Here is a 57,671-nt window from a genome sequence, read left to right on the forward strand (position 1 = left end):
GACCTCGCGGCAAGCATGTCCAAGGGCATTCGCAACGGCATGCGCTTCCTTGGAGGAGCCGTTTAGCAGCGGGGCGACGTCAATCAAGGGAATGGAGTTCATGGATACTTCCTCACTTCGTAGTTTAGCCTCTGATTGATCTGCGCGTTCGCATGCCTCACCCTTGGAGGCCATAAACCATTGGGTAACAGTTGTACCCCATCCTCTCCCAGATAGAGACTCACCGCCACAAAGAGGCCGTCGGAACTCCCAACAGGATCCAGTATTGCCTCCGTGAATATTCCGATCAGGCGGCGGTTTCGGAGCGACTCCGTGCCGCGGACATCCCGGTGAGGTATTTTTATGCTGAGGACGCTAGAGCGCTTCTTTGAAGTTGTTGAAGCCAACACGACTTGTGCAGTTTTGGCGGTGACGACGTCTTTCGTGATGACCGGCTGCCTGCGACTCCTTTGGGAATAGCGCGCCGTTTGCGCAAATTTGTCGCGATGATCATCAGTTGTGCACAATAGGGTCGAAATTGTGCAATTTCGCGCCACACAAGCGTTCGGTATCTTCGGCGGGCACCGTTGAGGCGGGCCTAAGCGTTGGCCAGGAACGCCAAAGCCGCCCGACCGTGCTCGTCACGTAACTGCGCCAGATCGACCCCAACCGGTAAACCATCCGTAACCCGCCATTCGCCGCCGATCATCATTCGGTCCGCGCGGTGAGCGCCGCAGAGCATCAGCGCGGCAACCGGATCACCTGCGCCGGAAAACCGCAAGTCGTCCAGGGTGAAGCAAGCGAGGTCAGCCTCGCGTCCCACTGCGATCCTGCCGATATCGTTGCGTCCAAGGCATTTGGCGGATCCTTCGGTCGCCCACCGAAAAGCATCGAGGTGGGTGATTGAGGTTGCGTCGTAGGCCAGCCGTCCGAGGAGCAAGGCATGGCGGACCGACTCCATCTGGTTCGAGCTATCATTTAACGCGGAACCATCGACGCCGAGGCCGACCGCAACCCCGGTAGCCTCCAAATCCCTGGTTCGGCAGATACCCGACGACAGCATCATGTTCGATGGCAAATTCCCATTCCATGTTTTGCGAGCCGTGCGATCTCCGCATCGTCAAAGTGGATACCGTGCGCCAGCCAAACGCGCTCGCTGAGCCAGCCTACCTGTTCCAGGTAATCGAGGGGCCGGCAGCCGTAGTGATGAAGACAGTAATCGTCCTCGTCGCGCGTTTCTCCCAAATGGGTATGGAGACGACAATTGTGTTTCTCTGCGAGAGCGGCGGTATCGATCATGAGCTGCCGCGTTACGTTGAAAGGCGCGCACGGCGCCAGCGCGACGCGTAAGAAAGAACCATCGTTCGGATCGTGATATTTCGCAATAACCCGTTCGCAATCCGCGATAACCGCATCATAGCTTTGCATCAGCTGTTCGTCCGCAATACCTCCGTCCGCGGAGCCAAGATTGATGGCGCCGCGCGTCAGCGTCATGCGCATTCCCAGTTTGGACGCCTCTTCCGCTTCAATATCGGCAGCGTCGGCCATGTCATCGCGAAAGACAAACAAGTGATCCGATGCCGTGCTGCAGCCCGAGATCAGCAGTTCGGTCAGCGCGACACGCACGGCCAAGCGAAAGCAGTCGCGATCAAGATGTGCCCCCCAGATCGGATAGAGCTGGTGCAGCCACGAAAACAGGTTTTGTTGATGGCTTTTGGATGCGCGCGCGTTAGCGTTTGGAAAAAATGGTGATGAGCATTGACCAGGCCTGGAATGATCACATGGCGTCGGGCATCGAAAACCTCGTCGCAAGGCGTAGCAGGGCCATCGTGTCCGACCAGTTCGACGATCTTGCCACCCTCGACGACAAGCCCGCGCTTGCCTCCTTCGGCGAGCATTGCGATCGGATCGCGAATCCAGGTTTTCATCGGCTCTGCGTTCGCTTTTCTCACCCAGAAGAATGGCGCGCGGCCGTGCCATAATAGCGCTATCTCTCTATTTTGTTTCCTCCGGGCGACGAAGGAGTCCATTCCCCACCGCCGGCAACTCTCGTTGACACGCTTGAGAACCGGCCACCGTAAATCGATCATAGCGGTCGATTAGCTCACCGTAAAACTACCTGGCGCGGCAAGCGCCCATCCTCCGCCGGTTCCTGATTTTCGGGCTCCCCACCACAAGTTTAATCTTTGAATCGGGCGGACTTCGCTGACTTGGCGCGCGGATTGCTTGGGTTCTTAAAGACGGCGTAGTTGCTGCCCCACTTTGGCCGAGGCTCATTGAAAACATGGATAAATTTGCAAATTTGACGCCGCGGTTGGTGCTTACGGGCATTACCAAGAGGTATCCGAGCGTTGTGGCCAACGAGGATGTCTCCTTAAGTGTCCGACCAGGTGAAATTCATGCCGTGCTGGGCGAGAATGGTGCCGGCAAAAGCACGCTGATGAAGATCATTTATGGCGTCACCAAACCGGATGCCGGCACGATCATGTGGAATGGTAAGTACGAAACCATCGTCGCGCCGTCACAGGCGCGGCGCATGGGCATCGGCATGGTGTTTCAGCATTTTTCTTTGTTCGAGACGCTCACCGTATGGGAGAACATAGCGCTCGCGCTGGATGAGCCGGTCCCGACCGCTCGACTGGCGGCCCAGATTACCGAAGTTTCCGAGAAATACGGACTTCCAATTGATCCGTATCGTCTCGTTCACAGCATGTCCGTGGGTGAAAGGCAGCGAGTCGAGATCGTGCGATGCCTGCTTCAGGAGCCCAAGCTTCTGATCATGGACGAGCCTACCTCCGTGCTGACGCCGCAGGCCGTCCTGATCTTATTCAAGACGCTCCGTCGTCTGGCGTCGGAAGGCTGCAGCATCCTGTATATCAGCCATAAGCTCGATGAAATTCGGGCGCTCTGCGACACCGCCACGGTGCTTCGCGGCGGAAAAGTCAGCGGCGGTGCTATTCCGCGGAACGAGACCAATGAGAGTCTCGCACGGTTGATGATCGGTGGAGAGCTGGCTGAGTGCCATCTCACTCCCCGCGAGGCAAAGGAAGTGCGGCTCGATGTCCAGCATTTGTCGCTGCAGTCGCCGGATCCATTCGGCACGTCGCTCAAGGACATCAGCCTGGAGGTACGAAGTGGCGAGATACTTGGTATCGCCGGTGTTTCTGGGAACGGTCAAAAGGAGTTGATGACGGCGCTGTCGGGCGAGCGACTGAGTACCAGCGGCTCCATGATTAAGCTGTTCGGACAACCTGTCGGGTCGCTCAACCCCGCTAAGCGCCGCGCGCTTGGGCTGACCTTCGTTCCCGAAGAGCGGCTCGGGCGAGGAGCCGTGCCGCCAATGAGTCTGGCCTACAACGCGCTGCTGACCGGCGCGCGAAAGGGCATGGTGCTGAACGGCATGATTCACCCCAGCGTGATGCGGACCTTTTCGAAGCACGTCATTGAGCGCTTCAAGGTTAAGTGCGGTGGCGAGCAATCCGTCGCCTCCAGCCTGTCGGGCGGCAATCTGCAGAAATTCATCGTTGGGAGAGAGACGATGCTGCAGCCCAAAATGATGATCGTGGCACAGCCGACATGGGGGGTGGACGTTGGCGCCGCGCAGCTTATCCGGCAAGCACTGATTGATCTGCGTGATGCAGGCGTCGCACTTCTCGTCATATCCGAGGAACTCGACGAGCTATTCACGATAAGCGATCGGCTATCGGTGCTGGCGGCAGGGCGACTTTCGCCTTCGGTCAAGCCTGCCGAAACATCGATCGAACAAATCGGGGTATGGATGAGCGGAAAATTCGGCGACAAGGCGGGCGACGGCCCGACTTCCGCAACTTCGAAATTGGAGATTGCTGATGCTCAGGCTTGAGCGGCGTGCCACGCCTTCGTCCACCATGAGCGTCGTTTCGCCTTTGCTGGCGGCGACCGGCATGCTTGTGACCGGATTTCTGTTGTTCAGCGCGCTGGGCAAGGATCCGGTAGAGGCGTTCTACCTTTTCTTTGTCAAGCCGCTGTCGACCAGCTACGGCATTGGCGAACTGCTTCTGAAGACGACGCCGTTGCTACTTTGCGGATTGGGTCTGGCCTTGGGTTTTCGCGCCAATGTCTGGAATATCGGCGCCGAAGGGCAACTCACCATGGGCGCGATCGCCGGTGGCGGTGTCGCACTCTGGTTCGGCGACAGCGAGTCAATCTTCGCTATGCCGCTGATGCTGGTGGCCGGCGTGCTCGGCGGGATGGCCTGGGCCGCCATTCCGGCCTTCCTGCGAACCCGATTCAACACCAACGAAATTCTCGTGACGCTGATGCTTGTGTACATCGCCCAGTTGGTGCTGTCCTGGCTGGTGCACGGCCCATGGCGTGATCCTCAGGGCCAAAACTACCCGCAATCCCAGGGCTTTGGCGATGCCGAAACGATGTCTGTTCTGATTGAGGGGACGCGCGTGACCTGGGGCATCGTTTATGCCCTTATACTTGCGGTGATAGCGTGGGTGTTCTCGCAAAAGACATTCGCTGGATTTCGAATGCAGGTTGCGGGAATGGCGCCCGCTGCCGCCGCCTATGCTGGATTTTCGGAGAAGCGCAATATTTGGATCGCACTGATGCTTTGCGGCGCTACTGCCGGTTTGGCCGGAATTTGCGAAGTCGCCGGACCTATCGGGCGGCTGCAGCAGGAAATTTCGCCGGGTTATGGCTTTGCCGCGATCATTGTCGCGTGGATCGGCCGGCTTCATCCGATTGGAGTCGTGTTCGGCGCGTTGCTGATGTCGCTGCTCTATCTCGGGGGCGAGTCGGCGCAGATGGGCATGGGTTTACCGTCCGCTATCACCGGATTGTTTCAGGGGTTGTTGCTTTTCTACCTGCTGGCCGCCGACCTGTTCATCTCATTCCGGCTAAAGCGCGTGGTAACCGTGGTCGAACCCACGCTGCCGAAACCGGCAGCAAGCATTGAGAGCGCAGCATGAATCCCCTTGTACCGATGATTGCAAGTACCGTGGTGGCAGCGACGCCGTTGATCTATGCCGCGCTTGGCGAAACTGTCGTCGAAAGATCCGGCGTCCTCAATCTTGGTATCGAAGGCATGATGCTGATCGGTGCGGTAGCGGGTTTTGCTGCTACCCGCGGATCCGGCAGCGACACGGTCGGGTTTATGGCAGCGGCTGCAGCTGGCGTCGCATTGTCCCTGGTGTTCGGTTTTCTGACGCTTAATCTCCAGACAAACCAGGTGGCGACCGGCCTCGCGCTGACTTTGTTCGGAATCGGTTTATCGGCCTTCGTCGGTCATAATCTGGCGGGGTTGCCGGTAGATCGGCTGGCGCCGATCAAAATTCCAGTTCTGTCGGACATTCCCGTTCTGGGCGACCTTTTGTTCCACTACGACATCATGGTCTATCTTTCGATTGCCCTGTTCGTTGCGGTTCAATGGTTCCTGACAAAGTCCCGATCCGGCCTGACACTGCGAGCTATCGGGGAATCTCCCGGAGTTGCTCACGCCATCGGAAAATCGGTTTTGAAGACCCGTTATCTGGCTGTGGCGTTTGGCGGCGCGACCGCCGGAATCGCTGGCGCCTATCTGTCGCTGGTGCAAACCCCGATGTGGGTGGAAGGCATGTCGGCCGGCAAAGGTTGGATCGCGCTCGCGCTCGTCGTCTTCGGAACGTGGAAGCCGGCGCGTGTTGTCATCGGCGCCTATCTATTCGGTGGCGTGACGCAATTCCAGCTTTTCGCCCAGGGCTTCGGTCTGCCGATTCCCACCGAGTTTCTGTCGATGCTGCCTTACGCAGCGACGATCATCGTTCTGGTAATCATTTGTCGTGATCCCAAGACGATCCTGCTGAACCAACCCGCATCTCTCGGCCACAGCTTTCACTCGACCGCTTGACGGCTGGTGTCAGATATCTTTCCGCAAGTCTCGTTAACAAATTTTGCACGTCTCTTTTATTGCATTTTTCCACAATCGTTCTGCAGTTCTAACCAAAAAGGTAAGCGTCATGAAGCTAAGCAAAACTTTGAAATCTTTACCGCTGTGCGTTGCAGCGGGACTGACAGTGATGGCCCCGGTAGGCGCTTTCGCTGCCGACCCTCTCAAGGTCGCCTTCGTCTATCTAGGCCCGCGCGGTGATGGCGGCTGGACGCAACAGCATGATATGGGCCGTCTCGGCCTGGAAAAGGCGATGGGCGACAAGATCAAGACCACCTTTGTCGAAAATGTTCCCGAGACCGCCGACTCCGAACGCGTGTTTCGCCAACTTGCGTCCGATGGCTACACGCTGATTTTCGCAACCTCATTCGGCTACATGGAGCCGCTGCAGAAGGTTTCCAAGCTGTTTCCGAACGTCAAGTTCGAGCACGTCAACGGTTTCAAAACCGCAGCGAACATTTCTGTCTATGAACCGCGCTTCGAGGAAGGCTTCTATCTGATCGGCGTGCTCGCCGGACAGATGACGAAATCAAATACGCTCGGCTTCATCGGATCGTTCCCGATTCCCAGTGTGGTTCGCAACGTCAACGCCATGACCCTCGGTGCGCAAGCCGTCAATCCCAAGGTGAAGACCAAGGCGATCTGGGTGAACACATGGTACGACCCGGGCAAGGAACGCCAGGCGGCTGATACTCTTATCGCGCAGGGCGCTGACAACGTCGCGCAAAATACGGATTCGCCGGCGTCGATTCAGGCGGCCCAGGAGAAGGGCACCTACGCGTTCAGCATTGATGCCGATATGTCCAGCTTCGGCAAGAAGGCGCAACTCTCCGGCACGACCGAAGACTGGAGCGGCTACTATATTGCTGAAACCAAGAAAGTTATGGATGGCACTTGGACCGGCAACCGCCACACCCGTTGGGGTATCAAGGAAGGAATGGTGGTGATGGCGCCGCTCAATCCGGATATTCCGCCGGCCGCCGTCAAGGTCTTCGAAGAAAAGAAAGCCGCGATTGTCTCCGGCGCGCTAAACCCCTTCGGCGGACCGATCAAGGACAATAGCGGGAAGGAAATGGTTGCTGCTGGCGCTGCTATGCCTGATGCGACCTTCAACTCGCTCAATTGGTACGTCGAGGGCATCGACGGTAGCGTTCCCAAATGAGCTGTATCTAGTTCCAAATATTTGATCCGTGCCGGCATCTCCGCGATGGGATGCCGGCACGCGGAGCTACTTAACTTCCTGTAGCGAGAGATAATTCTGTCGCGATGAAGAGACGCCCATCGTGGCTTCACCGCTTGCAGACGAGGCGGCCATGACATCCACGCTCGAAGCGATCCATGTTTCGAATTCCGCGCTGCCGGTGATCGACATCAGTGGTCTTTCATCAAGTTCGTTGACTAATCGCCAGGCTGTGGCCGAACGTCTGCGAGCGGCATGTATCGATAACGGCTTTTTCTACATCGTGAGCCATGGTGTGCCGGCGGCCTTGATGGATGACGTTTTTGCGGAGACGAAGCGTTTTTTCGATTTTTCAGCCGAGGTGAAAAGCGCCGTGGATAAGAGTCGTTCATTCTGCCAGCGCGGATTTGAACCAATGCGGGCGCAGACGCTGGAGGAAGGGGCGCCCCCCGATCTCAAAGAAAGCTTTTACATCGGGCCAGAGCTGTCGCTTGATGATCCCAGGGTCGTGGCGCGGCGCTTCAATCACGGGCCCAACCTCTGGCCGCCTGACATGCCCACGTTCCGACCTGTGATGGATGCCTACTTCAGCACCTTGCTGGATCTGAGCCGGAAACTGATGAGGGGGTTGGCATTGGCTCTCCGCGTCGACGAAGAATATTTCGCGGACTATTGCACCAACGCGCACGCAACGTTGCGCCTGCTGCACTATCCCCCGCAGCCGGCAAATGCGGCTCCCGGTGAAAAGGGCGCTGGCGCCCATAGCGATTTCGGCGGCATTACGCTGCTCCTGCAGGACGAGGCTGGCGGTCTACAGGTGCAGGGTAAGTCCGCGAACGAATGGATTCATGCAACGCCCATCGTTGGTGCGTTCGTCGTCAACCTTGGAGATATGATCGCGCGCTGGACTAATGATCGCTTCCGGTCGACCGTGCACCGGGTTGTGAATAGTTCCGGCCGCGAGCGGTATTCTGTTCCGTTTTTCTTTTCCGGAAATCCCGAGCAAAAGGTTGAATGCCTACCGTCCTGTTTGGCCAGCGGAGAGAGACCGAAATATCCGCCGACGACGGTAGAGGGTCATCTGAAAGAAATGTACCGGCGCACTTACAAATAGGGTTTCCACTTCTATCGAGCGCTTTCCGGTGCAGGCATGTCCGAGTTTGATCCAGTCATCCTTATTCACGGCGCTTGGCAAGGATCCTGGGCCTGGGCGCGCTTCGCACCTTGTCTCGAGGCTGCGGGGTTTATGACCCATGCTGTCGATCTTCCGGGTAACGGCGCCGACGGTTCAGATCCTGCAACGGTCACATTCGAGGCTTGCTTGCAGCATGTTCATGAAACGGTCGACGTGCTCGATCGGCCGGTGAGCTTAATCGGTCATTCAGGTGGCGGATTGTTGATAACCGCTTTCGCAGAGCGCTGGCCCGCCTCTGTGTCGAGGCTGGTATATATCGCCGGCATGATGCTGCCGGGCGGCGAGAGCTTCGAGGAAATCGTCAAATTGGTCATCACGGAACATCCCCAAGCCGCTGGTATCTGGCCACACCTCGTATGGTCGAAGGATGGTCGGACATCGCGGGTACCGGCTGAAGCGGCCGTCAGCTTCTTCCTGCAGGATTGCCCGGAGGAAGACGCCGCAGCGGCCGCTGCACGATTGACGCCGCAAGGCGAGGGTGGGCGTGCGGTGACGACGCCTGCAACAGCTGGGCGTTACGGCCGGATACCGCGGCTCTACGTCGAAGCTCTGGAAGACCGTTCAGTCATCCTGCCTGTGCAGCGCGCCATGCAAGCCCGTGCGCCCGGCGCCCTGGTCGTATCTATGCCGACGGGCCACGCCCCTCAGTTTTCCGCCCCCGCAGGCTTGGCGAGAGCCATCATGCCTTTTCTCGCCGCGAGTTTGTTAGCGAAGACTAATCCGGACTGCCTGAATTGCGAATCGCCAATTTGAATGTCCTGTGAATGATGAACCTCGATCATGCATTTGCCGCCCTCGCAAACGCCAAACGGCGGGCCATCGTGGCACGCCTGGTCCGCGGGGATGCAACGGTCGTCGAACTCGGCAAGCCACTTGGAATTTCGCTACCCGCGCTCTTCAAACATCTCAAAGTACTGGAGAGCGCGCTGATTATCACCAGTGAGCGGCGGGGCAAATACGGCACGTGCCGCCTCAGGCGCGAAGCGCTTGCAAGCGCTGCCGAGTGGATCGATTTCCACCGGACATTCTGGAACATCAATTTGGTGATGGATCCGGGATCCCGGCAGACAGACTCGTTCTCTTTCAGGAAGCGGCGATTACGCAATTAAAGCTGATGTGAGCGAACATCGGCGTTTTCGGCCAAGGCGACGGTCCGATCGAACCCATGCGTGTCCGCGGCGGATCCGTTTGATATCCATGAAAACCCTGACGCCTTCCGCGACGCTATTCGTGTTCGACCGCCTGATCGAGCGATGAAAATTCCCTGTTCTGGATTAGAAATTCCCTGTTTCCGCGAATGATTTCCCTGATAGCTTTCTTAGTGAAATCGTTTGGAAACCGCTGCGGCACAAGGAGCTTTTTGCACTCTCGTGACGCCGAAAAACCAGGAAATCGCGAAATTCCCTGTTAATTTCCCTGTTCGCAGGGAAAAGAGGTCAGGAGATCGGTTTCGCAGGCTGCATCCGCCACCAAGTTTTTCAATAAATAGAGATCCAAGACCCTCACCAAGGTCGTGCGCTGAACACGACTGGCACATAGTGCCGATCTAACGGCGTAACATCTTGGGATCTCTTAGGTGAATGGGTCGCCGTACATTGGCAGTGTATTTTTGATTTCACCATACGGAGGTTCGAGTCCTCCCGCCCCAGCCAAGCAGTTTATCTACTTAAGATAGTAGACAACGATATCGCAAAAACCTCGTTAAATATAGGATTTTTTGCGTTTTACATGGTGTCTCTAGGTCCGAAAAAACGGCAACCTGAGCGAGAAATTGCCGAAAGTCTCCAGCCAATCTGCGTAATATTCCCGTTTTCGGGAGACTTTGAGCGGAGACCTTTTTCGATCTGCACTGGGCGATAGACGTTGCAGTGTTGTTCGGTCTCCGTCGCGAATGTGCCGGTCGCCACCTACGGCGTATACTCAGTTGAAAGTTTAGCAAGAGCCTGCTTGGCCTTCGCCGCAATATTCTCGGCCTTCACGCTTTCAGCGATCGCCAGCGCTTCCGTCAGGCAAGAGCGGGCCTCGTCAGTCCGCTTGCGTGCAAGGTTGAGAGATCCAAGCGCGACCAGCGCGCGGGCGAGATGTCCCGGCATGCCGATAGTCCGGCACCGGCGAATCGCTTCCTCCAGGTAGCGTCGCGATTTCGATGCAGCGAATGGAACATTGGTCAGCACGAAGCCCAGGTTGCGAAGGATGACGGCCGTCGGCGGCTTTTCCGGCGACGTCGCCATCTGCAGGTAGATTTCGCCGAGGATCAGATAGCCGAGCGCCGGGACATGCACGTTGCCCCACGCCTCCATCCGGGCAATCGATTCATGGATAAAGCGGATGCCTTTCCCCAACTGTCCGGCGAGGCTCATCGACGCCCCGTAGTAAATATCGCCCAGTAGCAAACCCACGATGAAGCCACCGGCCTCGCTTTTTTTGCGAACGTCGCCGAGAACTGCGACCGCTTCGTGGGGGCGACCCATCAGGGCGTGGGCACCCCCCTCGGCGAGGCGCGCACAGAGATGATCAAGCGGCGCCAGCGCGATCTGCATTGCCTTTTGGGCATTTTCCAAGGCCTCGGGATAGCGGTCGGCGTAAAGATCGGTAATCGCCATCTGCCAGTAGCCAAACCCCATCGGCCTTGGGTCGTCTGTCGCCTTGCTCAAATCGAAAAGGTCAAAACAAAGCTGCCGCGCGTTGGCAAACTGGCTGAAGAAGGTTTCTTCCCCCCACCTGCAGTTAAGGTATTTAACTCTGACCCACACGTCGGTCAGGTGCGGAAACAGCAATTTGAAGCGCTCGTTCAGCGCCGCATAGGATCGCACACTCTCTTCGCCGGCCGGCGCCCAGAAGTAATAGTAAAACATCAGCCCAAGGCTGGCATAGGCAATGCTCTCCGGGTCGTTTACCTCCTCGCCGATCGCCAAAGCTTTTTCCAGATAGGGCTTTCCAGCGGCGCCGCGCGCCGCGAAGATCGACGCGTAACCCACTTCAAACAGTAGTCGTGAATACTTTTTCTTGTCGCCGAACTTCTCGGCCCGCGGCAGATAGGGCTGAACCAGCGCGATGATGTTGAACATCTCCGCCTTGAAGTAATGCACGCGCGCGAGCTTGGTCAGGACCTCGATCAGCAGCGCCTCATCCGCGCAGCCGGGATTGGCCTCGTTAAGCTCGATGACGCGTCGGAACCGCTGTTCAGCCTCGTCGAGCGAATAGACTTGCAACGCCTTCGCGCCGGCAAGCGCCATATAATGGACAGTCTTTTCGTCCTGCGGCGTTTGGGCGTAATGATTGGCAAGCGAGTCCACGACCTCGTTGAGATTTGCACTGCTGCGCTGCTCGATACTCGTCGCAACTTTTCCGTGGAGTTCCTGCCGGGCCGGAGTCAGCAGGCGATTGTAAATGGCGTCCTGCACCAAGGCATGTTTGAACCGGAAACTTCCGCTTTGCGGTTCGCGGAAGACGAGTTCCTTGCTCTCCAATGTCAGAAGGTGACTTGCTACTGCGCCATTGAGCCCGGTCGCGTCGACAACAAGCTCGTGGGAAAATGTTGGACCGATAACGGAGGCGGTCTCAAGTACACGCCGGGGACCTTCTTCAAGTCGGTCGAAGCGTTCGAGCAACAGATTTTCGAGCGATGCCGGGAGCGAAAATCCGGCAGCCAGCGGCTTGTAGTCGACGCCGCCGTCATGGTGGCTGAGCTGTCCCTTTTCAACCAGATAATTGGTGATCTCTTCGAGAAACAGCGGGTTACCTTGCGTTTTGTCGACGGCGATCTTCGCCAGCGATGCCGGCACTTCAATAACGCCAATCCGCTTCTTCAGAAGCTCGACAGTGGTCTGGCTCGACAGCGGCTGCAAGGCGATTGCGTGAGCGTTTTGCAACTGTGACCAGGGCGGGGTGTAATACGGCCTGAAAGTCGTCACGACGAAGAGCGGCATCGTCTGCTCTTCGCGCGCGAACCGCAGCAGCCAGTCTTCCGATGCGGTGTCGATCCAGTGCAGGTCCTCGATGAACAGCGTGAGCGGCGACAGGCGGCAGCGTTCGCGGAAAATGGCCGTCAGCGCGTTACGGGTCCGCACACCTATGACTTCAGGTGCAACGTCGCGCAGCGCCGGTTGACCGCTGTGTCCAAGCAAATTCAGAAGATACGGCAGCCGTTCGGCGCCATCTTGATCCAGCTCCACGACGCCCTGGAGCAATTTGTCTTCGATCCGCTCTGCCGAATCGCCGTCTTCGATGAGGAACAGCGCGCGGATGACATTGATAAACGGCTTGAATGGTGTCGACTGACCGTCGGGACTACAGTGGCCGATGACGTAATCGGAAGCCTGGAGCGTCCGCCTGAACTCGAACATCAGGCGCGATTTGCCAATACCAGCGTCTCCCACGATGAGCGCGAACTGGCAGCTTCCTTTGGTGACCTGGCTCCAGAATGTGTCAAGCGCGGCGAGGTCGTCTTCCCGCGCGACCAGCGGCGTCAGTCCACGACGCGTCGCAGCGTCGAACCGTGAGCCCGCGCCGATCGGCGTTCCCATCTCGAACAGCCGCTGCGGATCGGATTTACCCTTGATAGCGCGTTCGCCGACAAATTCTGTCTCGAAAAAACCCTCGATCAAGCGGCTGGTGGTTTCGCTCAGGACCGCGGTCCCAGGCCGCGCCTCTGCCTGCAGCCGGGCGGCAAGGTTGACTGTATCTCCAATAACGTGGGAGTCGTCGCTTAAAACGATCGGTCCAGTATGAATTCCGATCCTGGCCTTCGGACGCACTCCGAATTCGCGATCGAGCCCATCTTCCAGAGCGAGCAGGCGGTCCGTGATTTCGGCGGCGGCTCTGCAGGCCTGAATAGGTGCGTTTTCCTGCGCTATTGGGGCGCCGAATACCGCGAGTATGCCGTCGCCGAGCAGTTCGCTAACGGTTCCGTTGTGCGCGCGGACCGCTTCTGTCATGGCGCCGAGAACCCGGCGCATCAGCAGAAAAGTCCTTTCCTCCCCAAGCCGTTCTGCAGTCGGCGTGAACGACGCCATATCGGCAAATAGCACAGTCGCCTGACGCCGCTGCCCCGTTGTCAGTCGTTCGCCACGCTCCGCCTGCGAAGATTTCACCGCAAACGCCGCATTGTCGTCGTTTGGTTGAATGTGCATTTCGCTCTCGGGTTCGTCTGCGAAAAGCGCTTGCAACCTACGTTAGCACTATTGGCCCTCAGCGGAAGCCCGGAAAGCCGCCGGGACGTCTACTCACGGCGCGAAGCCAGAAAGCGTATGGTGATCTCCTGTGCTCCCGTATGTAGGAAAGATAGTTCCGAAAGTCTCCAGGCCCTGGATTTGGCGAAATCGTGCGAAATTCTCCCGAAATTTCAAAGGGCATTTTCAAATTGGGAATATGCCAGTTCGAATCCTCCCAGGTCAGCGTGGGATTCTGTTCGAACCACCGTATTCCCGTTTATATTTCAAAAGCCACCTTAACGCTTGAAATGCACCTCTCATCGACAAGCAATTGAAATCTCAGTAAATGAAGCCGCCCTCCGAGCGCACCATACCCACGCTTAATCCATTGAGATTACTGCGTCTTTTTTTCAATGTTACTACGCAAAGTTACTACTTTGTTCGCGCCTCGCGTTACTCCATTGTTCTCGGCCGGCAGCGGTATAAAATCGCCGAGTGAGTGGCCCTGATCGAACGCGATGATCTTGTCCATGCCACTCACGCCAAGCTTTTCTCGATTTGCCTGGGCAATGTAATGGGCAGGCATCTTCGGATCGGTCCAGCCGAACATCGCCATCATCTGGCTCTCGGGACAATCAGCGTAGGCGGCGACTTCGGCCCGCGCCTTGCGCACGCCATGGCAGCTCTTTTTCGGCTCGTTGACGCCGGCGAGCACCGCGTACTTCTTAAACTTCATCACCCATGCTTTCTTGTTCATCGGTAGCACACGGCCCTTCAACATCTTGCCGGTGAAGACCTCAGCGCCGACGTGACGGTGGTGTTGCCGCGGCTCTTTTCGGTCGCAATCCGCACCGCCATCTTGCGAACGATCTGCCGCAGATGCGGCGGTCCGAACCGATGGGCATCTCCCAGTCGCAGGAACGTGTAGTGCAGGATATCGAACATCAGCCTCCGTGCCGAGCGCCCACTTCGCGCGATAGAGCGCCATGTCATCCTCGGTCCAGGGCAGAAACCCGCCGCTCTCGCGGCTCGCCTTGGCCTTGCCCGACTTAAGCCCGATCGTCGGTTCGTTGTCTTCGTCGAGATGGCCTTCGTCGATCATCCAGCCCGCGTAGCGCCGAAAGCAGGTTGCCCGCCTGCGACGGGGTTCGCGCTTTCATCTCCGCCTTGATCACTTTGCGCGTCAGCACCGCAAACGGCTTCTCGCCATTCTCGGGGAGCAAACTCTCGACTAGTCCACCGGGGCCGTTCTTTGTGGCACAGTTCCAAGAGACCGCTGTGCGACCACTTTGAACATTGCAAAATAAAAACGACTTGAAAATTGCCCCGCCTACTTCGGCGGTCGGAGTTCGCTTCTCAGCCAGCCGACAAATTCGCCGGCCCTAAGTGGGTCGGGACGGTCGCATTGCTCGCAGCGTAATGAGCGCGGTCCTTGGCCGCGGGGAGCCAATGCTAGGCGCATCAGTGAACCGCACTGCGGGCACCTCATCGCTTTGTCAGTACGTTCCATCGCGATAAATTCTGAAATCCTGATTGGCGTATGTCCATGCCAAAAAGGCAACATCGGGCAAAACTTTTCTTCTGCGAAGTGTCGAACCGAGGAACTTGTGTGCTGTTTGTAACTTATCGTCCTTCGCAGTCCGTTTCAGCATCCACCGGACCGGAGAATAGCTTTGGAATTGCCGATCATTCTCGTCGTCGAGGACGATGAACTAATGCAGAGCCTCGTTGAAGACACCCTGAAGGAAGGCGGTTTCGAGATCGCCGTAGCCGCCTCAGGTGAAGAGGCGGTAACTCTCCTAAAGGGACACGACCGCAAATACCGGGCGTTAGTGACCGACATCCATCTCAAGGGTAAAATGGATGGCTGGGAAGTCGCCCAACATGCCAGAGAGATCGAGCCCGAATTTCCGGTCGTCTATATGAGCGGGGCCGCCGCAGCAGACTGGACCTCTAAAGGCGTTCCGAACAGCATCATGCTAGACAAGCCGTTCGCTCCAGCCCAGCTTCTCACCGCCGTTTCTCACCTTCTTAATAAGGGACAACCGACGACCTAGAGCGTCGGATACGCGATAGGGGGCCGCCGTCGTTCCTTCTCTGGACTTCAGGCGGCTGCCTCGAATAGCAATTTGAGATGGTTGCATGTCCCCGCAACCAGAAAATAACCCCGTTGACTCTATGAGTTGGCGGGTTTTTCTTTTTGTCCGATTTTCAAGAAAACTCGCCGTGTCAACACCGTGTCAACAAAGCCCTCGTTCGCCAAACGACAATCGTCTTGAGCAAATTGTGCTGACCATCGATTGCGCTATGGCGAGATCGATCAGAATTTCAGGGGCACGTGGCCGTAGACACGCTTTCGCTGGTGAGCTTACTTCTACCACCGGATTCCAAATAACGTGCCAGCGCGGCGGCAACCACTGCTTTAATCGGCCTTAGACGATCGCGTCGTACAAGCGCCGTAACCTGATTTCTCGGCAGCCATTTCGCGGCGAGCCAATTCATAGAAGGCGCCGCCGCCTGACCAGTCCTAAGAATCAGGCCGGTGAGCACACCGGCGACGCAGTTTACGACGTCATCATGCTGGCCCGGGTGCTCTATTGAGTCTTTGCCAGCTCGTGATACGCGGCACTCGAGAGCGCACAGCTAAGAGACGAGTACAAACTTGACCAGGCTGTCAATGGCCCGAAGCGATTTTCTGGGAGGTCGTCCGCGCCGGGCCAGTCTGGGGGGCTCCCGATGTGAGATCAGGCTGGAAGTGACCTGCAAATGATGTGCCGCGGAGGTGCGCCGGTCCCGTAAGGGCTTGCGGGGGGGGACCGGCGCGGTCCATGCCCGCCAAGGGGTGATGCAGGGTTGGGCGCAGTTGAATTGATGCAATTGCCGGACCATGTGCCGTCACAAAGAGGCGCTATCGTCAGGCCGGCCTCGCCATCATCCCGCCCGATGGCGGGGCTGCGCGGGCGTCGCACACCCCCACGAAAACGCTGCTGGCACCCGCGCCCTGCGGCGCCGATTTTTATTAAGGCGCGGGCGTGCGCTTAGGGTGCTAGACTGCATCCGCTGCCGACAACCCTTAAGGTGTCCCATGCGCTTTTTTCTCGCGTGGCCCTCGATCAAAGCGGCGCACCAGTGAGCCGCGGTACTTTTACGACGACTTACGCAGGACGAGACCATGCCACAGGTGAAGCAAGCTTCGAAGCAGAAGCGCAGAACTAAAGCGGCCTAACGGCTCTCGGAGCCGCCGGATTGACCTTCTCGCTATTGGGAAGCGCGACAGCATCGGCGGTACCGATGGCGGACGTGGCGCAGACGACGGCCTTCGCGCCGAATGAGGCAATCACGCTCGGTGAGGAAGAAATAGCCGATACCAGTCTCGCCACGTTCTACGTCTTCGACAAGGAAAAAGTTGGCAGCGGCGTGCAGGTAGCCCGGCGCGGATTTGGTGGCTGCCGAGGTTGCGCGGTCCGCGCCTCCGGCGGCTGCGGCTGCGCATGTCACACCGCTCAACTGTGATCATCCTACTCGGCGCGCGCGGGCGCTTAGGACCGGCTCAAAGGAGTACGGCCAGGTCTTCGGTAAAGTTGCGGACGGCGTGGAAAACGTTCTTGGCTTCATCGGGCGTGTAGGTCTGCTTCGGGTGCATGACCTCGTTCCGCCAGGCTAGTTTGACGTTATAGAGGTTTGAGGCGATGCCTGCGTAGGCTTTGGTGGTGGCGTCCTTTTGGTTCAAAGCTTTGATAGCCTTGTTGGCTTCGTCCAGGATGTTCTGCCAGTTTTTGTCGGCCGTAAGCTGAATGCCGAAGCGGTTGCCCAGGATCTGCACGGCGGTCTCCATCACCCGTATCAAGTGGAAGACGCAAGCGGTGGGCCGGTTTAGGGCCAAGCATAGTGCCGCCTCCGAAATGTCCTCTGCAAATTGCAGCAAAGCTGCGTCGATTTACGCGCTTGATGAATGGCCTATTTCGTCTGCCTGACGTTAACGTCGCGGCCCATGTGCATGCAGTCCTCGTCAGTTTTGAAACCCGCGGCCCGGATGCCGAAAGCAGCTAATTCCTCATCCTTTTCTTCAGTATCGCCTGTAACTCCGACTGCTCCAACAACCTTGCCGTTGCTCGCACGTATCAACATTCCGCCACCCTCCGGGAAAATCTTGTCATCGGTGGCGCGGAAGAGGTAGCTCATAAATGCTGGCTTCTCCTCGTTGCGAATCCGCACAAGCGAGGAAGAGCGGCCAAGGGCTAGGGACGCGTAGGCCTTCCCAAACGCCATTTCGAATCGAACCATGGATGATCCGTCTTCTTTTTGGAACGCCTTCACGATGCAGCCGGGCTCGACGACGACAACGCTTAATGGGCGGCACTCCATTTCCGCGCCGCGTTTTATGATCGCTTCGATGATGCAATTGGCTTGTTCCAGTGTGATTGCGGTCATTGTTTCCTGCTGTTTGCGTCGGGCGGTTTATTGAGGTTGCAGCCCTGCCGCCATGATGATCGGAATGAGTCGCTGCCGCTCGGAAGCAAGAAATGCCTGCGCTTCTACCGGGTTCGCGTCGGGTCGAATTTCTAACCCCGCAGCTCGCAGAGCAAGTTCAAAGTCAGGTTGCTTCATGACGGTCGCGGTCGCTTCGGAAATTTGAGCGATGACCGGCTGTGGCGTTCTCGTCGGCGCCAGAACGCCGCAGGTGAGTTCGGCGACCATTCCTGGGAGCGTTTCGACAGCCGCTGGAATTTCTGACGCGGCCTTGAGCCGGGCAGGCGCGCAGACTGCAAGGATGCGGATATCGCCGCTACGGTGGAAATTCAAAACCTGACCGGTCACGTTTGGAGTCATCATGGGCACCACATTTGCCATTAGATCAACCAAGCCGGGACCGGCGCCCCGATAAGGGACGTGCAGAATATCGGGCGTATTCGTAAGCTGCTTGAACATTTCCCCGGCAAGGTGAGTCACCGTTCCCGCGCCGGCCGAAGCGTAGGACAGAGTTTTCTGATGGCTGACGGCATACTTGACGAACTCGCCCAGAGTTTTGACGGGCACGCTGGGATGCACGACGATGGCCGTTGACGATGTGGCAATCATCGAGATGGGAACGAAGTCTTTCGTCGTATCATACGGCGGATCGAGCATCAGATGGGGTGCAATGATCTGGCTGCTCGTGTCGCCAAACAGCAGCGTGTATCCGTCGAATGCCGCATGGGCCACCGTGCTGGCGCCGATCGTGCCGCCGCCGCCGCCCTGATTTTCGATGATGACCGTGCCAAGCGGCGCCTTCATCCGTTCAGCCCAATTGCGGGCCACGGCATCCACGACACCGCCGGGTGCATACGGGACAATCAGGCGGATCGGCCGCACCGGGTATTTCGACTGAGCCAAGGCGAACCTGCGCGGCAAAAGCTGAGCGAGCAGTGCCGCTCCACCCCCTAGAATGCAATCGCGACGATGCACTTCGTTCCTCCCGGACCGCTCGACGGCGGCGGTTCTTTGGTCAGAAATTCGCAAATCTCCGCCGGATTTGAAGCAATGCTATCGCGTCTTGGAGACCGAAGTCGAGGACCAGGTTGCTTGGCCGGTCCGAGCCAGTATCTGTTGACAGCGGCCCTGTGATAGCTTCATCAGCATTCGATGAACGGGTGCGAGCCCTCGGTAAATTCTTTCACATTAATCTCGGCCGGCCCTTGAGATAAGACGGTAGCAGGTCGCCAAAAAGAGGCACTGAATGACAGAGGTGACAGACTCTTCCTCTTCTAAAGGATTTTCCTGGCCAGACGGGGCGCGGATTGTCGTGGTGGTAACATGTCTCATGGAAAACTGGGCGGGCGATAAAGGGCCGCCATTTTCAGTTCAGACGACCTCGCTCAAACTGGGTACACACGACCGCGCGGCGATGACCTGGGGATGGTACGGCAGCCGCCACGGAGTGTGGCGCCTCTTGAAGATCCTCAATGATCATGAGGTACCTTCGACCTTTGTTGCAAACGCACACTCGATGGAATTGGCGCCCGATGCGGTCGAATGCATGTTAAAATCCGGCCATGAGATCGCAGCCCATTCGTACACGCAAGACGCATTGATGGCTTATCTCGATCCCGAGGAGGAGCGTTCGATCATTGAGAAGTGCATCGGCGTATTCAAGAAGCTAACGGGGGCCCCGCCCAAAGGATGGCTTAGCCCGGTTCTTGCGCCGACCGCGCATACAGAAGAGATCATCGCCGATACCGGCTTCCTGTGGTATGGCGACTACAACAACATTGACCTCCCGTTTTGCGTTGACACGGCGAAGGGCACGTTAGTCGCTCTTCCGCATTCGGATTTCGCTGATCACCGGGTATTACGCGGCAATCCCCGAGATTGGTACGACGTATATAAGGATACGTTCGATTATCTGTATGCGAATGAACCGACGTCGTACCTCAACATTACATTGCACTGCCATTTCGGCGGCCGGCCGTTGATGGCGGCGCAGCTCGATCGAATTTTGAAATATATTCGCGGCTTTCCTGGTGTGTGGATCGTGCGCCATGATGAGCTGGCGGAATGGATCAAAACCAGCAAAATCAAGGAATGGTCAAATTCGTCGCGTTTTTTTCCGCAGCGCTAGGGACTTTGGTTGGATGAACGACCGTTACGGAATGGCGGTCGACGAGTTCTGGAGTTAACACAACGCGTCTGTTTTCGATCGCCGTGCCATGGATCGTGGCGGCAGAATCTCCGCGGCGTGCTTGCCGAGTTCGGTGGTCGGCGTACGAATGGTGGCAAGCGCGGGCGTGATGCTGTCCATAAAGGGCATATTGTTCATGCCGATGATCGAAATATTGCGCGGGCAATGCATGCCGTGCGCTCCCAGCTGCCGCAGCGCGCCGAAGGCCAGCATATCGTTTGCAGCGACGATCGCCGTTATCGCCTTGTGTTCGCGTAGAGTTGCCGCGCAGGCAATTTTGCCATCTTCGATCGTGAACTCTTAGCCGTAGGTAACGGCTGCTGTGAGGCCTTGTGTCGCCAGGGATCGAAAGGCAGCGGTAGAGCTGCCATGGTTGCGCCATAGAAATTCTGTGGTAGTACGACCGCTTCACAGATGAGGGACAGCGAGTGGCGAAGAAATCTCAGAAAACGGCAAAGACGAAAAAGGCCGTACGCCGCGAATACACCAAAGCCGATGTCAAGGAGTTGCGAGCGCATTCAAAGGCGCGGACGCCAGTTGCCAAGATCGCAAAGCTCACAAGGCGTACTGAAGGATCGCTGCGACAAAAGGCGCTCAAGCTTGGAATTAAACTGGGTCATCGGCGCTAGGTAGTGAAGTATCACATTACACTGTTCAGTAAGGTGTTCTCGACAAGGACATTGGTGCTGATCGCCTCCATTCTTGGTGGTATATTTTTAATGAAAGGCTTGAGCGCCTATTATGACTTCAGCTGGGTAACCGCTCTAGCGGCTCAGTAGGAAAACAGCCCGAAGAGGCTGTATGTTACCCAACTGATCAGCCGTAGCACTTTGTGTTTTCAATCAGGCGGCAGCGAAGCTGATTCGAAATGTGTACGCGGTAGCAGCTCGAATAGAGTTGGTGCGGTAACTGATGGAATAATGGAATGGTCTGCGTACTGATATCAGTTGTCGCCACGGGCAGGCTTTTTAGCAAAACCTTATCAGTTGGCCGTTTGTGAAGTCTTGAGTAAATCGGTTTGAGGGCTGCGCCGCCTCCGTGGACATTGTTGAAGACGTCCCTTGGGGGGACGAGCCGCCCAAGGTCGCGCTGCTTGAACCGATAGCGACCTGACGGATAACGGCTGCGGATCGATAAGGCTCCGAAGCCGCTTGCATTCGCTTATCGGTGACCATGTTGACAAGCGACCCAGCAACGAAACCCGATTCTTGACCACGGGTGGCGGGGACTTGACTTGCCTCGGCGCATTAGTCTACTTATGCAAGTAACAAATTGGGCTGCGACTGTTAGTCAAAAAGTCCGAGAATTGATCGGCTGGGCGCCAAAGAGGTCACGTGGAGGAAATTCGAATCGAGCGGCGCGGCAGCGTTACCCATGTCATTCTGGATCGGCCAGCCGTAAAGAATGCCGTGACGCTCGCGATGTGGCGCGAATTGGCCGCGATCTTCGCCGGCTTCGCTGGCGATCAAGATGTCCGAGGGGTGGTCCTGAGGGGTTCGGGTAAAGACTTTTCTGTCGGCGCAGACATTTCCGAATTCGAAGAGATCAGAGACGACAGGCATCAGAGCGCCGCCTACGAAGTTGCGGTCGACGCTTGTTCGGGGGCGATCGCCGCGGTTGGAAAGCCGGTCGTGGCCGCGATCTCTGGCTATTGTCTCGGAGGCGGTTGTCACCTCGCGCTCGCATGCGATTTCCGCTTTGGCGATCGCACCGCGACGATGGGCATTCCTTCGGCGAAGCTGTCGATCGTGTACGGCGTGCACAGCGTGCAGCGTTTACTGGCAATTGCGGGCGTGTCCAACGCCAAGCGGGTTCTCTACTCGGCCGACCGTTATCCAGCCGATCGGGCCCACTCGATGGGCCTGATCGACGAGTTGCACGAGAATGCGGCCCTTGCCGCTGAGAAGTTTTTGGAACGGTTGGCGGCCAACGCGCCGCTGTCGATTTCCGGCGCCAAATACATGCTGAACGGCCTTTCGATGGGACCCGGCGCGCTCGATTTGGCGGCCGCGCAGCGGCTCATTGATGCCGCCTCCGACAGCGCGGATTTCAAGGAAGGCCGGCAGGCGTTCGCGGAGAAGCGGCCACCGCGGTTTCGCGGCAAATAGGCCTGGACCGGGAAGCAATCAATTTCGGAGGGCTACCGATGAAGCCTGCCAAGTTCGACTATGTTTCGCCGTCGACGGTAGACGCGGCCATCGAGGCGCTGGTCGCGTCGAACGGCGAGGGTAAGGTGCTGGCCGGCGGGCAGAGTCTGCTGCCGCTGTTGAACTTCCGGATGGCTCGGCCTGCCGTGCTGGTCGATCTCAACGGCATCGAGGGATTGTCGTACATAGAAAACCGTGGCGACCGCATCGCCATTGGCGCTCTGACGCGCCATTGCGACCTCGAACACTCGGCCTTGATCGCCTCAAAGCTGCCTGTAATGTCGGCGGCCATGCGCCACGTCGCCCATCTGGCGATCCGCAATCGTGGCACCATCGGCGGCAGTCTGTCACATGCGGATCCCGCAGCCGAGCTTCCCATGCTCGCAGCTTTCTATGAGGCGGCGATCACCGTGCAGGGGCCGGAGGGCCGCCGGACAATCGCGCCGGAAGAGTTCTTTGTTGACGCGCTGACGAACTGCTTGGAGCCGGAAGAGATCGTGGTGGAGATCGAATTCCCGATCATGGAGCAGGACGGTTGGGCTTTCGAGGAGGTCGCGCGCCGCTTCGGCGACTTTGCGCTTGCGAGTATCGCCATCTCTATTCGCCGCGGCGCGTCTGGACTAGAGGCCGCGCGTGTCGCGGTGATGGGTGTGGCCGACACGCCGCTCCGGCTGAGGCAAGCGGAGCGGGAGCTTGTCGCCATGCGGATCGACGAAGGGACGCCCGATCGATTTTCGGGAATCATCGCCTCGCAAGTCTCTCCGAACGGAGACATTCATGGTTCGGCCGAATACCGGAAGCATCTGCTTGCACAGCTGGCGAAGCGCGCGTTGCGGACGGCGTTGGCGATGAAGGACTGATCCGATGACGATCAAGATATCCTTGACCGTGAATGGAGAGCCATACGATGTGGCCGACGTCGAGCCTCGCCTGCTTCTGTCTGATTTCCTGCGGGATACGCTCGGCCTTACGGGGACGCATGTCGGATGCGAGCACGGCGTTTGCGGTGCCTGTACCGTCTTGATGAACGGCGACAGCGTGCGTTCATGCCTGATGCTGGCCGTCCAGGCGAACGGCGCGGAGATCGTCACGGTCGAAGGGCTCGGATCGCCGGAAGACCTCAACGTGCTGCAAGCCGAGTTCCGCGAGCATCACGGGCTTCAGTGTGGCTTCTGCACGCCCGGCATGCTGATGACGGGCGAGGATCTGCTTCAGAAGTATCCGCTAGCGACCGACGATGACATTCGGAAGGGTCTCTCGGGTAATCTCTGCCGTTGCACCGGATATCAGAACATCGTTGCGGCAATCAGAAGCGCCGCCGCCAAGCGCACGGAGAAGGCGCCATGAAACTCAATTTTCTCGCAGCCGGCCGCCTTCGCATGAAGAAAAGCATTTACGTGCCCGGCGCCGATCGCAACGAAACCATCGATCTTCCTGTCAGCAGCGCCTTGATCCGGCACAAGCAGGGCAACGTGCTGTTCGATACCGGTTGCCATCCCTCTGTCGTCGACAACGCCGAGGACCACTGGGGCACGCTGGCCAAATTAATGAATCCGATCATGAGCGCGGGCGAGACATTGTTGCCAAGCCTCGCCTGCACCGGGCTTGGGCCAGACGACATCGACATCGTCGTGAACTCGCACTTCCATCCCGACCATTGTGGCTGCAACCAATTCTTCGGGAAGGCGACGATCCTCGCGCACACAAAGGAAATTGAAGCGGCCAACGCTCCGGGTGCCGAGAACGCGGGCTATCGCCGGGCCGACTGGAACACCGGCCAGACGATTGAAGCTGTGAGCGCAGAGAAGGACTTGTTCGGCGATTCCAGCGTCGTGCTGCTGCCGTTGCCGGGTCATACACCTGGAACGCTCGGTGCTTTGGTAAGCCTCGACCGCGACGGTCAATTCCTGTTGGCTTCGGATTCGGTGAGTCTCCGGCGGAACCTCGATGCCGACGCTGCGCCTCGAAACACCTGGAACGTCGATCAGCAACTGAAGACCTTCGAGGAAGTCCGGCGTATCGAGAGGCGCGGCGCTACCGTGATTTGCGGCCATGACGACCAGCAATGGCAAGTCTTGCGCAAAGGAAGCGAAGGCTATGAGTAGCGATCGAATCGCTCATCCTTCCGATGTGTTGCGGCCACGGAACGTCGGCGCGCCCATCAAGCGCACGGAGGATCCGCGCCTGTTGACCGGCAACGGCGAGTATACGGCAGACCGAAAACCCGACCGAGCGCTCCATCTCGCCTTCCTTCGCAGTGGTCAGCCTCACGCCCGCATCGAACGGATCGACACCGCCGCGGCGCTGGCGGCGTCGGGCGTGGTTGCCGTGTTCACGGCCGAGGATATCGCGGGAGACTTCCAACCCGTGATCCCGTTCTCACGGATGGCGAACTACTATGCGACGCCGATCGTGCCGCTTGCCTCCAGGAAGGTTCGCTACGTCGGCGAGCCCGTCGCCGCCGTCGTTGCCACGTCTCGCTACCTCGCGGAGGATGCGCTGGAGCTCATCGAAGTCGACTACAAATCTCTCGGCGCCGTCTCGCGCGCGGAGTTGGCGGTCGCGAATGATGCGCCGTTTTTGCACGAAGAAGCTAGCACCAACGTCCTGATTGCGCGCGAATTCAAGAAGGGGGACGTCGCCGCGGATTTGAACGCCGCGGCCGTCAGGGTCGGCGGCCGCTTCGAGATGACCCGTAAGGCGCCGCTTGCGATGGAGCCACGAAGCTACGCCGCGGAATACGAAAAGAGTCGTGATGCCATCACGCTCTACACCTCGTCGAACATTCCGGGAATCGTCCGTGACGCCATTTCGGAGTCGCTCGGCCTGCCCGGACATCGCCTCCGTGTCGTCGCGCCGGACGTCGGGGGAAGCTTCGGTTCGAAGGGCTCGCTCTACCCTGAAGAGCTTCTGATTTGCATCGCGGCGCGCAAGCTTCGTCGGTCGGTGAAGTGGACAGCGGACCGGCTTGAGGACGTAAGCAGCAGCAGCCAGGCCTTCGGCGAAATCGTCGATGCCGAAATGGGGTTCGACGCGAACGGTATCGCAACGTCGCTGCAGGCCGACGTCATCGGAGATGTCGGAGCCTATTCGATTTATCCCTGGACTTGCGGTCTTGAACCGGTCCAGGTCGTGAGCTTCCTGCCGGGGCCTTACAAGATCCGTTCCTACAGGGGCGCGGTGCGTGGTGTCGCGACCTGCAAGCCGCCGACCGGTCCGTACCGTGGCGTTGGCCGACCCATTTCGACCTTCGTTGCCGAGCGTCTGATGGACCTCGGCGCCAAGGCGCTGGGCATCGATCCTCTCGAGATCAGGCGTCGCAATCTGGTCCGCTCGGAGGAGTTTCCATACCGGATCGCTTCCGGGATCATATGGGACAAGACCGGTTTCGTCGAATGCCTGGACGCGGCTGCCGAGGCCGCCGGCTATGAGCAGCTTCGCAAAGAACAAGCTGAAGCGCGCGAGCAGGGGAGGCTTTTCGGCATCGGCATCGCTACCTACGCCGAATTGACCGGCATTGGTTCGAGAATCGCGGTGGCGCCGGGCATGCCGATCAATACCGGATCCGAGACGGCAAAGATCACGATCGACTCGACGGGAGCGATCACCGCGGCGTTCGGCGTCGCGTCTCACGGCCAAGGCCTCGAGACGACGTTGGCCCAGATCGTGGCCGACGATCTCGGCGCCCGGTTCGAGGATGTACGCGTCATCCAGGGCGATAGCGACGAGGTGCCGATGTCGACCGGAACCTATGCGAGCCGCAGCGCGGTTCTGGGGGGCGGCGCGGCGAAGCACGCCTCGAAGATATTGCAGCAGAAGATCAAGCGTGTCGCCTCGCATCTTCTCGAGGCGAACGCAGCCGACATCGAAGTGACCGAGGGCATGGCCACCGTACTCGGAACCGACCGCGCCGTGAGTTTCAAGCAGATCGCCAAGGCGGTCTACGCCGATATGAAGACCTTGCCGGTGGAGGCTCGCGAGGAGTTGAGCGCGACCTACACCTACGACCCGATCAACGGGACAACCGCGGCGGCCACCCACATCGCGGCAGTGGAGGTCGACCCGGTTAGCTGCTTCGTGCGGATCCTGAAGTTTGTCGTCGCCGAAGACTGCGGCCGGATCATCAACCCGATGATCGTCGACGGTCAGGTGCACGGTGGCGTGGCGCAAGGCATCGGCGCAGCTCTGCTGGAGGAACTGATCTATGACGAGGATGGTCAGCTCCTGACCGCGAGCCTCGTCGACTACATGATTCCTTCCGCACCCGACGTGCCGCTGATGGACGTCGTGCATATCGAGAGCGAGTCCGCGGTCGCCGGCGGCTTCCGAGGGATGGGCGAGGGCGGCACGATCGGCGCGCCGGCTGCAATTGCGAACGCGATCGCCGATGCGCTGTCGCCGCTCGATATCGACGTCTCGATTCTTCCGATGACGCCGGAACGTATCTTCAAATTGATGGAACAAGCCAAGTTAAAATCGAGAGGAAAAGTAGATGAGTGACTTGAAAGGACGCGTTGCCCTCGTGACCGGTGGCGGCCGGGACGTCGGCGCGGGCATCTCCAGAATGCTTGCGGAGGAGGGCGCAAGCGTCGCTGTCAACTATCACAGTTCAAAGGCCGAGGCGGAGGCTGTCGCTGCCGAGATTCAAAAGGCGGGCGGCAAGGCGAAGGCTTACCAGGCCGACATCGCGGATGCGGGCATCGTCAAGAAGATGATCGCGGACATCAAGAATGATTTTGGCGGACTGGACATCCTCGTCAACAACGCCGGTCTGGTATTGCGCAAGCGTTTCAGCGAAAGCACGCCCGAGGAATGGAAAAAGCAGATCGACACCTGTCTTTATGGTGCGCTGAACTGTTCTCATAGCGCGGGTCCGCTGCTCGAGGCCTCAGGCCACGGGCGTATCATCTCGATCATGGGCGACTCCTCCCGGGTCGGTGAGTCCGGTCTGGCGATCGCGGCCGCGGCCCGCGCCGGCACCATTGCGCTGATGAAATCGCTGGCGCGCGAATGGGGGCGTTCGGGTGTGACCGCAAACTCGATCTCGCTTGGTCTGATCGAGACGGCCCACGACAAGACCTGGGTCGAAGCGAACCGCGAAAAGCTGGTCAAGGCTTACGCCATTCGCCGGCTCGGACTCCCGTCCGACGTGGCGCCCCTGGTCACGCTGCTGGCGTCGGATGCGGGTGGCTGGATCACTGGGCAGGTGATCAGCATCAATGGTGGATACAGTATGGTCTAGGGGATACGGCGATGATGGACGTTGATTTGATCGCTCCAATTGCGCGGCTGATGAATCAGCACGTGAAGAACCGGCCCGAGCAGATCGCTTACTCGGATTCGGTGCGTTCCGTCACGTACAGGCAGCTGGCGGACAACACGGCGGCCATCGCCGCCAACCTGGCAAAGGCGGGACTGCGCGAGGGTGATCGCTTCGCGATCTATCTGCCGAACGGGGTCGACTCGATCGAAGCCTGCTTTGCCGGACTCAGGGCCGGAGCCGTGATCGTCCCGATAAGCTATGACGCTGCTGAAGGCGAGATCAGCTACCGGCTCACCGATGCGGATTGCGGCTTTATCGTCACGACGGCCGATAGAAAGGAATTGGTGACGAAGATCTCGCGGATGGCCAATATTGCGCCGCGAACCATCTTCGCGCGCCACGGTGCGGAGCAAGCAGGTACTTCGCTGTCCAATCTCGCGCAGCACGCCGATGCCAAGCCGCTCGATCCCGAGGATATCGATCGTTCGTCCTTTATCATCTACACGTCGGGGACCACCGGCCGCGCCAAGGGCGTGCTTCTTTCAATACGCGGCATGCTCTGGATTGCGGCTGCCTGCTGGGCTCCGATCTGCGGGCTCGGCCCGAAGGACGTTCTTCTCTCGCCACTGCCGTTGTTTCATTCCTACGGTCTGAATCTGTCCGTGCTTGGCGTTCTGGCGGTGGGTGCAAGCGAACACCTCATGGAGCGGTTCTCTCCGCAACTCGCTTTGGATCTGATGCAGTCGGGTAAGTACACGGTCTTCCCGGGTGTCCCGACCATGTTTCATTATCTGCTGCATCGGGCGCAGGAGACACGGGTCGAGCGGCTCGGCAATATCCGGCTTTGCATCTCTGCCGGCGCCATCATGCCGGCTACATTGAATCGGGCTTTCGAGGAGCGCTTCAAGACACCGTTGCTGGATGGATATGGCATCACCGAGACATCGACCATGGTCACCATGAACTGGCTCAGCGGCGCGCGGCCCAATGGCTCATGCGGATTGCCGGTACCGGGGCTCGCGGTGCGCATCCTTGATCCGAATACGCTCGAAGACGTTCCAATTGGTGGCGAGGGCGAACTGATTGTCCGCGGACCGAATCTGATGCAGGGCTATCACAACAAGCCCACGGAGACTGCTTCGGCACTCCGCAAGGGGTGGTATCACACAGGAGATCTCGCCAAGTCGGATCCCGCCGGCTACCTGACTATCACGGGCCGGATCAAGGAACTGATCATCCGGGGTGGCCAAAACATCGCGCCTGCCGAGATCGAGGAAGTCGTCGTCCGGCATCCCCAGGTCAAGGATTGCGCGGTTGTCGGCGTGACGCACGCGACGCTGGGCGAGGTGCCTTGTCTCTTCGTCGTCGCGAAGGAAAATGCGTTAGACGTCCTGTCTCTGATGGATCATTGCCGGGCGCATCTGTCGGCCTACAAGATTCCGGAGGCGACCCATCTGGTCGGAGAAATTCCCCGCACGGGATCCGGGAAGATCATGCGCTTCAAGCTGATCGAAGCCTTGAGCCAATCGTGACCGGACGATCAGTCGACCGAACGTGGACCCAGGGCGCCGAACGATTGCGGATCGTAGGTCAGCCGATATCGCATGTCCGCAGCAACGATCGGCTGCTTGCATTGATCGCATTTCACGGACGGCTGGAAATCGTGTCCGCACTTAAGATGGGTGAGTATCAGCGGTGGTTTGCCCTTGGAGAGCCAGCGATCGCCCCATCGCAACATCGCGATGAAGGGACCGTAGAGGTCCAACCCCATGTCGGTGAGAAGATACTCGTACCGGTCCGGGGAGCTCTGGTATTGCCTGCGATAAAAGACACCGCTGGCAACCAGGCGGTTGAGCCGATCGGTCAGGATGTTAGGCGCGATCGCGAGTTCAGTCAGGATCTTGTCGTAACGGCGGTTGCCGAAGAAGCCCTCTCGAACAACCATGAAACTCCATTTGTCGCCGATGATTTCAAGTGCGCGCGAAACCGAACTTGGGCGGCCGTGCACGAACCGGCTTCCGTCCGAAGGACGTCTGGTGTTGCGGCCGGGTTTGGCGGGGCATCGGCCGACGCCGGGGCCGTCGCGATATTTGGCATCGCGGGCGCCGACGCCTTCGCCGCAATGAGAACAGGTGACAATGGGATGGCTGTCGTGACCGCAGGCGGCGTGGATCAGCGTCAGCGGACGAGGCTTGTCGTTGAAGAGCCAGCGGTCTCCGAATTGCATCAGCGCGATGAAACTCGGATAGAGATCAAACCCCATCTTCGTCAGGCGATATTCCTTGCGTTGCGATGATCCCGGCGCAACCTGTCGGAAGATGGCGAGTTGGGTAAGCTTTCTCAGCCGATCGGTCAGTGTCGCCCGTGGAATGCCGAGCGCGGAGCGAAACGCTTCGAACGTTTGGGTGCCGAAGAACGCCTCGCGGATGATCAGGAATGCCCAGGCGTCGGAGACGATGTCCAGCGTTCGAGCGACCGAACAATTGCGCTCGGTGCGGACGATGCCGGTTCGCCCCTCGGGCGCCGGTGATCTTGGCTTCAGCGGGGATTTGGTCGTTTGTATTTTGGCGGCGGCGGGCATTCCGAACTGTCCATTACGCGGGAGCCGCGACGGCGGCCCTCGAAAGTCGCGCAGCTTTACCACACCGGCGCGATTGACTCGCCGGAAATATCAGTCTAGTTACGCATGTGACATAAGTCTAGTTATGCTAGTAATAAAAGCAAACTAACAAGCAAAAAATCCTTCAGGAGGAATGTCATGAAGCTGAGGACCGAAAGCCTTCTGATCGCGTCGGCGGCGATCTTGATGTTCAACGGCGGAGCCGGAGCGCAGAACACGAAGATCTCTGATGACGTCGTCAAGATCGGCGTGCTGACGGATATGTCGGGACAATTCTCGCACGAATCCGGGGAAGGCTCGGTGACGGCGATCAAGATGGCCGTCGAGGATTTCGGCGGCAAGGTTCTCGGAAAGCCGATCGAGGTGATCGTCGCCGACCACCAGAACAAGCCGGATACCGCTTCTGCGCTGGCGCGCAAATGGTTCGACGTGGACCACGTCGATATGATCGGCAACCTGATCAATTCGTCGATCGCGCTCACGGTTGCCGGGCTCGCGAAAGAAAAGAACCGGATCGCCATCATCAATGGCTCTGGGTCGTCTCGTCTCACCGGCGATGCATGCACGCCAAATAGTATTCACTATGCCTACGACACCTATGCCCTCGCGCGCGGAACCGGCGCCGCTTTGGCCAAGGCGGGCAAGAAGTCGTGGTATTTCCTGACAGCAGACTACGCGTTCGGGCACGCGCTCGAAGCCGACACCTCAGCGGTCGTGAAGGCGATGGGTGGCGAGATTCTCGGATCGACCCGTTATCCGCCTGATTCGTTCGATCAGTCCTCCTTCCTCCTGCAGGCGCAGTCGTCGAAAGCGCAAGTCGTGGCGCTGGCCGGCTCCGGTAATGTGCTGGTGAATTCGATCAAGTCGGCGCAGGAATTCGGCATTCCGGCTGGCGGCCAGACCCTCGCCGGTCTACTTGTCTGGATCACCGACGTCAGGAGCCTGGGACTTTCGGCAGCGCAGGGACTGGTTCTTACTAATGCGTTCTACTGGGATCGCGATGATGAAACCCAGGCTTGGTCCAGGCGCTTTTACGAACGGACGAAGAAGATGCCGCACATGGGCGACGCCGGCGACTATTCGTCGACAATGCACTATCTAAAGGCGATCGAAGCCGCCGGCACAGATGAGGCGCAAGCCGTCATGAGCAAGATGCGCGAGTTGCCGATCAACGATTTCTTCGCGAAGAACGGTCGGATTCGCGAGGATGGCCGCATGGTGCACGACATGTATGTGTACGAAGTGAAAAAGCCTTCCGAGTCCAAGGGCGACTGGGACTTCTACAAGCTTCGCGAGGTAATCCCTGGGGACCAGGCGTTTCGTCCGCTGAAGGACAGCGCCTGTCCGCTGGTCAAAAAGGGTTGATGCCGGCGAGCCTGTTCCGCCGCTAGAATACGCGTGGTTCAGGCCCGCTCGCGAAGCGGGCCTGGTTGTTTATCTGGAGGGAGAGATGGATCAGGAAACGATCGCAAGCGGCTTGGCCCCGAAATCCCGCAAGCCGATCAAGTCGGGCTCCGAATACATCGATAGCCTGCGGAATCGAAAACTCAAGGTCTACCTGATGGGTGAATTGGTCGAGGAGCCAGTCGATCATCCGATTATCCGGCCTTCGATCAACGCGGTGGCGCAAACCTACGATCTCGCAAACGAAAACCCGGAACTTGCCTCGGCCGTATCGCCGTTTACCAGCGAGCGCGTGAATCGGTTTCTCCATATCTCGGCGAGCCCCGCCGATCTCGTCATGCAGAACAAGATGCAGCGGCGCTTGGGGCAGTTGACCGGCACATGTTTCCAGCGTTGCGTCGGCATGGATGCGCTCAACTCGCTGCATTCCGTCACTTTCGATTTGGATGAGAAATACGGCACCGAATATCATCGGCGTTTCACGCAATTCCTTACCCGGATGCAAACGGCGAATTTTGTCATCGGCGGTGCGATGACCGACGTGAAGGGTGATCGCGGCAAATCGCCTTCGCAGCAGGCCGATCCGGATCTCTTCGTGCATGTCACCCGCCGCACCGCGGATGGCGTCTTCATCAGCGGCGCCAAAGCCCATCAGACCGGCTGCCTGAATTCGCACTGGCTGATCGTGATGCCGACAATGAGGCTGGAAGCTGCCGACAAGAATTACGCGATCGTCGGCGCGATCCCGGTCGACGCCAAAGGCATCACCTATATCTATGGACGGCAATCCTGCGACACCCGAAGCGCCGAAGGCGGCGACATCGATGTCGGCAACGCGCAGTACTCGGGCCAGGAGGCGATGATTATTTTCGAGGACGTTTTCATCCCGCGGGAACTCGTCTTCCTCGATGGGGAATACGAATTCGCTTCCACTCTGGTCGAACGATTTACCTGCTATCATCGCCGCAGCTACGTCTGCAAAACCGGCGTCGGAGATGTCCTGATCGGAGCGGCCGCCACTATTGCCGACTACAATGGTGTGGAACGTGTCTCGCACATCAAGGACAAGCTCGTCGAGATGACACATCTCAACGAAACGATTTACGGCACCGGCATTGCCGCGAGCCATCAAGGCATGAAGATGAAATCGGGCGCGTATCTTCCGGACGAGATGCTGGCCAATGTTTGCAAGCACCATGTGACGCGCTTGCCATACGAAATTGGCCGGCTGGCGCAGGATCTCGCCGGCGGTTTGATGGTCACGCTGCCGTCGGAGCAGGAATTTAGGCATCCGACGATCGGTCCTCTGGTGGAGAAGTATTTGAAGGGGCGCCCCGAGATTTCAACCGAGGACAGGATGCGGGTCCTGCGTCTGGTTGAGAACATGACGCTCGGCCGGAACGCCGTTGGCTATCTGACTGAATCGATGCACGGCGCGGGATCTCCGCAAGCGCAGCGGATTCAGATCGCGCGCTCAATGCAAATCGAGTTCAAGAAGGAGTTGGCGAAGACATTGGCCGGGATCGCCGACGCATCGCGCGAAGACATATCTGACGATCTCTCCATGTACATGGCCAGGGTCTTTGCGCCCGTCGGCACTTGATGATCTAAACGGTTTCTTGCAACGGAGACGCCTATGGCGATGACGATGAACGGCGAGATCCAACTCGCCGCACCGAGGGAGGTTGTTTGGGCAAAGTTGAACGATCCGGACGTCCTGAAGGCCTGCATCCCCGGGTTGTGAGGAATTGGAGAAGACCGATGATCAAGGTTTTCGTGCCGCTGCCAAGATGAAGGTCGGCCCGGTATCCGCTCGATTTCGTGGAAAGGTCACTCTGAGTGATCTCGATCCGCCAAACGGCTACAAGATTTCGGGTGAAGGCGAGGGGGGTGTGGCAGGATTCGCAAAGGGCGGAGCCAAGGTCGATCTCGCCGACCGTGATGGAGGCACGCTCCTGAGCTATCAGGTCGATGCTCAGATCGGAGGCAAGCTCGCGCAATTGGGACAGCGTCTTATCAACGGCTCGGCTAAGAAACTGGCGGACGAATTTTTCGCCAATCTGGCCCGGACGCTTTAGTGGAAGAACGCATCGCCCCGAAGGCAGCCTTCTGTCTGCTTTGGATGTGCGGAGTTTGTCTTCGCCTTACCATCCTGGCTGTTCCGCCGGTCATCGCGATAATTCAAAAAGACCTCAATTTGTCGGGCACACAGATTGGGCTGCTGGCGGGCATTCCGATCGTCATGTTCGCAATCTTCGCCGCGCCGGGCTCGATCGTGATCGCCCGGATGGGCGTCCGTGGCGCATTGGTGGGCGCCCTTGCTGTCGCTGCGGCCGGGACACTGGTCCGCACAGGCGTTTCGAACGCGTGGCAATTGTATTTGACGAGTGCGTTGATGAGTGTCGGCGTTGCCATCATGCAACCGGCGATGACGGCAGCGGTGCGTGAGTGGGCCCAGCAAAGATCGGCATTTGGAACAGCGGTCTACACCAATGGCTTGATCTTCGGCGAGATCATCCCGGTCGCCACGATGCTGTCGCTGGTTCTGCCGTATTACGGTGGAAATTGGCGCCCGGCTCTCGGCGTATGGGCATTGTTTTTGATCTTGACCGCCGTTGCAGTTGCGATGTTCGCCCCCAAGTCCGCTAAAAACGCGGTAGCGATAGCCACTGCGCGCTTGCTTCCGCAATGGAACAGCCGGCTCGGGTGGCGCATCGGTTTGACGCTGGGGAGCGTCACGAGCACCTATTTTTGCCTCAACGGGTTCTTGCCCGCCTACCTTAACGCGAACGGACACCAGGAGCTCATCGGTCAGGCGTTGACGGCGCTGAACGCCGGACAGTTGCCGGCGTCATTTCTCCTGCTGTTGCTGGCGGACAGGCTGCAAGGCAAGCGTTGGCCATACCTTGCGTTGGGAGCGCTGTTCTGTGCCTGCGTGATTGGCGTCATGTCAACGGCGAGCATGTGGACGGTATTCTGGGCTGGATTGGCAGGATTCTCCTGCGGCGCCGCGCTGCCATTGGCATTGGCTCTTGCGCCTTTGCTTTGCGACAATGCCAATGACGTCGCGCCGACCTCAGCGGCAGCATTCGCGATCGGCTACGGTTTCGGGATGCTTGTCTCGTTGATCGCTGGCGCTGCCTGGGACCTCGCCGGCAACGCCGGTGCCGCACTCATCCCGATCCTCCTGGGCTGCATCCCCATCTTGATCGCCGCGCCTAAATTCACGCGAAGAGGCAATTCGGGGCATTCGTTCAACAGTGAAGGGCGGCGTCGTTCCTGCAACAGCCTGCCGCCAGTCCGTCGTAGTCGGTGATTTCGACAGTCTGGCGCTAACGCTCGACGTCAATTACATAGTTGAAGAGAATGGCCAACTCTGAGATCCAAGCCTTCGTCCAAAGTCACCGGCGGCTGTTTGTTTTGACAGGCGCCGGATGCAGCACGAACTCGGGAATCCCTGATTACCGAGACGCCGACGGTAATTGGAAGCGAACCCAGCCGGTTCGCTTTCAGGCATTCGTGGCCGACGAACTGACGCGCCGTCGCTATTGGGCCCGCAGCATGATCGGCTGGCGGCGATTCGGTCAGGCCGAGCCGAACGACGCGCATCGCGCTCTAGCACAGCTCGAAGCGAACGGCGGATGTCAGATTCTATTGACTCAGAACGTGGACGGCCTGCACCAGGCCGCCGGGAGCAGGGACGTGATCGATCTCCACGGCCGACTCGATCTGGTTCGTTGTATGGTCTGCTCGACCGAACGCCGTCGCGCCGATTTTCAAGACGAACTTATGCGGTTGAACGCTGCTTGGGCCGAACTCGAGGCCACCGCACTGCCTGATGGCGACGCCGACCTGGACCATCGCGACTTTTCGGACTTTACTGTGCCGCCGTGCGCTTCCTGTGGCGGTGTCCTCAAGCCCGATGTCGTGTTTTTTGGCGAAAGTGTTCCGCGCGCTCATGTCGATGCCGCCCAAGTGCACCTGGATCGCGCGGACGCCATGCTTGTCGTCGGTTCGTCATTGATGGTCTATTCGGGTTTCCGTTTTGCCCAAGCAGCAGCAAATCGGCGCATCCCGATCGCCGCCGTAAACCTCGGGCGGACGCGCGCCGACGATCTGTTGACGTTAAAAGTGGAAGAGCGTTGCGAGGCGGCGCTGTCGTTCTTGCTATGAGGCACATCAGACGGGTCAGTTCGCCACTGATAAGATTTGTCTCCAAATGGAGTCAGTTCGCTAACTGATAAGGAAACACTAGAAACCTTATCAGTTGGAAGGCTATCTCATAACATCCCTTGAGCGGACGACACCGGCTATCGCTCAACCCTCGCGAGGGTCGGGGACTTTCTTCTCTGACGTGAGCAGTGTCGACGTCCTTTCAACCAGCTCGATGATGGCGCGACGAACGGTGGGATCTTTGATCTTCAGGAACGCTTTGAGTAGTCTCAAATTCTCCAGAACGTCTTTGGTCTCGGCCATCAAATAGCTCCGCCATGGCACGGGATACTGAGCGCTGAAATCATGATGGTGTTCTTAAGGAGTCAGATCGGCTGCGTCTCGACTTCGCGATACGTCGAAGCGTTCATGTTTTTATTGCATCGACCTTTCCCCGTGTTTCCGGCGCGAGCGTGACGGCGAAGATAGTCACCACACACATGCAAATCACGAAGATTACGACCGGAGTTGCGCTCGCATAGCCAGCAATCAAGGCAGTCGCAATTAAAGGAATGGCGCCACCTGCAATTGCCCCGAATTCGCGCGCACCAGCCACCCCGGTGTATCGCAGGTTGGCTGGAAACAGTTCGGAAAAGAATGCAGGCTGACTTCCTGCCAGAGCGGAGTAGATGCAACCGCCCAGGAGTGTGATGCCAAACCACACGGCCCAAGTGTTCCCGCTATCCATCATCCAGAAATAGGGGACCATCACGACGGCAGCGGCGAGCGCGCCACCGCCGTACACGGGACGCCGGCCGACACGATCGGACAGCGATCCAAAGATGGGAATGAAAATCACCTGGGCCGCTGCGGCCAGGAACACGCCGATCAAACCGACGTCGCTTGGGTAACCACGTAGCTTCAGATAGCTAAGCGTGAAAACGACGGGGATATAGAGAACGGCGTTGTCTGCGAAACGCATGCCGACCACAAGCAGGAAGCTCTTCATCTGCGTCCTCCACACCTCCATTAGCGGAGAGCGCGCAACTTTGTTCTCGGCCTGAATTTGTTCGAACACCGGCGATTCGCCGATCCGAACGCGAATCCAAAGCCCGACTAGCAGGACGACCGAGCTCAAAAGGAACGGAATGCGCCAACCCCAGGACATGAATTGTGCTTCGGGAAGTTTCTGGGCGAGCAGGAAAACGCCGACAGCGGCGGCGAGGCCAATCGCAACTCCGATCTGGGACCAGCTTCCATAGAAGCCGCGTCGATCTCTTGGAGAGAATTCGACCGCCAGAATGGCAGCGCCGGCGAACTCAGCTCCAGCTCCGAAGCCTTGTATCAGTCGAAGAACAAGCAGCAGGATCGGTGCAAAATTACCGATCTGGCCGTATGTGGGAAGCATGCCGATCAAAGTCGTGGTGATGCCCATGATCATCAGCGTCGTTACAAGTATAGTTTTCCGCCCAAGCTTGTCGCCGAGGTGACCGAATACGGCACCGCCTATCGGTCTAATGGCGAAACCAAGTGCGTAAGTCGCGAAGGCTGCAAGCGTGCCGACGGTGGGGCTGGCTTTCGAGAAAAACAACGGCGCGAAGACCAAGGCGGCTGCGGTGCCGTATACGAAGAAGTCGTACCATTCGATGATCGTGCCGATCATGCTCGCGGAAACGACAAGGCGGATGCGGCGTGCATTTTCATCGCCAGTGAGTTGAGCTTTCGAAATAGCAGGCGAGCGGTCACCTAATGTGAAGTTTGCCATCGTTTCCCCCGTAGAGCCGTGCGCTTTAACGCGCCTTGACCCGCGCAATTCGTGTAGTATATTACAAATATGCTACAAGCACAACAGCCCGCGCCGCTGCGCACCGAGCAGGCCGGCGATATCGCCATCCTCACCATCGACAGGCCAGAGCGGCGAAACGCGCTCGGGCAGAAGCTGATCGAACAGTTGAGACACGAGCTTGATCGAGTGGATGGGGATCCCGAGACACGCGTCATCGTTCTGACCGGCTCGGCGCCTGGCTTTTGCGCAGGAAGTGACCTTAAAGAACTGGCGGGCATGGATCTCGCCAGCATGGGCGGGCATGAAGCCCAGACGGCTACGTTGGCACGTTCGATCGCGCTCATGAGCAAGCCGGTAGTCGCCGGCGTCGAGGGCTTCGCGCTCGGTGGCGGCTTTGTGTTGGCCGTGTCCTGCGATGTTGTTGTCTCGAACGCGTCGGCGCGATGGCACCTCCCCGAGGTGATGATCGGATGGATCCCTCCGTGGGGAATACAGGCGCTTGTCGCGCGTGTCGGCCCGGTCGCCGCGCGCCGGCTGGTCTGGGGCGCTGATCCATTCGACGGCGCGGAAGCGCATCGGTTGGGAGTTGTCGACTATCTGGCTCAGCCCGGTGAATCCGTGCGCGAGGCCGCGATTCGTGTCGCCACTCGCTTGGCGGCTCTACCAGTCCAAGCGGTCGCGTCAACGAAGCAGTTCTTCGCACCGATAGTGTCCGGGCAAGGTGAAAGCCTGGATGCGTGGGCCAATCGCCTTTTCCTCGCAGACTGCGGTCATCCTGCCGCGAAGGCCACTCTCAATCGCTTTGGAGTTCGTGTGTGAACAAACGTATCAACGCAGATGAAGCCGCACGGCTGGTTCGGTCCGGCGACACCGTCGCCAGCGTGGGCGTCATCGGATGGATCACACCTGATGCATTGCTGCGTGCGCTCGCTGATCGCTTCCATCACGATTCCGAACCACGCGATCTGACATTCTACTTCCCTTGCGGGACGGGTGACTCGATAGATATCCGCGGCATGGACCACGTCGCCGTCGAAGGTCTGATGCGTCGTATCATTTCCGGCTCTTACGTGAATCCGCTGCATCCGACCAAGCGTACGCGTCCCGATCTCATGCGGCTCATACGCGAGAATCGTATCGAAGCCTATAGCTGGCCCATCGGCGCCAGCATGCAGTGGCTTCGCGAGGTAGCGCGTCGAAGCCCGGGTCTCATGACTGAGATTGGTCTCGGTACCTATGCCGACCCTCGACAGCAGGGCGGTAAGTTTACGTCGCTCGCGAAACAGGATTTGATCGAACTGATTGAGTTTCGTGGCAAGCCCTATCTCTTCTATCCTACGTTCCCATTAAATGTCGCCTTCATTCGAGCGTCATCGGCAGATTCTTTCGGCAACCTTTCCTACGAGGATGAGACGATCATTTCGTCCAACGTTGCGCTGGCGCTTGCGGTGAAAGCATCGGGCGGCACTGTGATCGCGCAGGTTCGGCAGGAGGTGCAACGCTATTCGCGACCTGCACATCAGGTTCGTATACCGGGCGCATTGGTCGATCATTATGTAGTTGAGCCCGAGCAGATGTCAGGCACCGATATAAGATTGGATCGAGCTTACCTGGGTGGCTCAGCACCCGATCTGCACTCGCTTCCAAAACCGCCTCTGGGACCGGATAAGGTCATTGCGCGTCGCGCCTCGCGCGAAGTACGTCCAGGGCGCACTTGTATTTTTGGGTTTGGCGCATCTTCGGATGTGCCGCTTGTCATGGCGGAGGACGGTCTGTTCGACGACGGCCGTATCGGCGATTACCAATTCACAACCGAACACGGACCGTTCGGTGGCATCGTCATGAGCGGTTGGCAATTCTCCGCCAACATCGGACCCGAAGCTCTGCTGGACGGTGTGCAGCAGTTCGATTTTATCGATGGCGGCAATTGTCCATTTGCCGCGCTGGCCTTTGCGCAGTTCGATCGCGAGGGCAACGTTAACGTGAGTTGGTTCGGTTCGAGTAATCCTGGTGCCGGCGGGTTCATAGATATCGCGCAAAACGCGAAAGACCTGGTGTTCACCGGGACATTTACGACTGCCGGGCTCAACGTGAGTATTAGCGACGGCGGTCTTCGCGTTGCTAAGGAAGGTTCGGTACAGAAATTTGTCGATCGCGCCGAACAGATTACCTATCCGGTGAGAAAAGGCGTCGTCGAACGGGGGCAGAGTGCTTTGATCGTTACTGAGCGAGCCGTGTTCCGCGTTGTACCCGAGGGGTTAGTGCTCACCGAGGTGGCGAATGGTATTGATGTCCGGCGAGACATTCTCGATCAAATGGCGTTTGCCCCCCATCACATCGTTGATCCACTGCCTTTGATGGATGCCTCGCTGTTTGCCGAGTATCCGGTGATCACCACGGATACGGAGGCACGAAAGGCCGTTGGATCAGTATAAGTGATGTTCTCCTTGCAATCCGATTAGCAGCAGGAAACGCCAATTTGTCATCCTCCCTGGATCATCGGTCTGCGCTCAAGCTTGATTGCGACGTTCTGGTGGTCGGCGGTGGCGCTGCTGGCGTTGCATCGGCCGTGATCGCAGCACGTCGAGGGGCGCGCGTCGTGCTGGTCGAACGATACGGGTTCTGCGGGGGCGGCGCCGTCGCTGGGCTTTCAGGCACGATCTGTGGCATGTATGCGGCGACGAACGACATCAATGCGCCGCCGCGGCAACTAGTGCACGGCTTCCTTGATGAATTCGTCTCCACAATGGAGCGGCGAGGGGGACTTGCGCCACCAGTTCGTTACGGCAAGACATTCACCCGCGTACACGACCCATTGGTCTGGCGGGAAGCAGCTGACGCCCTGCTGACCGACGCAGGCGTCCAGGTGGTTTTCCACACGACAGTGTTTGGCGCACTGGTCGAGGGCGGCGAAAAAGTCGACGGCGTGGTCGCCTATACCAAAGAAGGCCGCGCGACAATCTCGGCCAAGGTCACCATCGATGCGAGCGGGGACGCTGATATCGTCGCGATGGCCGGATTTCCGTCTTTCATCGGACAGGACGGCAGGGTCCAGAACCCGACGATGATTTTCCGTATCCTAGGTGTCGAGGTGAACCGTTTTCTAGCCGAGTACGGCGACGACACGATTATGGGCGAAGCGGTTTCAGAGCTTATTCGACGGCGGTCCGAGGGCAACGAATATAAACTTCCCCGTGCCAAGATATGGCTGTTCCCGACTACGCGTCCCGGCGAACTGTTATGCAATTGCACGAGGATCATTGGCGCTGACGGTCGTGAACTCAATCCGCTTTACGCGCGCGACTTTACCGAGGCTGAGATCGAGGGACGTAAACAGGTTCGCGAATACGCCCGCTTTTTCAAGGATAACCTCATCGGCTGCGAGCATAGCTTCGTAAATGATACGGGCGTGCAAGTCGGTGTACGGCAGACGCGACAGGCACTCGGGACGCACATTTTGCGAAACGAGGATATTCTCGCCGGAAGGAAATTCCACGACGGGATCGCACAGTCCCCCTGGCCGATCGAGCTTCACGCCGGTGCTAAACCACGGGTCGAGTGGCTGCTTGATGACGTTTACGAAATACCGTACGGATGTTTTGTGCCGCAGCGTGGCGAAGGTCTACTGACCGCGGGCCGATGCCTATCTGCCGAGCACGAAGCCGTAGCTTCGGCGCGGGTTACGGCCCAGTGTTTCAGCTATGGCCATGCGATTGGACATGCGGCAGCAATTGCTGCGCTAGACGGCGTAGCGCCTCGAAAGATAGACGGTGCAGCCATTCGGGCCGAAATGAACCGTGAGGGGGCCGAATTGGCCTGAACGGACTGGAGCAGCAACGTTTGCGATCTAAGGTCAAACAGCTCGAATCGCCGAAAATAAAAATCGAATCGTTGCTTGCGCCACGTCCAGCAGGTGGCGCGCCGAACCTGAGCGACCAAGCCTACAAGGCGCTCGAAGAGCTGCTTGTGACGGCTCAGCTTGAACCGGGCAGTATTTGGTCGGAGCCCGCTCTAAGCGAGCTGACGGGGTTTGGACGAAGTCCTGTTCGAGAAGCACTGCAGCGCCTCACTTCCGATCATCTCGTCGTTCCCTTGCGTCGCCACGGATTTCGGATCACAGAAGTCCAGGTCGAAGAGCAGCTTCTTGTGCTTGAGGCTCGACGGGAACTCGAACGCCTCGTTTCGATTTTTGCCGCCCGACGGGCTAGTGTCTCCGAGCGCGAGATCCACCTCGAGGTTGCCCAGCAACTTCGTCGAGCGGGTAAAGATCACGACGCGCTGCTTTATTTGCGTCTTCATTTTGCACTGAAGCGGTTTACGGCGGCCAGCGCTCGCAATCCGTTTATCGCGTCCGCTCTTTCGCCGCTGCACGCGCTCTCACGTCGGTTTTTTTATGTTCACCGAGAACGGTTTGGTGACCTCACGGAAGTCGCAGGTTTGCATGCAGACCTGGCAGAATCGATCGGGCGCGGCGATGAAGGGTCTGCAGCAGCTTGCAGCGATGCCATGACCGGATATGCGGTCGAGTTCACGCGCCGCATTGTTTTAGAATAAATCGCTGATTAGACCAGTTGATACAATTCAGAGCGGCTAATCGCGGTGTCTGGCTAGATTGATGATGTCAAGATGCGAGCGCGGCAACTGACAACCCAAGTCGCAGAGTAGAAGCGGTCGGATCGTGGCTTGGTAACCGCGTTTTGCTTTTGGCCATTAGTAGGCGCCCCGGTACACCGCTAAGACCCGAAGCGGACGTTACTCTCGCCGATATTGCAGCCCACATTTTAAAACGCGAACGGACTTGCACGCCGGTCCCTCGCAGCCAGCTGCGTGGCGTTTACTTGGTTTTGGCGGCGGCTTGATCATAGAAGGAGAGATCAAGATAGCCAGCGGCGGCTGGTGGCCTGCCGCCCCATGCGCCCTCGACGACCGCGCGAAGCTTCAACACGTTCTCAAAACCCTTTAGATCAAATTCGGCGTCTTTGGCAAAGCCCGTCGCCGGGTCGGCAACGATGTCGTAGCACTGGGCGGCGACCTCAGGTGCCAGCTTCAGGTGATTGACCAGCATGGCGACCGCCTCGGCCTTGTGCGCCAGGGTCTTAATCCAACGCACTGCCTGAATATAGGCGGCGATATATTTTACCACGGTGTCTCGATTGGCGCCGGCCCATGGCCGGAGGACGAAGCCGCTTGTGCCCTGGTACTGACCGATAGCGCTCGTTAACGAGCCCAATTCGCGCAGGCCCTTGCGCGGCGCCAGAACCGAGTATGGCAGGTTCAACATGCCGGCTTGAGCGATCCGGTTATCAGCCATCGAAGCGATCCGCTTGGCGGGCGTACCGCCTTCGAGGCTGACCGTGTATTCGCCGCGCTTGACGCCATGGTCGGCCAGCATCTGGTAGGCGACCAGCGCAAAGGCTGTGTTCGGAGCGTCGACCACCAGCGTCTTGCCGCGGAGATCTTCGTATTTCTCGATCTCGGGCGTGACAAACAGGTGGTTGAAGCTGTTGTCACCACCCATGACGATGACGGTGTCAGCATGCTGCAGCTCGACCATGGCGACAGCATTGTCGGCGGCCGTATGGGCGATCTGGTATTTGCCGGCCGCCATCCCCTCGCGCAACTCTGTTGAGCTGCCGGTGAGCGTGATCCGAACGTTAAGGCCTTGCTCTTCGAAGAAGCCCTTCTCGGTGGCTACGAAGAAAGGCAAGTCCTGCACGCCTGAGAAAACGATGATGTCGAGCGGGATTCCCGCCGCGGCTCCGGCGGGCTGGGCAAAGCAGGCAAGGAGCGCCGCAACCAGCAGACGAGGGCCGGCAAAGCGTTGACGTGAAACTCTCATGATTTCCCCCGGTGGTCTGTCAACGGTCGCCCTTCGAGCATTTGCCATTGGGCCAGTACATTTCTCGAAAATAGACAGGATTCCGGAGCGGTTAACAAGGAACCGTCGTGCCGGGTCAAGTTGTTACACGTTGTATTGCTGCAGGAAGTCGAATATCGATTGAGCAAAGAAAAAACGACGGGTGGGAAGCAATGGTTCGACTATTTGCGTCGGCTGGCGCTCTGTTCTGGTTCACGTTTGCGGCGCTGGCGCAGACGTATCCCGCCCGCCCCATCCACGTGCTGGTAGGTTATGCGGCCGGCAGCGGTCCCGATATCCAGGCGCGCACGGTGGCGCAGGCCTTGAGCAACTCGCTCGGGCAATCCTTCGTGGTCGAAAATCGTCCCGGCGCCAATGGCACCGTTGCCGCGCGTGCGGTCGCGCAGGCCGAACCAGATGGATACATGTTGCTGTTCTCGTCATCATCCATCGCACCGACGCCTTACATCTACAAGCACCTCGGCTACGATCTGGTCGGCGATCTCAAGCCGATTGCCACGATCGGAGAACTCGACGGCGTCTTCATGCTCGTCGACGCCAAGTCGCCGATCAAATCAGTGCCGGAATTGATTGAGTATGCGAAGAGCCATCGCGTGCTCTATGGCTCGCCCGGAGTCGGCAATGAACTTCATCTGAAAGCGGAGCTGTTCAACCAGCAGGCCGGGGTCAAAATGGTGCACGTGCCCTACAAGGGAACGTCCGAAGTTATGATCGGTCTGCTGAGCGGCGCGGTGCAGGTCATGTTTGTGTCTCCGCCATCGGTAATGGGTCTGATCAGGGAAGGAGGCGTCAGAGCACTTGCATTCACTGGCTCGAAGCCGTTTCCGTCGTTTCCTGATGTACCGCTAATGAAGCAGTATTTGCCTCAGTATGTATATGGCTCTTGGGGCATGTTCTTCGCTCCGGCCAAACTATCCGACGCCGTCTTGACCAAACTGAACGGCGCAATTCATGCGGCACTGCTGCAACCCGCGGTAGCCGAAATCATGCAGCGCGACGGCTACATGCCGGACCGGCGCGACGCCGCCGAGACCGCAGCCTTTTTCCGCAAGCAGGTGCAAGAAACTGCGGAGATCGTTAAAGCGGCCGGCATCGAGCCAAATTGAGTTTCGCGCGCCGCGTCTCACCCTATGGCGCGCAGCACCTTGTCCGTCGCCGTCACAGGCTTGGCGCTGATCAGTACAAAAGCGATCGTGCAGACCTCCGGTCCATGGTTTACCCAGTTATGAATGGTGCCGCGCTGAACCAGCAAGTCGCCGGCCTTGAGTTCCACCGTGACTCCGTCGTCGAGCTCCATCTCTATTGAACCCGACATCACGACCGCGCAGTCGATCGAGTCGGTGCGATGGTTGCGTGGCGATACACCGGGTTGATACTGCACCACGCGGAAGACGGTGCCGTTATCGACCGTAGTCTTGAGCGCCGTCTTGGTCGGATCGCTGAAACCGTCATTGTCGACCGGAAAACCCTTGGTCGACCACACGACGCAGGACGCGGCGCCGGGCCGGTTAGAGATGACGTTGGTGGCGATCTCGTCGACCTCTACCTTGGCGCGGCCATCGGCGGTGTGCCCGGTGACGACGCGACGAATCTGCAAGCTCATGGCAGCTCCCATCAAGATCTGACAGTAAATGACAATAGAGCATGATTGGTTCTGATCGGAATTAGAACCGAAGCTCTACGTTGGTGTTTTGACGCGTCCTTCACGCGAACCGGTTTCTACTTCGCTGGAAAACGCTCTAGTGACGTTCGGCGCGTGCGAGAAAGGCGGAGAAAATCGCAGCGAGCCGGGGCTCGGCTTTGCGCCATTCCTTGCGGTCCCAGTCCTTCAGCAGATTGTCGTCGGGGTGTTTTTCGACCACGTCCTCATGCAGCTCGCTGTTGGGAAAGAGCCCCGCCGCCTTCCGCGCGGTGGCAGGCGTATGAATCACATCATTACCCGCTATCAGGCAAGCCGGGGCCTCGATGACGTTCAGATCGGCTTCACTGGCGCCAACGATCGGCAGTGTTGCGGATTGCAAGAACTTTTCGCGCCACACCGTCATCACCTGGATGAACTGCTCGACGTTATTGGCGAGCAGCCGCTCCTTGTTGGCCGGTCGTGCCTTGATGCATTCGGCGAAATGCTCGCTGTCGGCCACCGCTTGCATGCCGCCCTCGGCTGCCAGCTTTATATATTGGCCGTAGTAACTCGCTGAAAGCTTGTCCACGGCTTCCTGGCCCCCGGTGACCCGCCACAGCAGCAGTCCGCGCAGTCCGTTCGGGTGCCGAATAGCGTAGAGAATTGCAAGCCTGGCGCCGGCGGAAGATCCGCCGACGTACATCGGCAATGCGCCGAGCTGGTTTCCAAGCTCATACAGATCATCGGCCCACACATCATGCTCCGACCCCGAGCCGTCGAAGGCTGTGTCCGAGGCGCCGCAGTTGCGCCGATCATGCAGCAGCACGCGATAGCCGTTGGCGGCAATTGCCTTGGATAGATTGATCAGTTCGGCGTAAGCCCGACGGCTGCCGGGCGTCAGAGCGACGAAGGGGCCTTGGGTGCCGACCATTTCGTAGTTGATGTGAACGCCACGAACCAGCGCAACTGGCATTTCCATTCCACCTTATTTTTTTATCTGTAGTATTTTTGCAATAAGGCAGGCTGGCGCGCAAGCCGCCGAAAATCAGAGCTCGAACATAAGCTCCGCGTTTTGATTGTGGCGCTGCACGATTGCCCCTGTTGAAGAATTCGAGCAGAATTTCCTTAGCCTGGATGCGGACGGCCGCCGAATTGGCTGGTCGTGTTTCTTGGGATACGCTTTGGGCGCCAATAAGAAACTGGGAGGAAATGTCATGGACCGCCGTCATTTTATCCGCTCCGCTGTCGTCACAGGAACTGCGCTCACGTCGGCCGCGGCTTTTGCAGAGTCCGGTGGGGAGCCGACGACCAAGCGCTTTTCCGAACAGAACTGGACCATCGATAATATCATTCGCGCGAATGGCATCGATTGGGACCAGCCACGATCCATCTATCTGTCGGCACCCTGCGGCGTCGAGGCCAACGCTGATTTCGCCGCTATCCGTGCGCGAGTTCAGAAAATGGCCGACATCGGGCCGGCTTTCGAGGCAACGGCTAAGCGACGTGAGACCAAGGCAAAAGAAGCTGAAGCAGAGGGCAACCTCGTGACGGCGCGGGACAACTGGTACATGGCCTCTATCCATTATGGCGCGGCCGAGTGGCCTTATGACGATTACAGCAAACTGCATGTTGGACTGAACGCCAAGAAACGCGAATGTTTCGCCAACTACGCGCGTCTCGCCGACCACAAGGTCGAAGCGGTGTCGATTCCGTTCAACGGGAAATCGATTCCCGGCTGGTTCCACCTCCCGCCGGGCTATGCAGGCGGCAAACTGCCGGTCGTCGTCGCCATTCCAGGAATGGATAGCTTCAAGGAGGCCAATGTCGCCCTGGCAAATGACCGATGGCTCGCACGCGGCATTGCCGTCCTTTCAATCGATGGCCCCGGCCAATATGAGAGCCCGATGCTCGGCGTCTATGTCTCGATGCAAAACTGGATGGATACCGGGCCGGTTTGTGTAGATTGGCTGACGAGTCGTCCGGAGATCGACGCTCAGAGGATTGGTGTCGTCGGTGCTAGCTTCGGCTCGTTCTGTGCGACGATCCTGACGGCACACGAACCGCGGATAGCCGCGACCGCTGTGATCTCGACTTGTTTGGAGCCAGGCTTCCACACCATTTTTGAGGAGGCTTCGCCCACCTTCAAGAAGCGCTTTATGTGGATGTCGAACTACACCGACGAAGCAAAATTCGATGTCTTCGTGAAGACGCTGACATGGGAAGGCCATGCCGAGAAGATTGCCAAGCCCTACCTGGTTCTGGCCGGCGAGGCGGATGAATTATGTCCGCTGCGTTACACTGAACAGATGATCAGCACGATGACCGGGCCGCGTCAGCTCGTGGTCTATGCGGACAGCCGCCATTCGGTTGGCAACGTTCCGGCCGCTAATCTCGGTCCGTTCCCCCTGACCCTGATGGCCGATTGGATGGCGGCGCGGCTCGCCGGCAAACCCTGCGTGAGCGAACGTTGGTTCGTCGAGACGAGCGGTCGGGTAGCGAAGTCGGCGCTCGGATGAAAGGGGCAAGCCAAACTTCTTCACGCCACTAGCAGCCTTTTTAGCAAAATAAAGCCAGTTCGGTCGGGAGGGGCCTAGCGCCACAAGACTCGCATTCGAGCCCCGATGTCGATCCGTGGCCCTTGGGTTGGGTTCCGAGCTACGGCACTGGGGGATACAGTCGGCCAATTCGCGCGTTCGAACAGCCCGAGCAGCTTCTCGGGAATAAAGCGGGTCCTGGAGGCGTAGACATGCCGGTCGCCCTGCGACCGCTGTCCGTGCGTGAAGAAGCGCTGCGGTATCACCAAATGGAGATCGTCCTTTGCCCGTGTCATCGCAACGTAGAGCAGGCGGCGTTCTTCCTCCAGCTCGGCAGACGTGCCGGCGCCCAGGTCCGACGGCATGCAGCCGTCGACGACGTTGAGCACGTAGACCGACTTCCATTCCTGGCCTTTGGCGGAATGGATGGTCGACAGGATGAGATAGTCCTCGTCAAGCAATGGCACTCCGGCCCGGTCGCTGGTCGCGTCGGGTGGATCAAGCGTAAGTTCGGTCAGGAAGCGTTCGCGCGAGGGATATCCACCGGCGATCTGTTCGAGCTGCACAAGGTCGGCACGTCGAACGTCGGCATCCTCGTGGATGCGGTCGAGATGCGGTTCGTACCAAAGACGCGCGCGTTCCAGGTCCGATGGCCATTCCGAATATCTCAGGTTTTCAACCGTTTGTACGAAAGCGGCCCAATTGTCGCGGGCGCGGGGTGGGAAGGGTAGACTGGAAAGCGCAGTGAGCGGGTCGGCAGCTTCCGTCATCTGATCGAGGATACGTTGGGCGGAGGCAGGCCCGATACCCGGCAATAGATGCATCACACGGAAGCCAGCGACCCTATCGCGAGGATTCTCGACGAACCGCAGCAGGGCGAGCATGTCCTTGACGTGCGCGGCGTCGAGAAATTTCAGACCTCCGAATTTCACGAACGGAACGTTGCGACGGGTGAGTTCGATTTCCAGCGGTCCGCAGCTTGAGGCGAAGCGCAAACGAAGGAATAACAGAAGGAGGTCTCACCCGGCAGTTGCAGCAAAATGGCAGGAGATGATGAAACGGTCATTCCGTCGCTTCCCGAACCCGGTGTGTGGACCGGCTTGGCTTCGGCCAATGTCTAGGGGCCGATGAGGTGGAAGCGCGCGAAATCCATCGAGGCTCGCGGCGAAGATGTTTATCCAGCCGCATAACGAAGCCGGATATACGTCAGCAGTTGTGACCGACGATCCTGATCCAGCCGACCTGTTGCAATCGGGCGGGGTCCATATACGTCCACATATGAACCGAGCCGTGCAGCGAGTCGTCTCCTCAGAAGATAAGGCACGGCGCCGCCGGTTGGTTCCGCGTGAGTTCCCGGCTTCGATAGCATTCCCGTGAAAAGCCGCTGCAGCAAAAATCCCGGCCGCGAGGTTTGAATCACAAGCAGCGTAGCGCGACGCGCTGGGCGCCGAAGGATGGCTAGGTCGAGCCGTTCTCTGGTTTCAGATTTAGCCATCGCGTCCGTTGTTTTTCGAACTATCGGGAATTGCACGCGTTAAGCCAGCAGGAGTATTAAAGATGTTCGCCCCTCTCATTGTTTCAATCCCCCATCGCCTTGGCCGTGAAGAGGCTACGCGCCGTCTTAAGGCCGGCTTGACGCGCGCCGCCGCCAGCATACCGATGCTCCAAGTCGATGAGGAAAGATGGGAGGGTGATCGGCTGTTTTTTTGCGTGCGCGCGCTGGGGCAGGCGGCGTCCGGTCATCTCGATGTCGCCGAGGATCATGCCCGGCTGGAAGTTGCGCTGCCGTGGCTGTTGCAGCGTTTTGCCAAAGTGGCGCAGGTGGCGATTAGAAACCGTGGCAATTTGCTGTTGACCAAGCGGAGCTGAGTAACGACGGTACACGGCAAGCGATCGTCCTTGCGTCGTCGTTTTCGCCAGTTTCGGAGGAATGATGGCTGATTACCAATTGTCGCGGATTAATTCGTCTGCAGCCACGCTATGCGTTCCAAAAAGACGTTGGACCACCCGCACATCATTCCGAGCCGCCGCAATATGGGCTCTTTTGCTCTGCTTCGCCGGCGGCGCTCCGGTGATGGCCCGAGGCGGACACGGTGGTGGTTTCGGAATGCACGGTGGCCGGATGGGCGGCGGCTTACGGACGCCTGTCTATGTGCTGATCCTTGTTTTGAAGATTACAGATGCAGCCGTTTTCAAAGCAACGATGAGCGGCTTGACGACCCCAAGTGCCGCTTTGGCCGGCCGTCTAGCGGTGGATGAGGACAAACCGGCGGCTTGGGAAGGCACGGCGCCCGAGCACATCGTAATGATCCAATTTGACAGTCCCGACGCGGCGCAGGCATGGAAGAACTCGGATGCTTTCAAAAGCTTCGACGCGGACCTTCATCGAGGCTCAGAATCATCTGTGCAGCTTCTGCAAGGCCTGCCCAACCCGATCGCCCGCGTGTTTGGCGGAGGAAGAGGTCATGGCCTTGACCCGAAGGCGTTCGAGTCGAATGTTAGGGACTATGATCAAATGCTGAACAATAAGCTGCATAGCATATGCAAAGGCTGCTAAGGCCTGTCGTCGATGTCGTTGTCATCGCTAGCGAGACCGTCCTGTTTGAGGTCCCTGGGAATTTCGGACCAACTATTCCCCTCGGCCGAGGTCCTTAGCGAACTGCGTTATCTGAGCATCAGGGGCTTGCGCGAAGGAAGTGGATTAGACGGCCTTCTGCGGAACCTACCATGGCGGGGCATTGTTGTCAGGCGACCAGCAATTACGATCAGGCAAAGGCGTCTCGGATGGGAAAACAAATTATGAGTACTGATCCGGATCCATATGAACAGGGCCGGCGCGCGGCGCGCGAAAATATTCCGGCCGAGGGCAAATCCCTACCAAGACGGGAGCCAGGAGCATTCGCTTTGGGCTGCAGGCCATGAGGAAGTGGCTGGCACGGCTGAAACCGAAGAATCCGAAGGAACGTAGCTCCACTGTGCGAGCGCGCTTCGTCGCGGGGGAATGCTTAAGCGGAAAGCCTTGCTCATGCGCCTTTAATTAGAGATCAGGTCCAAGATTTCGTGTCAATTGACCGAACTTAGCTTTGGCACAAACTGGATAGCGTTGGCAGGAAGCGGGCAGAACACTGCAACTTAGGTGTGCGATAACCTGACTGCCGGGTGGGTACCGGGAGCAGGGCACATGACCATTCGACGTATTCTTCAAAACACACCGATGGAGCCCGAGGATATAAGACGGCTTGTCACGGCGTATGAGCAGACCCTCCGCGCTCTTTCCCTGAAAAATCGCGATGATCAGATCACCCGGCTCGTAGCAGAGAAGGTCATCGAGGTCGCCCAAACGGGTATCCGCGATCCCGCCCAAATATCAGAGAGGGTGATTAGGGAACTCGGACTTCCGTAAACAGCGACTCAGGTTCATGCTGCTGACATATTTGCGGGCGACCACGCAGTGGTGCGCAAGTATTTCGGGGCCACACGATGAGTCATTCATCGGAAACCACTCTCACGCAGACATGCTCTCGAGGCCCGCTCATGTGATCGATGTGGGGCAAAACCCGAGCTGATCGGGACCATGCTTGATCCGACCAAGGGTCGTATGATCCGCATTTACAAGTGCAATGCGAAGAACGCAGTTGGGCTTCTGATTCGGACTGACCCGGAATCGCCTTTGCAGTCAACAGATGGGCCGCCTTGACCCGTCTCTTTCGTTCCTGTCGGGAACCTTGCAGGGTCACGAGGCATTTATGGCCGAGGTACCGAGGGGTAAGCGTTGTGTATCGCGCCGCATTGGTGTTTTCGTTTGTGCTTTTGACGGCGTCCGCTTGTGAAGCCGAGACCGGTCTTGCCTCATATTACGGTGGCAGGGTTCACCGTGGTGAGATGACCTGTGCCCATCGAACCCGACCTTTTGGAAGCATCGTCACGGTGACGAGCGCCGGGCATTCATTCAATGCCGTGTCAATGATCGCCGACCATTCGTGAGGGGCCGGGTTATCGACGTGTCAGTGAGTGCAGCGCGTGCGCTCGGAATGATGCGATCCTCGTCATCCGCGTTTCTGTCGAATAATCTCTGGCTCGCCAGCTTTACTGCGCCGCGATCCCGCGCAAAGAATGCGAGCATATCCTTGACGAAGGCGCGAGCAACGGCGGGCGGAAGGTTGAGCGGCTTGCGGGTCATGTCGCGTCATCTCTCCCTCATCCTCGTGACACCAAGCGGTCGTATTGCGCAAGCTAGACTATTGCGCCCCAATGTACCGCGTGTTTGGGCGCGCACGGCCCCGCACACCCCACCCCCCTCATGCGGGGGCCGTGCTGCGTTCGGTTGGGTGCTACCACTCGGCGCGAGCAAAGGCTTTGGCTTGATCGAGAGAAGGACGGCCATTGCAAGGAACCCGCCGCGCTCGCGCGGTAACGAGATCGCGCCGGATGCTGGCGTGATGTGAAGGTGGGGGAGGGAGAACAGGACGTAATGCAGAACCGGTCGATCCGGCGATCAGGACAACCTATTGGTGCCAGTGCATCGTCGAATGCCGGCTTTTGACCGGGACCTGATCCGCGGAGGGCATTATGGCCAGCGGTTATGTGAGCCGCAATTAACAGGCCGAACACATGGCTGCGCCGACCAGCCCTGCGACGTGCATGGCACTTTGGAGACATCGGTCAATCGGCTGCCAATGTCCCATATTTGGTCAGAACCGACACGACCGTTGGGCCGGCAGGCCGCTCCTCGCCACTCACAGTACGTCTTAAGGGTGCGGCATCGCTCACGGATTTTCGAGCAGCGTCCTTTAGGCAATGCCCTCCTTTATCAGAGCATCCGTCGCTTGCTTAACAAACGCTGCGTCATCACCTGGCGTGAGCTGACTCTCGATGTTCAGCAAGAGAACGCCGAGTGCCAGCGCTTGAGGCCGATTACCAGCAGACCATAGCCGACGGGAGACGTCTCGAAGTTCTTGCAAAATCCGTTCCCGATCCGCGCTGCTGGCCAACTCATAACCTTCGTTCACGGGGCCATAGGTCGATTTGATGTAGTTAAAACACGTCGATTTCGGCTCGACGCTTAACGCGTCGATCCGGCGCTTTAGGTCATCGTATTGCTCTCGCAGGATGTTGCTTTGCACCTTGCCCCCCGATCGCGTTGAATTCTCGGTGTGGCGTTGGATCTCGAATAAGTTCGCGCGTGCACCAAGCTAGCACCTCTCGATCAACCGCCTCGCCTCTTAGTGCGGTATCAGTGTGAAATCACCGCCCAAGGTGATTGCCATTCAGGCCGAGTTACTTCCGATTATAACCCGATGCGGACATCAAGGTTGATCAGGCTGGCAGTTAAAAGGCCAAGCCGATCAGCGCTTCCTTACGCCACGCGACGCGACAGTTCTGCGGAAATTCAGCGTGTGGGATGTTGAGTTTGAATTCGTGAGGAATGCAAAACCGACGGCCTACTGGAGCGCCGCGCCCATTGCGGAAATGTTTCGCAAAACGCATTCGATTGTCCTGCCGTACCGAACTCAATCGATCCGCCTTTGAGAACCCGCCCGCCGCTGTGTCGCTCATCGCTCCATTCGGTTGAGTTGAGCCAAAATTCTAAGAAACGGGCTAACTGCGATACTTAGAAACGGCGGCACCTAGCAACGAACTGGCAACCAAGCAAGATCTTCGCTTTGGCACTTAGCAGGCATCACGATCACGGACGTGTCCATGTCGGCTGTTGTCGGGGTCAGAGCGGACGTCCCGAGATCACGTCGCTATGTCGACTTGTCGCCGCGGCCATTGAGCATGGCGCGCAACGTCCACAGTGAAAATCCCTTGACTTCCTAAGCCGTTATGACCGGTTAGTGCGCACGTCGAGCAAAGCCGGGTGGGCGTCGTGTCGAGACCCGGCGCCTTTGGACCGTTGCCTCGCTCGAGGCAATTCCCCTGAAAAACAACCTGCGTCGCGGGAGTCACCTTGGATTACGGGGAACACGCGTGTAGCTTTCGTTTGGGGACCGTGCCGCGGAGTTGGGGGCAATGAGAACCTTGCAGGTCGTTTGCGTCGTGGGTGCCATAACATTCACGGGGATGATCCATCAGGTTGCACACGCGCTAGGCGCGACAGTGCCGGCCGCATTGCAGGAAGCGGTGGAGAGCGCCGAGACGCCCGCTTGGCCTGCGCTCTCCGCCACTATGCCGGCGTCGCCTGCCGGACCTGAAGAAGTGCCCGCGGCGGTTTCCGGACCGCCGGTGGCGGCCAAAGCCGAAATCGGCGACGATCCTGACGAGACAAAATCGGTGGACCTGAGTCACCATGATGCCGCCCAACCGGTGCCGGCAACGCGCGATGCGTCCGGCGATACTTCCGATCCGGCGCGGATGATCCAGGATTTCCGGTATCTCATCTATTACGTCTGGTCCGAACTGCCGCCTGCCGAGAAGCCGGCGGAAACTGTCCTGAGATCACTCAAGGACATCCCGGTCGGAACGCCGGTCGAGGAAATTAAGCGCGCCTCCGACGCTTTCGGCCTGGATTTCCATTTCATGAAAGCGGTTGCCAAGATCGAGTCTGGTTTCGACCCCAAGCAACGCACGGGCTCGTATGTCGGCTTGTTCCAACTGAGCAAGTACGAGTTCAACAAATTCGGCTCCGGGCAGATTCTCGATTCCCGCGACAATGCCGTTGCGGCGGCCTACAAAGTCATTACCGAAGGTATTCTGTTCGAGTGGGTGACCCACAAGAAGCCAACCCTAAGCGATCTTTACTTGATCCACCAACAAGGCTGGGAAGGCGCCGCCGAGCACATCAGCCAACCTGATCGCGTCGCCTGGAAATCGATGTGTGCTACCGGCGAAGGAAAGGAGAAAGGCGAAAAATGGTGCAAACGCGCGATTTGGCGGAATACCCTTCCGGCAGTCAAAGACGTATGGAAATCGGTCGATAAGCTGACATCGGGGGCGTTCGTCGGAATGTGGCGCGAGCGGGTTGCTGATTTCTATTCGAAATATATGACCGCCGCAGCCGAACGGGCGAACCAATAGATTTCCGTTGAATGTCTGCCTGTGGTTAAAGCGGACAGGACGCTGCTCAGAGCCAGTTTGTAAGTGATAGCGTCTCATCGTGGATACAGTCAAACAAATGCAGTCGGTTTCGTCGAAGAGAACACGGCAACAACTCGATTCGCATACTGATAGGCTTTTCTACAAAACCTTATCAGTCGGGCGTCCTCTACAGCGTGGCATCGCGCGGACGCTCGGTTCCATCTTGAATACCGCCACCGAGCGGCGACCGAACGAGGCCCGCCATTTGTTCGAGGACAGCACAGACCGAAGCCGTGTCGACGGCTCCATATCCCATAGAACTCGCGGCGGCGTAGATAGCCCTGGTAGAATCGAAGAGCGGGGTCGGCACCTTCATCCCGCGAGCAAACGCATCGATGACGTCAATATCTTTGAACCAGGTATCGAGTTTCATAGTGGGCGGCTCATAACGGTTTTCCGCCATTAGCGGTGCGCGCATTTCGAAGGTGCGCGAGCTTCCGGCGCCGGCTCGGATAACCTCAACGACCTGTTTTGGATCGAGCCCCGCTTTCATGGCGAGCACCATGGCCTCAGCCGATGCCACATTATGAATTGCGACAAGGTGATTGGCGATGAACTTGAGTCGGCTGCCATTGCCGAATGCGCCAAGATTGAAGCAGCCCCGTGAAAATTGGGCGAAGATCGGCTCGCAGCGTTCGACTGCGGCCTTTCCTCCGCTGGCATAAACGACGACGTCGCCTGTTTTCGCCTGTGCACCGGTCCCACTGAGCGGACAATCGATCATCACGTGACCGGCTGCGGCGGCCTTGGCGCGAAGCGCAAGCTTCTGATCGATCGAGAAGGTCGACAATTCGACAATGATGCAGCCCGGCTCGGCTGCCGCGGCGATGTCGTCAATCACCGATTTGGCAGCAGCGTAGCTCGGAAGGCTGGTCATGACGATGGCGCAGCACTGAGCCAGCGTCAGCACATCCTCCGTCACGCGAACCCCTACGCCCCGGGCGCGGTCTTTCGCTTGTTCATCGCTATCGTAGCCGTACACCGCCTCACTCTGGCGTGCGATGTGCTCGACAATCGTGCCGCCCATGATGCCGATCCCGACGACTCCGACGCTGATGTCCATTGTTTGATCCCTGTTCTCGAACGAGCCGATTGATGCCGCGAGGCAACCCGAACATGACGGATTGCCTCGCGCGCTGTTTCAGATATCCGCGGTCCGAACCGTATCGGAAACCGGAGGCGTCTCGGTCTCTGGCGACCGCATGTTCAGCACATACATCGCAACGGCCGCGAACAGCGATGGAATGGCGATGATCGTGAAGAGATGGGCCAGTTCCACCTTCGCCAGCAGCAACCAGGTTCCGATCATCGGCCCCATGATCGATCCGACCCGGCCGAACCCGAGTGCCCATCCGATGCCGGTTGCGCGAACATTCGTCGGGTAGAGATTGGCGGCAACCGCGCTCAGGTTGTTCAACGCGCCATTGGCGCAGAAACCGGCAAGGAACACGGCGACCACCAGCATGGGCACGTTGGCGCCGGCGTAGCCGAGCATCACGGTGAACACTGTACAGCCGAGAAACGCCCATGTCAGGATCCGGCTGTTGCCGGCACGATCCAGGCTTCGGGCAAACACGATGGTGCCGACGATGCCACCGAAATTCAGAAGAGCGGTGAGCAGAATCGCATTGCTGAGTGAGAGACCGGCTTGCTGCAGCAGCAGTGGCAGCCAGTTGATCAGGAAATAATACAACAGAATATTTGCGAACACCGAAATCCACAGCATCAGCGTTCCGACGAGGCGACCGTGCGAGAACAATTCGCTGATCGCAACGCCGGCTCCCGTATGCTCCCGGACGGCAAACGTACTCGATTCCGTCGCCTGAACTTCCGGCGCAATTTTGCGCAGCAGGTTCAGAATACGCTTGGGTTCCTTGCGACGAACAACCAGATAACGGATCGATTCCGGCAAGATCGCTGCGAGGATCGGAATCAGGATCAGCGGAATGCTGCCGCCGACGTAAAAGACCGACTCCCAGCCAAACGCTGGAATAATTCGGGCCGAGAGCAGTCCGCCCAGCATGGCGCCGAGCGGAAACCCGCAGAACATGGCCCCGATCGCGGTCGCCCGCCAACGCGCCGGCGCATATTCACCGCTTAGCGCCACGCAATTGGGAAGCGCCCCGCCGAGACCGATGCCCGTCAACAGGCGGACCACCATGAGGCTCTCCACCGACGTGCACTTTGCACTCGCCAGCGTGAAAATGCCGATGAACGTAATCGCCAGGATCGCTGCGACCTTTCGCCCGAAGCGATCGGCGATCGGCCCTAGACTCAAAGCGCCGATCATCATGCCAACCAGGCTGGCACTGAAGACGGGTCCAAAGGCTGCGGGACCGACACCCCAATGCTTTGCGAGAACCGGGGCAACGAAGCCGATCGATTGGGCGTCAAATCCATCGATCAGGGTTACGAGTCCGCAGATCAGGACAGTCGCGGTCTGAAACGATGTCCATCTTCCCTTGTCGATCGTCGTATCGACCTCAATTACCGCTGTGCACTGGGTCATGTCAGCCGCCTGTTGATACATCTCCTGCCCCGAGGAGATCACGCGTTGGGAGCCACCTGTCCTGGACCCGCGCTCGGCTCATACGCGAGTCCACCACCATTTCGACGCGGCACTCATCGGGCCGACTGAGCGCGATTTGTCAGTGTCGTCGCGTCAAACCCGGCAACTTTCTGGTAGTTCTTGGTGATCGCGTCGATTTCAACTTGCGAAATTAGCGCGGTTATATCGTCGTCGGGACCACGCACGCGCTGGCGCGCGAGTTCGAGCACGGCTTCCGGGCCCCTGCCGCGATTGCTCGCGACGACCTGTGCCGTCGCGGGTAGCCGCCGCTGCTCGTAGAGCGCAAGGGCTGCCTCGATATCCGTGCTTTCGTCGAATGCCTGACCAAGCGTTGCAGCGTCAAGAATGGCCTGGGAGGCACCATTGGCCCCGATCGGGTACATCGGATGTGCGGCATCACCGAGCAGCGTCACCCGTCCACAATTCCAGAACGGCAACGCGTCGCGATCGACCATCGGATAGACGAAGATGCGCTTGCTGGCGTGAAACAGCCGCGGAATGTCCAAAAACGGAAAACGGAACCCCTCTAACGTCGCGGCAA

49 protein-coding genes and 4 pseudogenes (1 of these 53 running past the window's edge) are annotated in these 57,671 nt (G+C 58.5%); 33 read left to right on the top strand and 20 right to left on the bottom strand.

Annotation, left to right across the window (positions count from 1 at the left end):
• Positions 1-577: 577 nt before the first annotated feature.
• Positions 578-1,907, bottom strand: a pseudogene (locus ABSE61_RS14595) (8-oxoguanine deaminase).
• A 356-nt stretch (positions 1,908-2,263) separates the two neighbouring features.
• Here ABSE61_RS14595 and ABSE61_RS14600 point away from each other — a divergent pair.
• The 7 genes from ABSE61_RS14600 (at position 2,264) to ABSE61_RS14630 (ending at position 9,377) form a co-directional block, all read left to right on the top strand.
• Complete coding sequence (locus tag ABSE61_RS14600) at positions 2,264-3,841, top strand: ABC transporter ATP-binding protein (RefSeq protein WP_423871837.1); 1,578 nt, start codon at positions 2,264-2,266, stop codon at positions 3,839-3,841.
• On the top strand, positions 3,825-4,937 hold the full coding sequence (locus ABSE61_RS14605) for an ABC transporter permease (protein ID WP_423871925.1): 1,113 nt from the start codon (positions 3,825-3,827) through the stop codon (positions 4,935-4,937). Before ABSE61_RS14600 ends, ABSE61_RS14605 begins: the two co-directional genes overlap by 17 nt.
• Positions 4,934-5,854 carry an ABC transporter permease gene (locus tag ABSE61_RS14610; RefSeq protein ID WP_423871838.1) on the top strand — a complete coding sequence of 307 codons (921 nt, stop codon included), beginning with the start codon at positions 4,934-4,936 and terminating at the stop codon, positions 5,852-5,854. Before ABSE61_RS14605 ends, ABSE61_RS14610 begins: the two co-directional genes overlap by 4 nt.
• Before the next feature lie 169 nt (positions 5,855-6,023).
• Positions 6,024-7,055 carry a BMP family ABC transporter substrate-binding protein gene (locus ABSE61_RS14615; RefSeq protein ID WP_423871839.1) on the top strand — a complete coding sequence of 344 codons (1,032 nt, stop codon included), beginning with the start codon at positions 6,024-6,026 and terminating at the stop codon, positions 7,053-7,055.
• 151 nt (positions 7,056-7,206) lie between these two features.
• Positions 7,207-8,187, top strand: a complete 981-nt coding sequence (locus ABSE61_RS14620; protein ID WP_423871840.1) for an isopenicillin N synthase family dioxygenase — start codon at positions 7,207-7,209, stop codon at positions 8,185-8,187.
• Between the two features lie 36 nt (positions 8,188-8,223).
• Entirely contained in the window at positions 8,224-9,021 is a 798-nt protein-coding gene (locus ABSE61_RS14625) for an alpha/beta fold hydrolase (protein ID WP_423871841.1), read from the top strand.
• An 11-nt stretch (positions 9,022-9,032) separates the two neighbouring features.
• On the top strand, positions 9,033-9,377 hold the full coding sequence (locus ABSE61_RS14630) for an ArsR/SmtB family transcription factor (RefSeq protein WP_423871842.1): 345 nt from the start codon (positions 9,033-9,035) through the stop codon (positions 9,375-9,377).
• A 798-nt stretch (positions 9,378-10,175) separates the two neighbouring features.
• Here the strand turns inward: ABSE61_RS14630 and ABSE61_RS14635 are convergent.
• The 3 genes from ABSE61_RS14635 to ABSE61_RS14645 all read right to left on the bottom strand — a co-directional run bounded on the left by ABSE61_RS14635 (position 10,176) and on the right by ABSE61_RS14645 (position 14,414).
• Complete coding sequence (locus ABSE61_RS14635; RefSeq protein WP_423871843.1) at positions 10,176-13,400, bottom strand: ATP-binding protein; 3,225 nt, start codon at positions 13,398-13,400, stop codon at positions 10,176-10,178.
• Positions 13,401-13,815: 415 nt separating this feature from the next.
• Entirely contained in the window at positions 13,816-14,178 is a 363-nt protein-coding gene (locus ABSE61_RS14640) for a site-specific integrase (RefSeq protein ID WP_423871844.1), read from the bottom strand.
• A 17-nt stretch (positions 14,179-14,195) separates the two neighbouring features.
• Positions 14,196-14,414 carry a hypothetical protein gene (locus ABSE61_RS14645; protein ID WP_423871845.1) on the bottom strand — a complete coding sequence of 73 codons (219 nt, stop codon included), beginning with the start codon at positions 14,412-14,414 and terminating at the stop codon, positions 14,196-14,198.
• 686 nt (positions 14,415-15,100) lie between these two features.
• Between ABSE61_RS14645 and ABSE61_RS14650 the strand changes: the two genes are divergently transcribed.
• Both ABSE61_RS14650 and ABSE61_RS14655 read left to right on the top strand, forming a co-directional pair.
• Positions 15,101-15,478: a response regulator gene (locus tag ABSE61_RS14650; RefSeq protein WP_423871926.1), complete on the top strand. Its 378-nt coding sequence runs from the start codon at positions 15,101-15,103 to the stop codon at positions 15,476-15,478.
• 1,189 nt (positions 15,479-16,667) lie between these two features.
• A complete protein-coding gene (locus ABSE61_RS14655; protein ID WP_423871846.1) occupies positions 16,668-16,934 on the top strand; it encodes a hypothetical protein in 267 nt (88 codons plus the stop codon).
• A 37-nt stretch (positions 16,935-16,971) separates the two neighbouring features.
• Here ABSE61_RS14655 and ABSE61_RS14660 read toward each other — a convergent pair whose 3' ends face one another.
• The 3 genes from ABSE61_RS14660 to ABSE61_RS14670 all read right to left on the bottom strand — a co-directional run bounded on the left by ABSE61_RS14660 (position 16,972) and on the right by ABSE61_RS14670 (position 18,866).
• Entirely contained in the window at positions 16,972-17,256 is a 285-nt protein-coding gene (locus ABSE61_RS14660) for a hypothetical protein (RefSeq protein ID WP_423871847.1), read from the bottom strand.
• 122 nt (positions 17,257-17,378) lie between these two features.
• On the bottom strand, positions 17,379-17,852 hold the full coding sequence (locus ABSE61_RS14665) for a GlcG/HbpS family heme-binding protein (protein WP_423871848.1): 474 nt from the start codon (positions 17,850-17,852) through the stop codon (positions 17,379-17,381).
• A 27-nt stretch (positions 17,853-17,879) separates the two neighbouring features.
• The gene (locus ABSE61_RS14670; protein WP_423871849.1) at positions 17,880-18,866 is read right to left on the bottom strand and encodes a Bug family tripartite tricarboxylate transporter substrate binding protein; all 987 of its coding nucleotides are present in this window, start codon (positions 18,864-18,866) and stop codon (positions 17,880-17,882) included.
• A gap of 271 nt (positions 18,867-19,137) precedes the next feature.
• Between ABSE61_RS14670 and ABSE61_RS14675 the strand changes: the two genes are divergently transcribed.
• On the top strand, positions 19,138-20,019 hold the full coding sequence (locus ABSE61_RS14675) for a polysaccharide deacetylase family protein (protein ID WP_423871850.1): 882 nt from the start codon (positions 19,138-19,140) through the stop codon (positions 20,017-20,019).
• A gap of 54 nt (positions 20,020-20,073) precedes the next feature.
• Here ABSE61_RS14675 and ABSE61_RS14680 read toward each other — a convergent pair whose 3' ends face one another.
• Positions 20,074-20,370, bottom strand: a complete 297-nt coding sequence (locus tag ABSE61_RS14680) for a substrate-binding domain-containing protein (protein ID WP_423871927.1) — start codon at positions 20,368-20,370, stop codon at positions 20,074-20,076.
• Positions 20,371-21,413: 1,043 nt separating this feature from the next.
• On the opposite strand from ABSE61_RS14680, the gene ABSE61_RS14685 reads away from it, so the two are divergent.
• Genes ABSE61_RS14685 through ABSE61_RS14715 form a run of 7 tightly spaced genes read left to right on the top strand, consistent with a single transcriptional unit; the run spans position 21,414 to position 29,021 of the window.
• On the top strand, positions 21,414-22,187 hold the full coding sequence (locus tag ABSE61_RS14685) for an enoyl-CoA hydratase-related protein (protein ID WP_423871851.1): 774 nt from the start codon (positions 21,414-21,416) through the stop codon (positions 22,185-22,187).
• 38 nt (positions 22,188-22,225) lie between these two features.
• Positions 22,226-23,086 (top strand): FAD binding domain-containing protein, encoded by an 861-nt coding sequence (locus tag ABSE61_RS14690; protein ID WP_423871852.1) that lies wholly within the window; start codon positions 22,226-22,228, stop codon positions 23,084-23,086.
• Positions 23,087-23,090: 4 nt separating this feature from the next.
• Complete coding sequence (locus tag ABSE61_RS14695) at positions 23,091-23,573, top strand: (2Fe-2S)-binding protein (RefSeq protein WP_423871853.1); 483 nt, start codon at positions 23,091-23,093, stop codon at positions 23,571-23,573.
• Complete coding sequence (locus ABSE61_RS14700) at positions 23,570-24,331, top strand: N-acyl homoserine lactonase family protein (RefSeq protein ID WP_423871854.1); 762 nt, start codon at positions 23,570-23,572, stop codon at positions 24,329-24,331. The genes ABSE61_RS14695 and ABSE61_RS14700 overlap by 4 nt, the downstream gene beginning before the upstream one ends.
• Complete coding sequence (locus ABSE61_RS14705; RefSeq protein ID WP_423871855.1) at positions 24,324-26,726, top strand: xanthine dehydrogenase family protein molybdopterin-binding subunit; 2,403 nt, start codon at positions 24,324-24,326, stop codon at positions 26,724-26,726. The genes ABSE61_RS14700 and ABSE61_RS14705 overlap by 8 nt, the downstream gene beginning before the upstream one ends.
• Entirely contained in the window at positions 26,719-27,468 is a 750-nt protein-coding gene (locus ABSE61_RS14710) for an SDR family NAD(P)-dependent oxidoreductase (RefSeq protein ID WP_423871856.1), read from the top strand. Before ABSE61_RS14705 ends, ABSE61_RS14710 begins: the two co-directional genes overlap by 8 nt.
• A gap of 11 nt (positions 27,469-27,479) precedes the next feature.
• Positions 27,480-29,021 (top strand): class I adenylate-forming enzyme family protein, encoded by a 1,542-nt coding sequence (locus ABSE61_RS14715; protein ID WP_423871857.1) that lies wholly within the window; start codon positions 27,480-27,482, stop codon positions 29,019-29,021.
• An 8-nt stretch (positions 29,022-29,029) separates the two neighbouring features.
• Here ABSE61_RS14715 and ABSE61_RS14720 read toward each other — a convergent pair whose 3' ends face one another.
• A complete protein-coding gene (locus ABSE61_RS14720; RefSeq protein ID WP_423871858.1) occupies positions 29,030-30,070 on the bottom strand; it encodes a winged helix-turn-helix transcriptional regulator in 1,041 nt (346 codons plus the stop codon).
• 177 nt (positions 30,071-30,247) lie between these two features.
• Between ABSE61_RS14720 and ABSE61_RS14725 the strand changes: the two genes are divergently transcribed.
• The 5 genes and pseudogenes from ABSE61_RS14725 to ABSE61_RS14745 all read left to right on the top strand — a co-directional run bounded on the left by ABSE61_RS14725 (position 30,248) and on the right by ABSE61_RS14745 (position 35,686).
• A complete protein-coding gene (locus ABSE61_RS14725) occupies positions 30,248-31,474 on the top strand; it encodes an ABC transporter substrate-binding protein (RefSeq protein ID WP_423871859.1) in 1,227 nt (408 codons plus the stop codon).
• Between the two features lie 85 nt (positions 31,475-31,559).
• Complete coding sequence (locus ABSE61_RS14730) at positions 31,560-33,116, top strand: 4-hydroxyphenylacetate 3-hydroxylase family protein (protein WP_423871860.1); 1,557 nt, start codon at positions 31,560-31,562, stop codon at positions 33,114-33,116.
• Positions 33,117-33,149: 33 nt separating this feature from the next.
• Positions 33,150-33,591: pseudogene (locus ABSE61_RS14735) on the top strand (SRPBCC family protein).
• A gap of 44 nt (positions 33,592-33,635) precedes the next feature.
• A complete protein-coding gene (locus ABSE61_RS14740; RefSeq protein ID WP_423871928.1) occupies positions 33,636-34,829 on the top strand; it encodes an MFS transporter in 1,194 nt (397 codons plus the stop codon).
• A 50-nt stretch (positions 34,830-34,879) separates the two neighbouring features.
• Complete coding sequence (locus ABSE61_RS14745) at positions 34,880-35,686, top strand: NAD-dependent protein deacetylase (protein WP_423871861.1); 807 nt, start codon at positions 34,880-34,882, stop codon at positions 35,684-35,686.
• Between the two features lie 144 nt (positions 35,687-35,830).
• On the opposite strand, the gene ABSE61_RS14750 is transcribed toward ABSE61_RS14745, so the two are convergent.
• The gene (locus ABSE61_RS14750; RefSeq protein WP_423871862.1) at positions 35,831-35,989 is read right to left on the bottom strand and encodes a hypothetical protein; all 159 of its coding nucleotides are present in this window, start codon (positions 35,987-35,989) and stop codon (positions 35,831-35,833) included.
• Between the two features lie 103 nt (positions 35,990-36,092).
• Positions 36,093-37,430: an MFS transporter gene (locus tag ABSE61_RS14755; RefSeq protein ID WP_423871863.1), complete on the bottom strand. Its 1,338-nt coding sequence runs from the start codon at positions 37,428-37,430 to the stop codon at positions 36,093-36,095.
• 69 nt (positions 37,431-37,499) lie between these two features.
• Here ABSE61_RS14755 and ABSE61_RS14760 point away from each other — a divergent pair, with 69 nt between their 5' ends.
• Genes ABSE61_RS14760 through ABSE61_RS14775 form a run of 4 tightly spaced genes read left to right on the top strand, consistent with a single transcriptional unit; the run spans position 37,500 to position 42,005 of the window.
• Positions 37,500-38,270, top strand: a complete 771-nt coding sequence (locus ABSE61_RS14760; protein WP_423871864.1) for an enoyl-CoA hydratase/isomerase family protein — start codon at positions 37,500-37,502, stop codon at positions 38,268-38,270.
• Positions 38,267-39,886 (top strand): acyl CoA:acetate/3-ketoacid CoA transferase, encoded by a 1,620-nt coding sequence (locus ABSE61_RS14765; RefSeq protein WP_423871865.1) that lies wholly within the window; start codon positions 38,267-38,269, stop codon positions 39,884-39,886. Before ABSE61_RS14760 ends, ABSE61_RS14765 begins: the two co-directional genes overlap by 4 nt.
• Positions 39,887-39,930: 44 nt before the next feature.
• Positions 39,931-41,271 (top strand): FAD-dependent oxidoreductase, encoded by a 1,341-nt coding sequence (locus tag ABSE61_RS14770; protein ID WP_423871866.1) that lies wholly within the window; start codon positions 39,931-39,933, stop codon positions 41,269-41,271.
• Positions 41,272-41,291: 20 nt separating this feature from the next.
• The gene (locus ABSE61_RS14775) at positions 41,292-42,005 is read left to right on the top strand and encodes a GntR family transcriptional regulator (protein ID WP_423871867.1); all 714 of its coding nucleotides are present in this window, start codon (positions 41,292-41,294) and stop codon (positions 42,003-42,005) included.
• 280 nt (positions 42,006-42,285) lie between these two features.
• On the opposite strand, the gene ABSE61_RS14780 is transcribed toward ABSE61_RS14775, so the two are convergent.
• On the bottom strand, positions 42,286-43,290 hold the full coding sequence (locus ABSE61_RS14780) for an ABC transporter substrate-binding protein (RefSeq protein ID WP_423871868.1): 1,005 nt from the start codon (positions 43,288-43,290) through the stop codon (positions 42,286-42,288).
• Between the two features lie 191 nt (positions 43,291-43,481).
• On the opposite strand from ABSE61_RS14780, the gene ABSE61_RS14785 reads away from it, so the two are divergent.
• Positions 43,482-44,435, top strand: a complete 954-nt coding sequence (locus ABSE61_RS14785; RefSeq protein WP_423871869.1) for a Bug family tripartite tricarboxylate transporter substrate binding protein — start codon at positions 43,482-43,484, stop codon at positions 44,433-44,435.
• Positions 44,436-44,452: 17 nt separating this feature from the next.
• Here the strand turns inward: ABSE61_RS14785 and ABSE61_RS14790 are convergent, their stop codons facing one another.
• Both ABSE61_RS14790 and ABSE61_RS14795 read right to left on the bottom strand, forming a co-directional pair.
• Entirely contained in the window at positions 44,453-44,932 is a 480-nt protein-coding gene (locus ABSE61_RS14790) for a cupin domain-containing protein (protein WP_423871870.1), read from the bottom strand.
• A gap of 136 nt (positions 44,933-45,068) precedes the next feature.
• Positions 45,069-45,923 carry an alpha/beta fold hydrolase gene (locus ABSE61_RS14795; RefSeq protein ID WP_423871871.1) on the bottom strand — a complete coding sequence of 285 codons (855 nt, stop codon included), beginning with the start codon at positions 45,921-45,923 and terminating at the stop codon, positions 45,069-45,071.
• 487 nt (positions 45,924-46,410) lie between these two features.
• Between ABSE61_RS14795 and ABSE61_RS14800 the strand changes: the two genes are divergently transcribed.
• Positions 46,411-47,466, top strand: a complete 1,056-nt coding sequence (locus ABSE61_RS14800) for an alpha/beta hydrolase family protein (protein WP_423871872.1) — start codon at positions 46,411-46,413, stop codon at positions 47,464-47,466.
• Between the two features lie 74 nt (positions 47,467-47,540).
• Here ABSE61_RS14800 and ABSE61_RS14805 read toward each other — a convergent pair.
• Positions 47,541-48,476 (bottom strand): annotated as a pseudogene (locus tag ABSE61_RS14805) (3'-5' exonuclease); the annotation flags it as partial.
• A 565-nt stretch (positions 48,477-49,041) separates the two neighbouring features.
• Between ABSE61_RS14805 and ABSE61_RS14810 the strand changes: the two are divergent.
• The 4 genes and pseudogenes from ABSE61_RS14810 to ABSE61_RS14825 all read left to right on the top strand — a co-directional run bounded on the left by ABSE61_RS14810 (position 49,042) and on the right by ABSE61_RS14825 (position 50,887).
• Positions 49,042-49,353, top strand: coding sequence for a polyhydroxyalkanoic acid system family protein (locus ABSE61_RS14810; protein ID WP_423871873.1), 312 nt, complete (start codon positions 49,042-49,044; stop codon positions 49,351-49,353).
• A gap of 61 nt (positions 49,354-49,414) precedes the next feature.
• Positions 49,415-50,041, top strand: a complete 627-nt coding sequence (locus ABSE61_RS14815; protein WP_423871874.1) for a DUF1330 domain-containing protein — start codon at positions 49,415-49,417, stop codon at positions 50,039-50,041.
• A 242-nt stretch (positions 50,042-50,283) separates the two neighbouring features.
• Positions 50,284-50,452, top strand: a pseudogene (locus ABSE61_RS14820) (ribosome modulation factor).
• Positions 50,453-50,665: 213 nt separating this feature from the next.
• Entirely contained in the window at positions 50,666-50,887 is a 222-nt protein-coding gene (locus tag ABSE61_RS14825; protein ID WP_423871875.1) for a hypothetical protein, read from the top strand.
• Between the two features lie 546 nt (positions 50,888-51,433).
• Here ABSE61_RS14825 and ABSE61_RS14830 read toward each other — a convergent pair.
• Positions 51,434-51,664, bottom strand: coding sequence for a hypothetical protein (locus tag ABSE61_RS14830; protein ID WP_423871876.1), 231 nt, complete (start codon positions 51,662-51,664; stop codon positions 51,434-51,436).
• Positions 51,665-52,274: 610 nt separating this feature from the next.
• Positions 52,275-52,607 carry a hypothetical protein gene (locus ABSE61_RS14835; RefSeq protein ID WP_423871877.1) on the bottom strand — a complete coding sequence of 111 codons (333 nt, stop codon included), beginning with the start codon at positions 52,605-52,607 and terminating at the stop codon, positions 52,275-52,277.
• An 889-nt stretch (positions 52,608-53,496) separates the two neighbouring features.
• Between ABSE61_RS14835 and ABSE61_RS14840 the strand changes: the two genes are divergently transcribed.
• Positions 53,497-54,501 (top strand): transglycosylase, encoded by a 1,005-nt coding sequence (locus ABSE61_RS14840; protein ID WP_423871878.1) that lies wholly within the window; start codon positions 53,497-53,499, stop codon positions 54,499-54,501.
• A gap of 187 nt (positions 54,502-54,688) precedes the next feature.
• Here the strand turns inward: ABSE61_RS14840 and ABSE61_RS14845 are convergent, their stop codons facing one another.
• The 3 genes from ABSE61_RS14845 to ABSE61_RS14855 all read right to left on the bottom strand — a co-directional run.
• Positions 54,689-55,624, bottom strand: coding sequence for an NAD(P)-dependent oxidoreductase (locus ABSE61_RS14845; protein WP_423871879.1), 936 nt, complete (start codon positions 55,622-55,624; stop codon positions 54,689-54,691).
• Positions 55,625-55,702: 78 nt separating this feature from the next.
• The gene (locus ABSE61_RS14850) at positions 55,703-57,070 is read right to left on the bottom strand and encodes an MFS transporter (protein ID WP_423871880.1); all 1,368 of its coding nucleotides are present in this window, start codon (positions 57,068-57,070) and stop codon (positions 55,703-55,705) included.
• A gap of 113 nt (positions 57,071-57,183) precedes the next feature.
• Positions 57,184-57,671 carry the final stretch of a flavin-dependent oxidoreductase gene (locus ABSE61_RS14855; RefSeq protein WP_423871881.1) on the bottom strand. It continues 763 nt past the right edge of the window, so the window shows 488 of its 1,251 coding nt (coding positions 764-1,251); the start codon falls outside the window, past its right edge; the stop codon is at positions 57,184-57,186.

The sequence above is a fragment of the Bradyrhizobium sp. genome, from assembly GCF_049519115.1.
Taxonomy (GTDB): domain Bacteria; phylum Pseudomonadota; class Alphaproteobacteria; order Rhizobiales; family Xanthobacteraceae; genus Bradyrhizobium.

Bases quoted from the DNA above. Each gene is read 5' to 3' on its own strand.
- ABSE61_RS14600 (WP_423871837.1), top strand. From the start codon at position 2,264: ATGGATAAATTTGCAAATTTGACGCCGCGGTTGGTGCTTACGGGCATT.
- ABSE61_RS14610 (WP_423871838.1), top strand. From the start codon at position 4,934: ATGAATCCCCTTGTACCGATGATTGCAAGTACCGTGGTGGCAGCGACG.
- ABSE61_RS14615 (WP_423871839.1), top strand. From the start codon at position 6,024: ATGGCCCCGGTAGGCGCTTTCGCTGCCGACCCTCTCAAGGTCGCCTTC.
- ABSE61_RS14620 (WP_423871840.1), top strand. From the start codon at position 7,207: ATGACATCCACGCTCGAAGCGATCCATGTTTCGAATTCCGCGCTGCCG.
- ABSE61_RS14625 (WP_423871841.1), top strand. From the start codon at position 8,224: ATGTCCGAGTTTGATCCAGTCATCCTTATTCACGGCGCTTGGCAAGGA.
- ABSE61_RS14630 (WP_423871842.1), top strand. From the start codon at position 9,033: ATGATGAACCTCGATCATGCATTTGCCGCCCTCGCAAACGCCAAACGG.
- ABSE61_RS14635 (WP_423871843.1), bottom strand. From the start codon at position 13,400: ATGCACATTCAACCAAACGACGACAATGCGGCGTTTGCGGTGAAATCT.
- ABSE61_RS14640 (WP_423871844.1), bottom strand. From the start codon at position 14,178: ATGAACAAGAAAGCATGGGTGATGAAGTTTAAGAAGTACGCGGTGCTC.
- ABSE61_RS14645 (WP_423871845.1), bottom strand. From the start codon at position 14,414: ATGACATGGCGCTCTATCGCGCGAAGTGGGCGCTCGGCACGGAGGCTG.
- ABSE61_RS14660 (WP_423871847.1), bottom strand. From the start codon at position 17,256: ATGGAGACCGCCGTGCAGATCCTGGGCAACCGCTTCGGCATTCAGCTT.
- ABSE61_RS14665 (WP_423871848.1), bottom strand. From the start codon at position 17,852: ATGACCGCAATCACACTGGAACAAGCCAATTGCATCATCGAAGCGATC.
- ABSE61_RS14675 (WP_423871850.1), top strand. From the start codon at position 19,138: ATGACAGAGGTGACAGACTCTTCCTCTTCTAAAGGATTTTCCTGGCCA.
- ABSE61_RS14690 (WP_423871852.1), top strand. From the start codon at position 22,226: ATGAAGCCTGCCAAGTTCGACTATGTTTCGCCGTCGACGGTAGACGCG.
- ABSE61_RS14695 (WP_423871853.1), top strand. From the start codon at position 23,091: ATGACGATCAAGATATCCTTGACCGTGAATGGAGAGCCATACGATGTG.
- ABSE61_RS14700 (WP_423871854.1), top strand. From the start codon at position 23,570: ATGAAACTCAATTTTCTCGCAGCCGGCCGCCTTCGCATGAAGAAAAGC.
- ABSE61_RS14705 (WP_423871855.1), top strand. From the start codon at position 24,324: ATGAGTAGCGATCGAATCGCTCATCCTTCCGATGTGTTGCGGCCACGG.
- ABSE61_RS14710 (WP_423871856.1), top strand. From the start codon at position 26,719: ATGAGTGACTTGAAAGGACGCGTTGCCCTCGTGACCGGTGGCGGCCGG.
- ABSE61_RS14715 (WP_423871857.1), top strand. From the start codon at position 27,480: ATGATGGACGTTGATTTGATCGCTCCAATTGCGCGGCTGATGAATCAG.
- ABSE61_RS14720 (WP_423871858.1), bottom strand. From the start codon at position 30,070: ATGCCCGCCGCCGCCAAAATACAAACGACCAAATCCCCGCTGAAGCCA.
- ABSE61_RS14725 (WP_423871859.1), top strand. From the start codon at position 30,248: ATGAAGCTGAGGACCGAAAGCCTTCTGATCGCGTCGGCGGCGATCTTG.
- ABSE61_RS14730 (WP_423871860.1), top strand. From the start codon at position 31,560: ATGGATCAGGAAACGATCGCAAGCGGCTTGGCCCCGAAATCCCGCAAG.
- ABSE61_RS14740 (WP_423871928.1), top strand. From the start codon at position 33,636: ATGTGCGGAGTTTGTCTTCGCCTTACCATCCTGGCTGTTCCGCCGGTC.
- ABSE61_RS14745 (WP_423871861.1), top strand. From the start codon at position 34,880: ATGGCCAACTCTGAGATCCAAGCCTTCGTCCAAAGTCACCGGCGGCTG.
- ABSE61_RS14750 (WP_423871862.1), bottom strand. From the start codon at position 35,989: ATGGCCGAGACCAAAGACGTTCTGGAGAATTTGAGACTACTCAAAGCG.
- ABSE61_RS14755 (WP_423871863.1), bottom strand. From the start codon at position 37,430: ATGGCAAACTTCACATTAGGTGACCGCTCGCCTGCTATTTCGAAAGCT.
- ABSE61_RS14760 (WP_423871864.1), top strand. From the start codon at position 37,500: ATGCTACAAGCACAACAGCCCGCGCCGCTGCGCACCGAGCAGGCCGGC.
- ABSE61_RS14780 (WP_423871868.1), bottom strand. From the start codon at position 43,290: ATGAGAGTTTCACGTCAACGCTTTGCCGGCCCTCGTCTGCTGGTTGCG.
- ABSE61_RS14785 (WP_423871869.1), top strand. From the start codon at position 43,482: ATGGTTCGACTATTTGCGTCGGCTGGCGCTCTGTTCTGGTTCACGTTT.
- ABSE61_RS14790 (WP_423871870.1), bottom strand. From the start codon at position 44,932: ATGAGCTTGCAGATTCGTCGCGTCGTCACCGGGCACACCGCCGATGGC.
- ABSE61_RS14795 (WP_423871871.1), bottom strand. From the start codon at position 45,923: ATGCCAGTTGCGCTGGTTCGTGGCGTTCACATCAACTACGAAATGGTC.
- ABSE61_RS14800 (WP_423871872.1), top strand. From the start codon at position 46,411: ATGGCCGACATCGGGCCGGCTTTCGAGGCAACGGCTAAGCGACGTGAG.
- ABSE61_RS14810 (WP_423871873.1), top strand. From the start codon at position 49,042: ATGTTCGCCCCTCTCATTGTTTCAATCCCCCATCGCCTTGGCCGTGAA.
- ABSE61_RS14815 (WP_423871874.1), top strand. From the start codon at position 49,415: ATGATGGCTGATTACCAATTGTCGCGGATTAATTCGTCTGCAGCCACG.
- ABSE61_RS14825 (WP_423871875.1), top strand. From the start codon at position 50,666: ATGACCATTCGACGTATTCTTCAAAACACACCGATGGAGCCCGAGGAT.
- ABSE61_RS14830 (WP_423871876.1), bottom strand. From the start codon at position 51,664: ATGACCCGCAAGCCGCTCAACCTTCCGCCCGCCGTTGCTCGCGCCTTC.
- ABSE61_RS14840 (WP_423871878.1), top strand. From the start codon at position 53,497: ATGAGAACCTTGCAGGTCGTTTGCGTCGTGGGTGCCATAACATTCACG.
- ABSE61_RS14845 (WP_423871879.1), bottom strand. From the start codon at position 55,624: ATGGACATCAGCGTCGGAGTCGTCGGGATCGGCATCATGGGCGGCACG.
- ABSE61_RS14850 (WP_423871880.1), bottom strand. From the start codon at position 57,070: ATGACCCAGTGCACAGCGGTAATTGAGGTCGATACGACGATCGACAAG.